Annotated in this window: 47 protein-coding genes and 1 pseudogene; 30 read left to right on the top strand and 18 right to left on the bottom strand. The window is 66.8% G+C overall.

All coding sequences use genetic code 11. From position 1 onward, the window contains the following. A partial coding sequence (locus Q0Q02_RS15010) for an ROK family protein (protein ID WP_293810549.1) occupies nucleotides 1-986 on the top strand: 986 nt, incomplete at its 5' end. 56 nt (nucleotides 987-1042) lie between these two features. Here Q0Q02_RS15010 and Q0Q02_RS15005 read toward each other — a convergent pair. From Q0Q02_RS15005 to Q0Q02_RS14965, 9 genes are all read right to left on the bottom strand, one after another. Further along, the gene (locus Q0Q02_RS15005; protein ID WP_293810548.1) at nucleotides 1043-1384 is read right to left on the bottom strand and encodes a Rid family hydrolase; all 342 of its coding nucleotides are present in this window, start codon (nucleotides 1382-1384) and stop codon (nucleotides 1043-1045) included. Nucleotides 1385-1407: 23 nt separating this feature from the next. Continuing rightward, on the bottom strand, nucleotides 1408-2535 hold the full coding sequence (locus tag Q0Q02_RS15000) for an FAD-binding oxidoreductase (RefSeq protein ID WP_293810547.1): 1128 nt from the start codon (nucleotides 2533-2535) through the stop codon (nucleotides 1408-1410). Next, the gene (locus tag Q0Q02_RS14995; protein ID WP_293810546.1) at nucleotides 2532-3986 is read right to left on the bottom strand and encodes an NAD(P)/FAD-dependent oxidoreductase; all 1455 of its coding nucleotides are present in this window, start codon (nucleotides 3984-3986) and stop codon (nucleotides 2532-2534) included. The genes Q0Q02_RS15000 and Q0Q02_RS14995 overlap by 4 nt, the downstream gene beginning before the upstream one ends. After that, nucleotides 3983-4291 (bottom strand): (2Fe-2S)-binding protein, encoded by a 309-nt coding sequence (locus Q0Q02_RS14990; RefSeq protein ID WP_293810545.1) that lies wholly within the window; start codon nucleotides 4289-4291, stop codon nucleotides 3983-3985. Before Q0Q02_RS14990 ends, Q0Q02_RS14995 begins: the two co-directional genes overlap by 4 nt. Continuing rightward, nucleotides 4272-5399 (bottom strand): FAD-dependent oxidoreductase, encoded by a 1128-nt coding sequence (locus Q0Q02_RS14985; RefSeq protein ID WP_293810544.1) that lies wholly within the window; start codon nucleotides 5397-5399, stop codon nucleotides 4272-4274. Before Q0Q02_RS14985 ends, Q0Q02_RS14990 begins: the two co-directional genes overlap by 20 nt. A 5-nt stretch (nucleotides 5400-5404) precedes the next feature. Further along, nucleotides 5405-6205 (bottom strand): ABC transporter permease, encoded by an 801-nt coding sequence (locus tag Q0Q02_RS14980; RefSeq protein WP_293810543.1) that lies wholly within the window; start codon nucleotides 6203-6205, stop codon nucleotides 5405-5407. A 172-nt stretch (nucleotides 6206-6377) separates the two neighbouring features. Beyond that, nucleotides 6378-7244, bottom strand: coding sequence for an ABC transporter permease (locus Q0Q02_RS14975; RefSeq protein ID WP_293810542.1), 867 nt, complete (start codon nucleotides 7242-7244; stop codon nucleotides 6378-6380). Beyond that, nucleotides 7241-8284, bottom strand: a complete 1044-nt coding sequence (locus Q0Q02_RS14970) for an ABC transporter ATP-binding protein (RefSeq protein ID WP_293810541.1) — start codon at nucleotides 8282-8284, stop codon at nucleotides 7241-7243. The genes Q0Q02_RS14975 and Q0Q02_RS14970 overlap by 4 nt, the downstream gene beginning before the upstream one ends. Before the next feature lie 158 nt (nucleotides 8285-8442). Next, entirely contained in the window at nucleotides 8443-9465 is a 1023-nt protein-coding gene (locus Q0Q02_RS14965) for an ABC transporter substrate-binding protein (protein ID WP_293810551.1), read from the bottom strand. Nucleotides 9466-9597: 132 nt separating this feature from the next. On the opposite strand from Q0Q02_RS14965, the gene Q0Q02_RS14960 reads away from it, so the two are divergent. Beyond that, entirely contained in the window at nucleotides 9598-10503 is a 906-nt protein-coding gene (locus tag Q0Q02_RS14960; protein ID WP_293810540.1) for a LysR substrate-binding domain-containing protein, read from the top strand. A 205-nt stretch (nucleotides 10504-10708) separates the two neighbouring features. On the opposite strand, the gene Q0Q02_RS14955 is transcribed toward Q0Q02_RS14960, so the two are convergent. Both Q0Q02_RS14955 and Q0Q02_RS14950 read right to left on the bottom strand, forming a co-directional pair. Then, nucleotides 10709-11902: a glycosyltransferase gene (locus tag Q0Q02_RS14955; protein WP_293810539.1), complete on the bottom strand. Its 1194-nt coding sequence runs from the start codon at nucleotides 11900-11902 to the stop codon at nucleotides 10709-10711. Then, a complete protein-coding gene (locus Q0Q02_RS14950; RefSeq protein WP_293810538.1) occupies nucleotides 11851-12453 on the bottom strand; it encodes a MarR family transcriptional regulator in 603 nt (200 codons plus the stop codon). The genes Q0Q02_RS14955 and Q0Q02_RS14950 overlap by 52 nt, the downstream gene beginning before the upstream one ends. Before the next feature lie 326 nt (nucleotides 12454-12779). On the opposite strand from Q0Q02_RS14950, the gene Q0Q02_RS14945 reads away from it, so the two are divergent. From Q0Q02_RS14945 to Q0Q02_RS14885, 13 genes are all read left to right on the top strand, one after another. Then, nucleotides 12780-14534 carry a type I secretion system permease/ATPase gene (locus tag Q0Q02_RS14945; protein WP_293810537.1) on the top strand — a complete coding sequence of 585 codons (1755 nt, stop codon included), beginning with the start codon at nucleotides 12780-12782 and terminating at the stop codon, nucleotides 14532-14534. After that, nucleotides 14531-15889, top strand: a complete 1359-nt coding sequence (locus tag Q0Q02_RS14940) for an HlyD family type I secretion periplasmic adaptor subunit (protein WP_293810536.1) — start codon at nucleotides 14531-14533, stop codon at nucleotides 15887-15889. The genes Q0Q02_RS14945 and Q0Q02_RS14940 overlap by 4 nt, the downstream gene beginning before the upstream one ends. 297 nt (nucleotides 15890-16186) lie before the next feature. Then, the gene (locus Q0Q02_RS14935) at nucleotides 16187-16981 is read left to right on the top strand and encodes a calcium-binding protein (protein ID WP_293810535.1); all 795 of its coding nucleotides are present in this window, start codon (nucleotides 16187-16189) and stop codon (nucleotides 16979-16981) included. Nucleotides 16982-17116: 135 nt separating this feature from the next. Further along, nucleotides 17117-19408 carry a glycosyltransferase family 2 protein gene (locus Q0Q02_RS14930; protein WP_293810534.1) on the top strand — a complete coding sequence of 764 codons (2292 nt, stop codon included), beginning with the start codon at nucleotides 17117-17119 and terminating at the stop codon, nucleotides 19406-19408. Next, complete coding sequence (locus Q0Q02_RS14925) at nucleotides 19405-20244, top strand: class I SAM-dependent methyltransferase (protein ID WP_293810533.1); 840 nt, start codon at nucleotides 19405-19407, stop codon at nucleotides 20242-20244. The genes Q0Q02_RS14930 and Q0Q02_RS14925 overlap by 4 nt, the downstream gene beginning before the upstream one ends. Further along, complete coding sequence (locus tag Q0Q02_RS14920) at nucleotides 20241-21488, top strand: glycosyltransferase family 4 protein (RefSeq protein ID WP_293810532.1); 1248 nt, start codon at nucleotides 20241-20243, stop codon at nucleotides 21486-21488. The genes Q0Q02_RS14925 and Q0Q02_RS14920 overlap by 4 nt, the downstream gene beginning before the upstream one ends. Further along, on the top strand, nucleotides 21485-22237 hold the full coding sequence (locus tag Q0Q02_RS14915; protein WP_293810531.1) for a hypothetical protein: 753 nt from the start codon (nucleotides 21485-21487) through the stop codon (nucleotides 22235-22237). Before Q0Q02_RS14920 ends, Q0Q02_RS14915 begins: the two co-directional genes overlap by 4 nt. Before the next feature lie 4 nt (nucleotides 22238-22241). After that, nucleotides 22242-24443 carry a hypothetical protein gene (locus Q0Q02_RS14910; RefSeq protein ID WP_293810530.1) on the top strand — a complete coding sequence of 734 codons (2202 nt, stop codon included), beginning with the start codon at nucleotides 22242-22244 and terminating at the stop codon, nucleotides 24441-24443. Nucleotides 24444-24445: 2 nt separating this feature from the next. Continuing rightward, nucleotides 24446-25750 (top strand): glycosyltransferase family 4 protein, encoded by a 1305-nt coding sequence (locus tag Q0Q02_RS14905; RefSeq protein WP_293810529.1) that lies wholly within the window; start codon nucleotides 24446-24448, stop codon nucleotides 25748-25750. A 32-nt stretch (nucleotides 25751-25782) separates the two neighbouring features. Then, complete coding sequence (locus Q0Q02_RS14900) at nucleotides 25783-26979, top strand: polysaccharide pyruvyl transferase family protein (RefSeq protein WP_293810528.1); 1197 nt, start codon at nucleotides 25783-25785, stop codon at nucleotides 26977-26979. Then, on the top strand, nucleotides 26976-28148 hold the full coding sequence (locus tag Q0Q02_RS14895; protein ID WP_293810527.1) for a hypothetical protein: 1173 nt from the start codon (nucleotides 26976-26978) through the stop codon (nucleotides 28146-28148). Before Q0Q02_RS14900 ends, Q0Q02_RS14895 begins: the two co-directional genes overlap by 4 nt. Next, the gene (locus Q0Q02_RS14890) at nucleotides 28145-29602 is read left to right on the top strand and encodes a polysaccharide pyruvyl transferase family protein (RefSeq protein ID WP_293810526.1); all 1458 of its coding nucleotides are present in this window, start codon (nucleotides 28145-28147) and stop codon (nucleotides 29600-29602) included. The genes Q0Q02_RS14895 and Q0Q02_RS14890 overlap by 4 nt, the downstream gene beginning before the upstream one ends. Before the next feature lie 248 nt (nucleotides 29603-29850). Then, nucleotides 29851-30885: a GSCFA domain-containing protein gene (locus Q0Q02_RS14885; RefSeq protein WP_293810525.1), complete on the top strand. Its 1035-nt coding sequence runs from the start codon at nucleotides 29851-29853 to the stop codon at nucleotides 30883-30885. 8 nt (nucleotides 30886-30893) lie between these two features. Here Q0Q02_RS14885 and Q0Q02_RS14880 read toward each other — a convergent pair whose 3' ends face one another. Next, nucleotides 30894-32219, bottom strand: a complete 1326-nt coding sequence (locus Q0Q02_RS14880; RefSeq protein ID WP_293810524.1) for an MFS transporter — start codon at nucleotides 32217-32219, stop codon at nucleotides 30894-30896. 184 nt (nucleotides 32220-32403) lie between these two features. Here Q0Q02_RS14880 and cyoA point away from each other — a divergent pair, with 184 nt between their 5' ends. From cyoA to Q0Q02_RS14855, 5 genes are read left to right on the top strand one after another with little or no spacing between them, the layout of a single operon-like run. Then, complete coding sequence (gene cyoA, locus Q0Q02_RS14875; protein WP_293810523.1) at nucleotides 32404-33486, top strand: ubiquinol oxidase subunit II; 1083 nt, start codon at nucleotides 32404-32406, stop codon at nucleotides 33484-33486. A gap of 12 nt (nucleotides 33487-33498) precedes the next feature. Next, nucleotides 33499-35499 (top strand): cytochrome o ubiquinol oxidase subunit I, encoded by a 2001-nt coding sequence (cyoB, locus tag Q0Q02_RS14870; RefSeq protein WP_293810522.1) that lies wholly within the window; start codon nucleotides 33499-33501, stop codon nucleotides 35497-35499. A gap of 9 nt (nucleotides 35500-35508) precedes the next feature. Continuing rightward, complete coding sequence (gene cyoC / locus Q0Q02_RS14865; RefSeq protein ID WP_293810521.1) at nucleotides 35509-36141, top strand: cytochrome o ubiquinol oxidase subunit III; 633 nt, start codon at nucleotides 35509-35511, stop codon at nucleotides 36139-36141. Then, on the top strand, nucleotides 36138-36509 hold the full coding sequence (cyoD, locus tag Q0Q02_RS14860; protein WP_293810520.1) for a cytochrome o ubiquinol oxidase subunit IV: 372 nt from the start codon (nucleotides 36138-36140) through the stop codon (nucleotides 36507-36509). The genes cyoC and cyoD overlap by 4 nt, the downstream gene beginning before the upstream one ends. Nucleotides 36510-36535: 26 nt before the next feature. Continuing rightward, entirely contained in the window at nucleotides 36536-37264 is a 729-nt protein-coding gene (locus Q0Q02_RS14855) for an SURF1 family protein (protein ID WP_293810519.1), read from the top strand. Nucleotides 37265-37270: 6 nt separating this feature from the next. Here Q0Q02_RS14855 and Q0Q02_RS14850 read toward each other — a convergent pair whose 3' ends face one another. The 6 genes from Q0Q02_RS14850 to Q0Q02_RS14825 form a co-directional block, all read right to left on the bottom strand. Beyond that, on the bottom strand, nucleotides 37271-38272 hold the full coding sequence (locus Q0Q02_RS14850; protein WP_293810518.1) for a 4-hydroxyproline epimerase: 1002 nt from the start codon (nucleotides 38270-38272) through the stop codon (nucleotides 37271-37273). Between the two features lie 10 nt (nucleotides 38273-38282). Next, a complete protein-coding gene (locus Q0Q02_RS14845; RefSeq protein WP_293810517.1) occupies nucleotides 38283-39524 on the bottom strand; it encodes an FAD-binding oxidoreductase in 1242 nt (413 codons plus the stop codon). Between the two features lie 123 nt (nucleotides 39525-39647). After that, entirely contained in the window at nucleotides 39648-40607 is a 960-nt protein-coding gene (locus Q0Q02_RS14840; protein ID WP_293810516.1) for a dihydrodipicolinate synthase family protein, read from the bottom strand. A gap of 117 nt (nucleotides 40608-40724) precedes the next feature. Next, the gene (locus Q0Q02_RS14835) at nucleotides 40725-41435 is read right to left on the bottom strand and encodes a GntR family transcriptional regulator (protein WP_293810515.1); all 711 of its coding nucleotides are present in this window, start codon (nucleotides 41433-41435) and stop codon (nucleotides 40725-40727) included. 188 nt (nucleotides 41436-41623) lie between these two features. Beyond that, the gene (locus Q0Q02_RS14830) at nucleotides 41624-42805 is read right to left on the bottom strand and encodes an OmpA family protein (protein WP_293810514.1); all 1182 of its coding nucleotides are present in this window, start codon (nucleotides 42803-42805) and stop codon (nucleotides 41624-41626) included. A 48-nt stretch (nucleotides 42806-42853) separates the two neighbouring features. Next, entirely contained in the window at nucleotides 42854-44311 is a 1458-nt protein-coding gene (locus Q0Q02_RS14825; RefSeq protein ID WP_293810513.1) for a caspase family protein, read from the bottom strand. Between the two features lie 167 nt (nucleotides 44312-44478). On the opposite strand from Q0Q02_RS14825, the gene Q0Q02_RS14820 reads away from it, so the two are divergent. The 10 genes and pseudogenes from Q0Q02_RS14820 to Q0Q02_RS14775 form a co-directional block, all read left to right on the top strand. Next, nucleotides 44479-45738, top strand: coding sequence for a DUF4399 domain-containing protein (locus Q0Q02_RS14820; RefSeq protein ID WP_293810512.1), 1260 nt, complete (start codon nucleotides 44479-44481; stop codon nucleotides 45736-45738). Further along, nucleotides 45735-46181 (top strand): DUF4399 domain-containing protein, encoded by a 447-nt coding sequence (locus Q0Q02_RS14815; RefSeq protein WP_293810511.1) that lies wholly within the window; start codon nucleotides 45735-45737, stop codon nucleotides 46179-46181. The genes Q0Q02_RS14820 and Q0Q02_RS14815 overlap by 4 nt, the downstream gene beginning before the upstream one ends. Nucleotides 46182-46203: 22 nt before the next feature. Beyond that, complete coding sequence (locus Q0Q02_RS14810) at nucleotides 46204-47904, top strand: SUMF1/EgtB/PvdO family nonheme iron enzyme (protein ID WP_293810510.1); 1701 nt, start codon at nucleotides 46204-46206, stop codon at nucleotides 47902-47904. A 112-nt stretch (nucleotides 47905-48016) separates the two neighbouring features. After that, the gene (locus Q0Q02_RS14805) at nucleotides 48017-48766 is read left to right on the top strand and encodes an SDR family oxidoreductase (RefSeq protein WP_293810509.1); all 750 of its coding nucleotides are present in this window, start codon (nucleotides 48017-48019) and stop codon (nucleotides 48764-48766) included. A gap of 113 nt (nucleotides 48767-48879) precedes the next feature. Continuing rightward, on the top strand, nucleotides 48880-50349 hold the full coding sequence (locus Q0Q02_RS14800) for a protein adenylyltransferase SelO family protein (RefSeq protein ID WP_293810508.1): 1470 nt from the start codon (nucleotides 48880-48882) through the stop codon (nucleotides 50347-50349). Between the two features lie 97 nt (nucleotides 50350-50446). Continuing rightward, the gene (locus tag Q0Q02_RS14795; protein ID WP_293810550.1) at nucleotides 50447-51082 is read left to right on the top strand and encodes an alpha/beta family hydrolase; all 636 of its coding nucleotides are present in this window, start codon (nucleotides 50447-50449) and stop codon (nucleotides 51080-51082) included. A gap of 322 nt (nucleotides 51083-51404) precedes the next feature. Then, the gene (locus tag Q0Q02_RS14790) at nucleotides 51405-51671 is read left to right on the top strand and encodes a YMGG-like glycine zipper-containing protein (protein WP_293810507.1); all 267 of its coding nucleotides are present in this window, start codon (nucleotides 51405-51407) and stop codon (nucleotides 51669-51671) included. A gap of 64 nt (nucleotides 51672-51735) precedes the next feature. Then, nucleotides 51736-52059 carry a hypothetical protein gene (locus Q0Q02_RS14785; RefSeq protein WP_293810506.1) on the top strand — a complete coding sequence of 108 codons (324 nt, stop codon included), beginning with the start codon at nucleotides 51736-51738 and terminating at the stop codon, nucleotides 52057-52059. Between the two features lie 262 nt (nucleotides 52060-52321). After that, nucleotides 52322-52822 (top strand): hypothetical protein, encoded by a 501-nt coding sequence (locus tag Q0Q02_RS14780; protein WP_293810505.1) that lies wholly within the window; start codon nucleotides 52322-52324, stop codon nucleotides 52820-52822. Between the two features lie 14 nt (nucleotides 52823-52836). Further along, a pseudogene (locus Q0Q02_RS14775) lies at nucleotides 52837-53076 on the top strand (hypothetical protein); the annotation flags it as partial.

Genomic DNA, 53076 nt, shown 5'->3' with positions numbered 1-53076 from the left:
CCGTCAATCCCGAAGGCGGGATGACGGCCGGGATGGAGATCGCGGCCGATCACGTCACCACCGTCCTCGTCGACCTCGCCGGGCGGATCAGAGCGCAACGCATCGCGCCTCTCGCGAACACGACCGTCGCGGGCGTGCAGAGGATGGCGGCGGCGGAACTGGCCGCGGTGCGGCGCGAGGCCGGCTTGCCGGAGAGGTTGCTCGGCTGCGGTGTGGTGATGCCCGGCCCGTTCGAGATCGAGGGCATGAATTCGGTCGGCACCTCGCCTCTGCCGGGCTGGGCCGGGCAGGATGCGGCGCAACTCCTGCAGGACGCCCTGAACACGCCGGTGGTGATCGAGAACGACGCCAATGCGGCGGCCGTCGGCGAGCATCTCCATGGGCTCGGCCGCAACCTGCGCCATTTCTGCCAGATCTATTTTGGTGCCGGCCTCGGTCTCGGCGTCATCGTTGCCGGCCAGCCCTATCGCGGGGCCTTCGGCAACGCCGGCGAGATCGGCCATATCCCGGTCGTGCGGGGCGGGCGTGCCTGCGCCTGCGGCGGGCATGGCTGCCTCGAGCGCTACGCCTCCTTCCACGCGCTGGCGGAGACCTTGCGCGAGGCCGGGATCGCCGGAGTTGGGCCGGAGGAGGTCGCCCACCTGCACGCGCAAGGACATCCCGCCCTATCCGGCTGGATCGCGGAGGCAGCGGCGCTGCTGGCGCCGGTCATTACGATGCTGGAGAACCTGTTCGATCCGGAGACCGTCATCCTGGGCGGCGAGATGCCGGATACGGTGATCGATGCACTGATCGTGGCGATGTCGCCTCTGCCGATCTCGGTGGCGAACCGGCCTGGCCGGACGATCCCGCGCGTCCAGCGCGGCGGGACCGGGCGTTTGACGGCAGCGCTTGGCGCGGCGGCGCTGCCCCTGCTCGATACGATGACGCCGAAGCTCGACCGCGTCAGCCTGGTGCCGGAAGCTCCCGCTTCCGCTTCAGGCTGACGGGATCGCATAGGTGGCGGCTGGGGACTGTTGCAGGCCCAGGCCGATGACTTGGCTCAGCGCGAGGCGGTGACGACGATCTCGATCAGCGGGCCGCCGAGATCGGCGACGCCGACGGTGGCGCGGGTCGGCATGTCCTCACCGAAGAAGCCGGTCCAGACCGCATCCATCTCCTTCTTCAGCGTGAGATCGGTGACGAAGATCTGGGCGGCGACGATCGCCTTGCGGTCGAGCCCGACCTCGCCGAGATAGCCCTCGATCTTGCCGAGGATGTTCTGGGTCTGCGGGCCCATCCCCTGCGCGGTGTCGTCGGCGACGACGCCGCCGACGAAGGCGAGGTTTCCGGTCTCGACGACGCGGTTCTGGATCGGCGTGCGGATGGAGCGCTTGATGGCCATGGGTCTTCTCCTTCGGTTGAAGTTCAGTGAGTCGTGGTGAAACGGGTGATGCCGAGGCCGTCGATCGGCACGTTCGAGCGGCCGGTGGCGATGATCTCGGCCATGACGGCGCCGGCGCCCGGCCCAAGCTGGAAGCCATGGGCCGAGAAGCCGAACTGATGGTAGACGCCTTCATGTTTGGCGCTCTTGCCGAAGACCGGCAGGTCGTCCGGCATGCGGGCCTCGATGCCGGCCCAGGCCCGCACCACGGGCGCGCCGCGCATGATCGGGAAGAGGTCCCAGACCGTGCCGGCGCTGATCGCGAGCTTGCGCCAGTCGAGCAAGGTGACGTTCTCGTCGCGCAAGGGCGTTCCGAGGTGGCCGCCGCCGATCAGCACCGTGCCGTTGTCGAACTGCTTGAAGGAGAGTTTTCGCCCGCGCAGGATCACCACCGGCTTGATGAAGGCCGGCAACGGCGCGGTGATCATCAGCATCGGCGCGATGACCGAGAGCGGCACGGGCTCGCCGAGATCGCTGGCGATGCGGTCGGCCCAGGCGCCGGCGGCATTGACGATGCGAGGCGCCAGGAAATCGCCGGCATTGGTGACGACGCGCCAGTTCGGGCCGTCCTGTTCGACCTTGGTCACGCGGACGCCTTCACGAACGGTGACGCCGAGGCTTTCGGCTTTGCGCTTGAAGGCTTGCGTCGCGCGCAAGGGAATCGCGGCGCCGTCGCGGCGCGAGATCACGCCGCCCGGGCAGCTCTCGGAGACGGCCGGGACGATCTCGCGCAATTCCTTGGCATCGATCAGCTCTTCGTGGTGGAAGCCGCGCAGCGTCAGGTCGGTGACGCGGGCGCGGCAGCCTTCGAGGTCGGCCTCGTCCTCGGCGACCAGCACCTGTCCGTCGCTGGTGAAGCCGCAATCGTCGTCGACGAGCTCGGCGATGTTGTGCCAGAGCGCCATCGAGGTGTTGGAAAGCGGGATTTCCGCGACATGGCGCGCGAGTTGGCGCACGCCGCCGGCATTGACGCCGGAAGCGTGGCGCCCGGCATGGTCCTTCTCGATCAGGATGACCGAGAGCCCGCGCATCGCGCAGTGCATGGCGGTCGAGCAGCCATGGATGCCGCCGCCGATGACGATGACATCGGCGCTACGACCATCTCCGCTCATCGCACGACCGCCTTCACCGAGGCTTCGGTCTGCGGCAGGGCGGCCAGCTCGGCCAGCGTTACCGGCTTGATCGGCGGGCGCAGGCGATAATAGCCGGTCTCGGCCGGGCTGGTGCCGCGCGTCTCAGCGATCAATTCGACCACGGTCGGGCCGCAGAGCCTGCCCTGGCAGGGGCCCATGCCGCAGCGCAAAAAGGCTTTCATCTGGTTCGGGCCGGTGACGCCAAGGCGTTTGGCGGCGTCGCGGATCTGGCCGGCGGTGACCTCCTCGCAGCGGCAGACGATGGTCTCGTCCTTGGGCGGGGCCAGGAATTGCGGCGCCGGCTTGTAGAGCAGGTCGAGGAAGCGGCGGCCGCGCAGCTTCTTGTCCAGCTCGACGCGAACTGGAGCGGCCTGCCGATCGCGCTCGGCCTCGTTCAATTTGCCGAGGCGCGATGCAGCACCGAAAGCCGCGATCTCGCCGCGTAGGGCCGCGCTTTCAGCCCCGCCGATGCCGGCGCCATCACCGGCGATGGCGATACCGGGCACGGTCGAAACAAACCAGGCATCGACGCGCGGTACCCAGGCGTGCTGCTCGGTGTCGAAATCATGAGCGCAGCCGGCGGCATTGGAGAAGTTGACGCTGGGGATCACGCCCTGGTGCAGCAGCAGCGTGTCACAGGCGATGGTGCCGGTGCGGCCGCCCTGCTCGAACTGTACCGAGCCGAGCTTTCCGCTGCCGGTTGCCGTCAGGCTGGTCACGCCGGAGACGAAGCGCAGCTTGCGCCTAGTCGACAGCATCAACTTGAGGCCCTTGGCGAGATAGGGCGAGCGCAGGAAATCCGGGATCGCGGCGAGTGCCCTCGACCAGTTGGCCGATGGCGTCGTGTCGAGCACGGCGGCGATCTGGCAGCCCGCCGCCGCGAGCTGGCCCGCCAGCAGGTAGAGCAAGGGCCCGCAGCCGGCGATGACCGTGCGTCCCGACGGGATGGCGCCGGCGGATTTGAGGGCGATCTGCGCGGCGCCCGCGGTCATCACGCCGGGCAAGGTCCAGCCGGGAATCGGGAAGGGCCGCTCCTGCGCGCCTGTGGCGAGGATCACTTGCCGCGCGCCGATGATGCGGGCCTTGCCGTCGAGCGAGAGGCCGAGTTCGAAGCTGCCGGGCGCAGTCTCGTCAGGGCCGATCGACCAGACGGTGCAGCGCGGCGCATAGGCGGCTTTCGAGCGCTCGAAGCGCGCGACGAGGCCGGCGCCGCGCCAGTAGTCATCGCCGAGGATGGCGCGGTTCTTGACCGGTGTCGTGGTGACGGCGCGGTAGATCTGGCCGCCCGGCGCCGGGTTCTCGTCGGCGAGCAGGACGGAGAGGCCGAGTTCGGCAGCGCGCGCGGCGGCCGAGAGGCCGGCCGGACCGGCGCCGACGACGAGGAGGTCATAGGCCTCAGCGAGCTGTTCGATGCTGGCGATCGAAGTCATTCCGCGGCCTCCGTGAGATGGCGGCGGCCATGCTGGGTTTCGATGCGCATGCCCTCCGCGAGCGGGACGAGGCAGCCTTGCCGGTTGCCGATGCCGTCGATGACGACGAGGCAGTCGAAGCAGACGCCCATCAGGCAATAGGGCGCGCGCGGCGTGTCGGAGACCGGGGTCTCGCGGCAGGCGGTGATGCCGTTGGTGAGCAAGGCGGCGGCGACCGTGTCGCCCGCGCGCGCCGTCATCCGCTGGCCGTCGAAGGTGAAGCTCAGCTCCCCGCTCGCGGCAAGGTCAGCTATGGGCCGGAACATGGAACCTCCGTGCGGTGAAGCTCGCGACGCTCTCCGGCAAGGTGCCGGCGAGGATGGCGGGAGCGAGCGTCAGGACATGGTTGGCGGCGAGCGTCACGCCGGAATGGCAGGTGACGACGAAGGCGCCGGGATGGGTTTCGGACTGGTCGTAGATCGGGAAGCCGTCGGGGCTCATCACGCGCAACGCCGACCAGGTCCGGACGACGTTCAGGCCGGCGAGGCGCGGGAACATCTTCACGGCCCGTTCCGCCATGGTCGAGAGGATCGGCTGGCCGACCACGGTGTCGAAGCCGCGATCCTCCTGGCTGTCGCCGATCATGACGCCGCCCTCATCGGTCTGGCGGACCGTGACCATCGGGTTATGCAGGAAGGGTTCAGTCTTCTCGGTGACGATGATCTGGCCCTTGCTCGGCTTTACCGGCGCATCGAGCCCGACCATCGGCGCGAGCCGGGCATTGCCGAGGCCGGCGCAAAGCACGACCTTGCCGGCGCGCATCTCGCCCCAGGGGCCGGTGATGGCGAAGCCGCCATCCTTCGGCGCGATGTTCTCGACCGGGCTGTTCGGGCGGTAGTCGACGCCGCGCCGGACCGTCGCCTCGCGTAGCGCCCGGAACAGCTTCAGCGAATTCACATGGCCGTCGAGCGGGGAATAGAGCGAGCCGACCACATCCTTGCCGATGGCGGGCAGGCGCCGCTTCGTCTCGGCATGGTCGAGCACCTCATAGGGAAAGTCGCTCAGCGGCCGGCTGTTGTGGAGGCGGCGCATCGCATCGACGCGCTTGTCGAGCTCGTCCTGCGAGAGGCAGAGCATAAAGCCGCCGGGCTGGCTATGGGCGACGTCGATGCCGGTTTCGCCGGCGAGCGAAGCGGCCAACTCATGCCAGCTATCGGCCGAGCGGCGCGACCAGAGCGCATAATCGGGCATGCCAAAGCCCTTGGATTGCACCCAGACCAGCGCGAAATTGCCGCGCGAGGCCCGCAACGCGGTGTCGCCTTCGTCGAGGATCGCGACCTTGGCGCCGTTGCGGGCAAGGCCGAGCGCGATGGCGCCGCCGACCACGCCGCCGCCGATCACGGCGACATCGGGTTCTCTGATGGTGGTGGACACTGGCGTCAGCCTTTTCCGGTTCCGACGAACAGCCGGTCGAGCCCGAACAGCCTGTCCAGCGCCATCAGCAGGATGGCGGTCAGGGCGATCAGGCAGGCGGAGACGGCTGCGATGAGCGGGTCGATATTGTCCTGGATGTAGAGGAACATCCGGACGGGGAGCGTGGTGGTGGCGGGCGAGGCGATGAAGACGGTCATCGTCACCTCGTCGAAGGAGTTGATCGCGGCGAGCAGCCAGCCGGAAACGACGCCCGGCAGGATCAGCGGCAGCGTCACCCGACGGAAGACGACGGCCGGACTCGCGCCGAGCGAGATCGCGGCATGCTCGATGCGCCGGTCGATGCCGTAGGAGGCGGCGAGGACGAGCCGCAGCGCGAAGGGCAGGATCACGATGATATGGCTCAGCACCAGCCCGAGAAAGGTCCCGGAGAGGCCGATCTGCGTGAAGAAGCGCAGGAAGGCGATGCCCAGGACGACATGGGGGACCATCAGCGGCGACATGAACAAAGCTGTCATGGCTTCGCGGCCGGGGAAACGGTAGCGGGCGATGGCGAGCGCGGCGGGCACCGCAAGCCCGATCGCGACGGTCGAGGACAGCGCCGCCAACCAGAGCGAATCCCGGAAGGCGCGCAGGAACTCGGGATAGTCGAGGATCGCCCTGAACCAGCGCAGGCTCCAGACTCGGCCGGGCAGCGAGAGATAGCCTTCCGGCGTGAAGGCGACGAGGCAGACCACGACCAGCGGCGCCAGCATGAAGACGATGAAGAGCGCATGGAACAGGATGGCGAAGGGACCGTTGCGGCTCATGCGCGCTGTCCTTTGGCTTCGTCCGCCACAGCCCTCATCCTGAGGAGCCGCGGAGCGGCGTCTCGAAGGATGGTCCAGTTCCCGCCAACCTTCTGGAGCATCCTTCGAGACGCGCCTGCGGCGCTCCTCAGGATGAGGGCTGCGGGAGGGGTGAGCGGGGTGAAGAGGCCGCTCATTCGAACACCTGCGAATAGCGGCGCTCGACCAGCCGGTTGGCGCCGACGGTCAGGATCACCAGCGCGGCGAGCAGGAGCACGGCGACGGCGGCGCCGAGCGGCCAGTTCAGCGTGTTCAGGAACTCGTCATAGGCGAGCGTCGCCGCGACCTTGAGCCGCCTGCCGCCGATGATCGCGGGCGAAGCGAAGGCGCTGGCGGCGAGCGCGAAGACGATGATCGAGCCCGAGAGGATGCCCGGCACGATCTGCGGCAGGATCACGCGGCGCCAGATCGTCAGACGCGAGGCGCCCAGCGAAAGCGCGGCATTCTCGATCTGCGGATCGAGCCGCTGCAGCGAGGCCCAGACCGCGAGGATCATGAAGGGGATCAGCACATGGACGAGCGCGATCACCACGCCGGTCTCGGTGAACATGAATTCGAGCGGCTGGCCGATCAGGCCGAGCGCCATCAGCCCGCGGTTGACGAGGCCGTTCGAGCCGAGCAGCAGCGCCCAGCCGAGCGTGCGCGCCACGACCGAGACCAGCAGCGGCCCGAGGATCGCGAGCAGGCAGAGGCCGCGCCAGGCCGGCGACATGCGGTTGAGGATATAGGCCTCGGGCACGCCGATCAGGATGGCGAAGAGCGTCACCAGTACGGAGATGCGCAGCGTGCGCAGGAAGACTTCGAGGAAATAGCTGTCGCTGAAGATCTCGCGGAAATTCTTCAGCGTGAACTCCGCAACGATGCCCTTGTACTGGCCCCAGTCGTAGAAGGCGAGCAGCACGGTCATGCCGAGCGGGATGATGACGAGGCCGAGGAAGACGGCGAGCGCAGGTCCCGTCAGCCAATAGGGCGTCGCGCGGGCGGAGGTGTCCTGGCTCATGTGCCCGCGCCCTCCGCCAGCAGCGCGGCGTCGCCGGGGCCGAAGCTCAGCTGCACGCTCTCGCCTTCGCCGGGGACGGGGGTGCCGTCATTGTGTCGGATCAGCGTGACCGGGCCGGCGGCGCTCTCCGCCGTCAGCAGCCAATGCGCGCCCTGGAAGACGCGCGAGGTGATGCGGGCGGCAAAGCCGGGTGCGCCCTCCGCCGAGAAGCCGAGGCGCTCGGGGCGGACCGCGATGCACAGCGCGCCTGAAACCGCACCGTCGAGCGGCACGGAGAGGCCTTCGATTGTCACATGGCCACGGCCATCGCCGGTCGCCTTGAGGACATTGGTCTTGCCAAGGAAATTCGCGACGAAAGCGGTATCGGGCGCGCCATAGACAGTATCGGGGGCACCGATTTGCTCGACGCGGCCCTTGTTCATCACGACGATCCGATCCGAGAGCGCCATCGCTTCGTGCTGGTCATGGGTGACGAGGATGGTGGTCGTGCCGATCGAGCGCTGGATCTGGCGCAATTCCCCTTGCATCTCCTCGCGCAATTTGGCGTCGAGATTGGAGAGTGGCTCGTCGAGCAGGAGCAGGGAGGGCCTGATGACCAGCGCGCGAGCGAGAGCGACACGCTGCTGCTGGCCGCCCGACATGCGGCGGGGGTAGCGGTCCTCGAAGCCCTTGAGCCCGACCAGCGCCATCGCCTCCAGCGTGCGCTTCTCGCGTTCGGCCTTCTCGACGCCGCGCATTTCGAGGCCGAAGGCGATGTTCTGCGCGACCGTCATATGCGGAAAGAGCGCATAGCTCTGGAAGACGATGCCGAGACCGCGCTTGTTGGGCGCGACGCCGCCGAGATCGCTGCCGTCGAGCAGGATGCGACCGCGATCGACCGGCACGAAGCCCGCGATCATCTGCAACGTCGTGGTCTTGCCGCAGCCGGAGGGGCCGAGCAGCGAGATGAACTCGCCGCGCGCGACCGAAAGGTCGAGCCCCTCGACGGCGACCGTGCTGCCGTAGGACTTGCCGAGACCTTCGAGAACGAGATGGGACATGGGTTGTTTGCTGGCCTCGTTTGAGGGCGCGGACACTCGACCGTCATCCCGGGCTTGACCCGGGATCCATCGAAGGGCGTTGCACTCTACGATGGATCCCGGCGCTCCGCTTCGCTGCGGCCGGGATGACGAGGAGGTTCTTGCGGGAGACGCCGGCCTTAGCGCTCGACCTCGCGGTTCCAGCGGCGGGTCCATTCCTCGCGCTTGGCATTGGCGATGTCCCAGTCGACCGCCTTGAGCGCCTTGACCTCGTCGCCATAGGGCAGGCCCTTCCGCTCCTCCGGCGTCAGCGTCACCGTCATGTTGGCGGGGCCGAAGCCGGCGCCGGTCGCCATGATCTTCTGGATCGCCGGCGAGAGCATGAACTGGATGAAGGCATTGGCCTCGGCGGCGTTCTTCGAGCTCTCGATCGGGCAGGCGGCGGAGCCGAGCGCGAAGCCGCCTTCCTTCGGATAGACGAACGCGACCGGGAAGCCGGTATCGGCGAAAGCCTTGACGCGGCCCGAGCCCCAGACGCCGAGCACGGCCTGGCCGTTCTGGAAGAGCTCGGTCATCTTCGCCGGCGAGGGCTCATAGGCGACGATGTTCGGGTTGATGTCCTTCTTGAAGGCCTCGAAGCCCGGCTCGATGTTGTTTTCGCCGCCGCCGCCGATCTGCGCGAAGGCGATCAGCGCGTGCAGGCCATAGGTGTTGTTGATCGGCGGGCTGACGATCTTCTTGCCGTAGGTCTTCGACTTCAGGTCGTTCCACGAGGTCGGGGCCGGCCATTTGTTCTCGTCGAAGACCTTCTTGTTGTAGAACAGCCCGGTGCCGACGAGGCCGAGCCCCACGCCCTTGTTCGACTTGAACTTCATCACCGGCGCGACGTCCTTGTAGACGGGGCCGTCGGTCAGCGTGCCGCAGAAGCCGAGCGCCACCGCCTGATAGGCCGGGCCGTCATCGACGATCGCGACATCGATCTGCTGGTTGCCCTTCTGCGCCTGCAGCTTGGCGAGCGTGTCGGTCGAGTTGCCGGCGACGTATTCAATCTTGACGTTGGCCTGCTTCTCGAAGGCCGGGATGACCTCCTTGCGCATGGTCTGTTCGTAGGAGCCGCCATAGCCGGCGACATAAAGCGTCTTCTGCTGGGCGAAAGCGGCGGAGCCGGCGAGGGCCGTCCCGGCGACCAGAGCGAATGTGATGGCGAGCTTCACGGTATCCCCTCCTCGTTTTCGAGTGATGCCGATAGGTTCGTGGCAGTTTTGGAACTGGTCAAATCGAATGTTTCGCGCAAGCCATGCCGAAATGTTATGTTCGATTTTTGGGGGCCGAACATGCTGAATCCGCGCCAGATCGAGGCTTTCCGGACGGTGATCGTGACCGGCGGCATCACTGCGGCGGCGCAGGCGCTCAACGTTACGCAACCGGCGGTGACGCGGCTGATCCAGGACCTGCAATATGCGCTCGGCCTGCCGCTTTTCGTGAAGCGCGGCGCGCGGCTCGTGCCCACGAGCGAGGCACTCTCGCTCTATCGCGAGGTCGAGCGCCAGTTCGTCGGGTTGGAGCGTATCGAGAACGCCGCCCGCAACCTGCGCGACGGGCGGGCCGGGTCGCTGCGGGTCGCGGCGCTGCCGGCCTTCAATGCCGGCTTCTTGCCGCGGGTCGTCGGCAGCTATCTCAAGCAGAAGCCGGATCTGGAGATCGCGATCTATGGAAGCATCTCCTCGCAGGTCGTGGACTGGGTCACTTCGGGCTTCTGCGAGCTCGGCTTCGCGCAGCTCCCGTTGGATTTTCCGGGGATCGATATCGAGATCCTGCCGGCGATGGCACCCGTCGCGGTGCTGCCGACCGGGCACAGGCTCGCGGCCAAGGCCGTGCTGGCGCCGGAGGATTTCGTCGACGAGCCGTTCATCTCGCTCGAGCAGTCGACGCAACTGCGCTACCGCATCGACGCCCTGTTCTCGGCCCATCGCGTCCCGCGCCAGACCCGGGTCGAGACGCCGCTGTCGATGATCGCCTGCGGGCTCGTCGCGGCCGGCGCGGGCTTATCGGTGGTCGATCCGTTCACGGCGGAGGAATATCGCGGCAAGGGCGTCGAGGTGCGGCCGCTCAGGCCGTCGGTGACCTATGACATCGCGATCATCTGGGGCGCTGGTCGATTCCGCTCCGCCGTCGCGCAGGATTTCGCCGAGACGGTCAGGAAGGCGGCTCTCGATTTCGCAGGGACCGTTGCGGCGTGACAGGCACGGCAGGATCGGGACCGGCATCTGAATGCGCGGTTTTCAGCCTCGTCCTTTGTCATTCCGGGGCGCGCCGGAGGCGCGAACCCGGAACCCACGATTGGGTGAAACACTTGGTGTGCAGTCGGAGTCCGCGCGCCCAGTCGTGGGTTCCGGGTTCTTCGCTGCGCGAAGCCCCGGAATGACAAAGGTGGTTCCATGCCTCCTAGTCGCCGAACTGATGGATCCAGCCGGTCTGGCGGGCGATGCAGCGTTCGCGCTCGTAGCAGGCGATGACGGTTTCCCGTGCGGCGCGGCGCAAGGGCTGCATTGATGCGGGGTTCGACAGGGCTTCCTCGATCCGTTCGGCCAGCGCCGTCGCATCATGGAACGGGGCGATGAGGCCGTTGCCGCCGTCGCGGATCACTTCCTTCACCGGCTCTGTATCGGAGCCGACGACGAGGCAGCCGCAGGCCATCGCCTCCAGAAGCGACCAGGACAGCACGAAGGGAACCGTGAGATAGACATGGGCGGCGGAGATCTGGAACAGCCGGATCAGGTTCTCGTAGGGCAGCCAGGGAATATGGATGATCCGGTCGCCGAGGCCGGTCTCGGCCAGCATCGCCTCGCGCCAGCTGTTGCCGTCGGAGCGGGGACGGCCATAGCCCGAGCCATCGCCGCCGACCACGACGAAGAGCGCGTCGGGGTGCCGGGGCGCGAGAATGGCCGCGGCGCGCATGAATTCGGGATAGCCGCGATAGGGATCGAGATCGCGCGCGACGAAGGTCACGACCGGCATGCCTGGTGACAGCACACGGCCATCGGGCAGGGCGAAGCTCGCCTCGGCATCCGGCCGGCAGGCTTGCGTATCGATGCCGTCATGGCAGACGGTGATGCCCTGCCGATAGGCGGCCGGATATTGCCGGCGCTGCCATTGCGTCGGCGCATAGGCGACATCGAGCGTATCGAGCGCGAGAAGCTGGGCGGCATTGCGCATGCGCACGCGCTGGCGGTCGGCAACGGGAACCGGCTCGTCGATGCCGAAATCGAGGTCCGAGTTCGTGCCGCGATAGTAATATTCGCAATAGCCGATCAGCGCGGCATCGGGCAGCGCGTCACGGGCGAAGAGCATGCCGCCCCAGCCGATATGGCCGAGGACGACATCGGGCGGGTCGCTGCGCCTCAGGCGCTCCATGAGATGCGCTACGGCCTCGCCGGTGCGCAGGTGGTATTCCGTGGCGGCGAGCGCGGGGTGCTGGGTCGCGGTCTCGTCGACGGAATAGACGAACTGGCGCACGCCCGGCGCCTCCTGCGCCGGACGTTCGGTGATCAGCGTGACCTCGACGCCCTCCGCGACGAGGCTGCCGATCAGAGCAGCGAATTGACCAGATCCTGCGCGATGAACGAATAGGACATGCATGATGCGAGCAGCACTCCGCCGTAGCGCAGCGCGTCATTCCACCACTGTTCAAGCTGGCGCAGGGTTTCGTGGGTCGTGTTCAGGTCGGTGTCGCGGTTGTTTTCGAGCCGCTGGCTGAACTGGCTGGCCTCGTCGAGCAAACGCAGCCTCTCGCACAGCATCTGTCCCTTGAGGGATAGCGAGATGCGGGCCTGCCGGCGGTCGCGTGGCGAGGCGCCGCGGTCGAGATAGCCGTTCTCGACCAGTTGCTTGAGATTATACGAGGCGTTCGAGCCGCCATAATGGCCGCGGTCCAGCAGATCACGGACGGCGATCTCGCCTTGTCCGATCGTCATCAGCACCATCACCTGCGCCGGCGAGATGTCGTCGATGCCGAGCTTGGTCAGTTCAAGCCTGAGATAGTCGAGGAAGCGCCGGCTGACCCGTTCGATCACCCGCGCCAGGTCAAAAGGAGAGATTCGGCGATCGGGGACCTCTTCGAGGACGCCCGAACCATTCGCCGGATGGTGGCCGTTCAGGGGATTGCCTGTGAATTGCCCGCCGCCGTGCAATTTGAAGTGCATCCCTCACCTCGCCTGATCGAAAATTAAACAATCCATCCGTTTTGCCTCCGTTCGTTGCAGAAAGCCTATAGGCAAAGCACATGCCATCTAGGTGAGCCAATAAGTAAGATTGTATTTATATTGAGATATGCAGAAACTGTTTCGAAATTCAAAATTTCTCATGTTCCAGCCTTATTTGCTTCGAACTGAGTCGGTTGGCTACGCTTCTAATCTGTCATAATCTTGACACTCCCGCCATGTCTCGTTGGTGGGCCGATGACGGGCCTTTTCCATCGTTGTCTCGGACCCAAGCCCCCTCAATCGCGGAGCCCTGCATGAAGGCTGTGAAGCCGGCGCCCGACGCCTTGATTCGGAATCTCCAGCGCTCCTTCGTCGGCGGCTTGAGCTATGCGGCCTTTCTCAGCCTGTGCGTGAACCTGCTGCTGCTGACCGTCCCGCTCTTCATGATGCAGGTGCAGGACCGGGTCACCGTCAGCCGCAGCTATGACACGCTGACGATGCTGTTGGTGATCGCGGTGGGGGCGCTGGCGCTTTACGGCGTGATCGAGTTCATCCGCTCGCTGACCTTCCAGGCGATGGCGAGCATTTTTGCACGCAAGCTCAATTTGCCGGCTTTGCAGGCGGCGGTGAGCGCGTCGCTCGAACAAGGCTCCGGGCAGGCGACGCAGGCGATTCGCGACCTCAACGATATCCGCTTCTTCATCGCGAGCTCGGCGATCGCCACGCCGCTGGAGGCGATCTGGTCGCCGGTCTTCCTCGCCGTGCTCTTCGCGCTGCACCCGGTCTACGGGCTCGTCGGCCTTGCCTCGCTGATCATTCTGCTGCTGCTCGGCGTGCTTTCGGACATGCTGACTCGCCGGATTCTCAAGGATGCCAACGAGGCCGGCGTCGCCAGCATCAACGAGGTCGGCGCCAGCCTGCGCCATGCCGAGACGATCGAGGCGATGGGCATGCTGCCGGCGCTGGCCAAGCGCTGGCGCGGCCAGCAACTCGCCATGATCGAGCAGCTCGACATGGGCACGCGGCGCGGCAAGTTCATCGCCGCCCTGACCCGCTCCTCCCGGATGACGATGCAGCTTGCGGTCTATGCGACCGGCGCCGTGCTGATCATCCGCAACGAGGTGACGGCCGGTACGCTGATGGCCGCGAGCATCCTGCTCGGCCGGCTGTTGGCGCCGTTCGATTCGATGATCACCGACTGGCGGCAATGGGTTCTGGCCGCTGCTGCCTGGAAGCGGGTGCGCGAGCTCGTACTGAGCCGCAGCTCGCAGCGCCAGACGGTGCCGACGCCGCCCTGCCAGGGCGACCTCGTGATAGACCGGGTGATCTATGCGCCTGCCGGCCAGGCGCAGACGGTGATCAAGAGCGTCTCCTTCGCGCTCTCGCCCGGCGAGGTGCTCGGCGTGGTCGGGCCTTCCGGCGCCGGCAAGTCGACCTTGGCGCGCCTGCTCGTCGGTGTGATCAAGCCCAATGTCGGCGGCGTCTATCTCGACGGGCACAGCACCTATCTGTGGGAGCGCGGCTCCTTCGGCGCGATGGTCGGCTATCTCCCGCAATCGGTCTCGCTGCTCAACGGCACGATCGCCGAGAATATCGCCCGCATGCGCGAGCCCGATCCGCACGCCATCCTGGAGGCGGCGCGCATCGCTGGCGTGCACGAGCTGATCGGCCGTCTGCCGCTCGGCTACGACACCAATGTCGCCGACAGCGATTTCAACCTCTCCGGCGGCCAGCGCCAGCGCATCGGCCTGGCACGGGCGCTCTACGGCATGCCGCGCCTGATCGTGCTCGACGAGCCCAATGCCAATCTCGACGCCGAGGGCGAGCAGAGCCTGATCCGCGCCATTGCGGCGGCGCGCGAGAGCGGCGCCATCGTCGTGCTGATCGCGCATCGCCCCTCGGTGATGCAGGTCGTCGACAAGCTGCTCGTGCTGCGCGAGGGCCGCGTCCAGCAATTCGGCCCGCGCGGCGAGATCGCCGGCATGATCACGCCCGGCGGCCGGGTCGAGCTCGAGCCCGCCGCCAAGGCCCCGGCCGCAACAACCCCGGTTCGCGAGGTGAAGGCATGACCGGAAGCTCCCTGATCAAGCGCCCCGAACATTCGCTCACGATCCAGGGCGAGGTGGTCGACGTCGATGACGAGCGCGCGCCGACCCTGCGCAATCTCGTGCTGGCCGGCGTCGCGGCGATCGGCGTCGGCTTCGGTGGCTTCGGGGCCTGGGCGGTGACCGCCCGGCTCGACAATGCCGCCGTGGCTAGCGGCATCGTCGCGGTCGACAGCAAACGCAAGACGGTCAGCCATCTCGAAGGCGGCATCCTCAAGACCTTGCTCAAGGCCGAGGGCGAGCGCGTCTCCCGGAACGAGCCGCTCTTGCGGCTGGAAGATGCGCGCCAGCGTGCGGAATTGCAGCAGTTGCAGGCCAAGCGCATCGGGCTGGAAGCCAAGCTGGCGCGCCTGCGGGCGGAGCAGACCAGCGCAGCCGAGATCGCGTTCCCCGCCGATATCGCGCAGATGGATTCGCCGATCGCGCGCGAGGTGCTGCGGGCCGAACAGGGCCTGTTCAAGTCCCGCGCCCAGGTCCAGGACGGCAAGATCCATATCCAGCAGCGCGTGATCGAGCAGCATCAGGCCGAGTCCGATGCGCTGAAGGCCCAGATCGACGCCACCACGCAGCAGCGCTCGCTGATCGACGAGGAGGTCAGGATCATGGCCGACCTCTACGAGAAGCGCTATGCCAAGCGCAGCCAGCTCGTCGATCTCCAGACCAAGCAGAGCGAATTGTCCGGCAAGGCCGGCGAGCTTACCGCGCGCAAGGCCAAGGCCGAGCAGGCGGTCGCCGGCGCCAATCTCGAAATCCTCTCGATCAGCCTCGAACGGCAGAACGATATTGGCGGCGAGATCCAGGAAGCTCAGCTCATGCTCTCCGAGGTGACCGAGCGCATCGTCCAGGCGGAAGACGTGTTGCGTCGGCTGGTGGTGACGTCGCCGCAGGAGGGTGTCGTCGCCAATATCCGGATGCGCACGGCGGGCAGCGTGATCGCGGCGGGCGAGGCGATCCTCGATATCGTGCCGGAGCATGAGCCCTTGATCGTCGAGGCGAAGGTCGATCCGCGCGATATCGATGCGGTGAAGGTCGGTTCGGCGACCCGCGTGCGGCTGACCGCGTTCAATTCGCGCCTGCTGCCGCCCTTGCAGGCCAAGGTGAACTATGTCGCGCCGGACCAGCTCGTCGACGAGAAGACCGGTGCGCCCTATTTCGTGGTGCGGGCGGAGATCGATCCCAAGAGTCTGCGGGACTACAAGGTCACGCTCCATGCCGGCATGACCGCAGAGGTCATGATCGTCAACGGTGCCCGCCGCGCGGTCGACTACCTGCTCTCGCCGATCACGGACAGCTTCAACCGGGCCTTTCGCGAGGATTGAGCGGCCGCCATCGACGGCAAGGCCGTTGGGCTCCTGTGCGGGGCGTAATATTTCGAGATTGTAAGTATATATCTTCGAATATAGAAAGATTATTGATCGTAAAATAAAGACTAAAATATGTTGCGTCGCAAAATAATCACAATAAAATCCTTGCCGCAACGCACTCATTCGGCAATCCTCGTCTGGTCGAGCGATGGCCTGATCTATTCATGGCTATCGGAAACATTCCTGGTCTTTTTGTTTCGCGGTGCGGCCGCCGAACGGTCCAGGTTCACCAGATCGCCCAGGAGGTGCCGTATGGCGACGATCGAAGGAAGTGCATTCGACGACTTTTTGATTGGGAGTCGTTTCAGTGACGTGATTCTCGCCGGAGCAGGCGACGACATTGTCAAGGGCGGGGATCAGGTCGATTCTCTGTTCGGCGAGGAAGGCGACGACACGCTGTTTGGTGATGCCGGCAACGACGCCCTGTTCGGCGGCGAGGGTAACGATACCCTGTTCGGCGGACTCGGCGACGATGTCCTGTCCGGCGACGAGGGCAATGACGCCCTGTTCGGCGGCGAAGGCAACGACATCCTCTCCGGCGGCGCCGGCGACGACATCCTCCGCGGCAATAACGGCGACGATGTCCTGCTTGGCGGTGATGGCAACGACATCCTGCAAGGCGGGCCGGGCAACGACATCCTCCAGGGTGGCGCCGGCAATGACGTCCTGCAGGGCGGCGACGGTACCGACATCCTCCAGGGCGGCGACGGCAACGACATCCTGCACGGTGGCGCTGGCGACGACATGCTGTTCGGCGGTGCCGGCAACGACATCCTGCATGGCGGCGCGGGCAGCGATACCTTCGTGTTCGCCGGCGGCGGCGGCAACGACGTCGTCCTCGACTTCCATGCCGGCTCGGACATGCTGCAGATCGCGTCCGACATCAACGGCACGGGCGTCCACACCGCGGAAGACGTGGCCGCGCGCGCGACCACGGTCGGCGCCAACACCGTCATCGATCTCGGCAATGGCGACACCCTGACCCTGGTGGGTGTCTCGGCCGACGACGTTCAGGCCGACCCGAACTCCTATTTCACGGTCGCCTGATCCAGATGCTGCCTCTCGTTCGGCCGAAGCCGCCGAACGAGAGGCTCGCAGCTCCCGGAGCGCGCACGCCCCCGGAAAGTGTCTCCCCGCTTTCCGCAAGCGCTCCGGGATTCTCCGTGCCGCAGGAGCGCCCCAATGCTTTCTCTCGCGCCCGTCGCGATGGCGGCGACCCCGCCTGCCCAGCTTGAACTCCACCGCCTCGGCGGATCGGTCTTTCTGCTCTGCTGGACGCTCGAGGCTTCGCCCTTTGGCAAGCCCGCGATTGCGCTCACGGCTGGCGGCCGGCGCCTGCCTGCGGCCTCGATCTCGCTTGGTCTGCGCGACGGGCGCGAGCGGCTCGCCGTCGCCTTCCGCTCGTCGGGCCATGACAATGTCGTCGCGACCCTCAGCGATCACGGCCCGCAGGGCGAGGTGACGGCCGGCTTCGACCCGACGTTGGTCCACGGCCTTGCCGATCCAACCGAGATTCTCAAGGACCTCGCGCCGCAGGCGCGGCTGACGCTCGCCAACGCGCTGGTCCGCGCCTGGCCGCCGCTGTTCGGCCTCGCCGCGATCCCGAATTACCTGTCCTTCCTGCGTCAGTTCCTGCTGACGCTGTTCCCCAAGCCGATCGCAATGCAGCCGACTGCGGCCCTCGTCGAAGGACAATGGCTGTTCGAGACGGCGGTGCCCGTCGATTTCGGCGCTTTGCAGGGTGTCGCCCGCCTCGACGGCGCGGGGTTGACGCGCCTCGATCTCAAGGCCCGCCTTGGCGCGGCCGACCGCACGGGCAAGCGCGAGGCCCATCTGGTGTTGGATGCGCCGCCGAGCCGTGGCGGTGGGTTGCTGATCTTGCAGGGTGAACGCGCGCTGGTCCTGCGCGCGCTGCCCGGTAGGCAGTCCGCGCCCTCGCTCGGCCGCTGGTGGGCTGGCAAGGCCGCGAGCCGCGACGGGCTGCGCAACTGGGTCGTCGAGCAGCTTGCCGGCCTGTCCGAACAGGGGCGCCTGCTCGCCATCGAGATGCAGCGGCGCGTGCCGCTCGCGGTCCAGCATGTCCGCCGCAGCGACGATTTGCCTGCCGCTGAACTCGACCTTGCGGTTTGTAACCGAGCCGGGCTCCTGATCGGCGGCTGGCTGCGCGATCCCGACGAGCTCCTCGAAGAAGTGCTGCTCCATCGCGGCAATGGCGAGCCGATCGCGATGCTCTCGCGGTTGCAGCGCTTCCCCGTGCGCTTGCCGACCGGCGCGGATGGCGAGACGCGCGCTGCCACGGGCTTCGCCGGTTTCGCTGCCGATTATGCCGGCGGCGCGCCGGTGTTGCAGCCGCGCTGCGAGATCAAGCTGAAATCCGGGACGACGCTGACATTGCGCCCGCCGGTGCAGCCGGCCGATCCGGTGACGATCAGGGCGCGGGCGCTGGCGGCGATCCCGCCGCAATATCTCACCGCCGCGATGATCGAGACGACGCTCGCGCCGATCCTCGCCGCCTGCCAGGAGGATTTGCGCGACAGCCGGCCGGAACCGGCCGTCAAGGCGTACGGGCAATTGCCGGCCCGGCCGAAGGCTTCGGTCGTGATCCCGCTCTACCGTGTCTACGATTTCCTCCGTGTGCAGGTCGCGGCCTTTGCCGGCGATCCGTGGTTCCCGGAGAATGCCGAGCTGATCTATGTGCTCGATTCGCCTGAGCACGAGGCCGAGGTCGCGCATCTCCTCGGCGGCCTGCATCTCGCCTATGGCCTGCCGATGCAGTTCGTGGCGATGCGGCGCAATGGCGGCTTCTCGGCCGCCTGCAATGCCGGCGCTGCCGTGGCGCGCGGCGAGGCACTCGCCCTCGTCAATTCCGATGTCATTCCGACCGGCAATGGCTGGCTGGAAGGGCTGATCGCCAGGCTCGACCGTCGCGCCAAGGTCGGCGCCGTCGGTCCCAAACTGCTCTACGACGACAACTCGCTGCAGCACGCCGGACTGTTCTTCAAGCGCGACAGCAAAGGCACCTGGCTCAACCATCATTACTTCAAGGGCATGCCGGGCAGCTATGCGCCGGCCACTATCGAGCGGCCCGTGCCGGGCGTCACCGGCGCCTGCATCGTGATGGCGCGCGATCTCTACGAGGAGCTCGGCGGCTTCGACGAGAGCTATGTGATCGGCGATTACGAGGACAGCGATCTCTGCCTCAAGATCAGGCGGGCCGGCTTCGGCATTCTCTATGTCCCGGATGTCGCGCTCTACCATCTCGAGCGGCAATCGATCGCGCGCAGTGTTGATTACACGCGCGGCGCCGCCTCCCAGCACAATGCCTGGCTGCAGAGCCAACGCTGGGGCGCCCAGATCGAGGCGCTGATGCAGGCCTTCGAGACCTCCGCACCGGAGCTTGCGCTGCCGGCACCGGCGCCCGCCGAACCCGACCTTGTCCCCCGCTTCAGCTTCAGGAGAGCGACCGCCGCATGACCGCCCTGAGACAGATCGCACCAGAGCCTGCTCCCGCGGAGGTTTCCGCCGGGCCCGAGCTCGACTGGCTCCTGGCCTCGCTGCAGAGCAACCGCTTCATGCCGCACCCGCCGCCGGACTCGATCTTCGTCGGCGACGGCGATTATCGCGCGATCGGCGCCGAATTCCTCGGCCATTTCATCCGGATCGGCCGGCTCAAGCCGCATGAGCGCGTCTTCGACATCGGCTGCGGCATCGGCCGCATGGCGGTGCCATTGACGCAATATCTCGACCCCGAGCGCGGCAGCTATGACGGCGTCGATCCGGTGATGGAAGGCATCCTGTGGTGTGCCCAGACGATCACGCCGGCCTATCCGCGCTTCCGCTTCCAGCGGCTCGATATCGCCCATCCGCTCTATAATCCGGCGGGCTCCCTGCCGGGCATCGAGGTCCGCTTCGGCTTCGCCAATGGCAGCTTCGATTTCGTGACGATGACCTCGGTCGCGACGCATCTGCCGCCCGAGGAGCTGGTGGTCTACCTGCAGGAGGCCGCGCGCCTGCTGTCGCCGGGCGGGCGGCTGTTCCTCACCGCCTTCGCGCTCGACGGCACCTCGACGGGCCAGGAACGCCTGCCGTTCAAGCGCTGGCAGGACGGGCCGGGCTGGTACGCGATTGACGAGGCGCCGCTTGCCGCTGCCGGCATCGACAGCCGCTTCCTGCTGGAACAGACGGCGCTGGCCGGGCTCACCGTTGAGGCGCTCAGGCCGGGGCATTGGCGCGGCATCAGCGCGGCGCATTACCAGGACCTGCTGATCGCGACAAAGCCAGGGAGCAAGGGACCGGGAGAGATGGCATGAGCCGGCGTATCCTCGTCGTCGCGCATAACCATCCATCTTTGCATCCCGGCGGCACCGAGATCTTCGCGCATGACCTGACGCAGGCCTATCGCGAGCAGGGCTGCGAGGTTTTGTTCCTCGGTGCGACCAACGCGATGCATCGCGGGCCGCATCCGGGCACGGCTCTGCAGGCGATCGGCGAGGACGTGGTGCTGTGGAGCGCGCATTACGACCGCTTCCACATGAGCCAGATCGACCATTACGGCACGTTGCAGGACCTCGCGACGCTGCTGGAGGAGTTCCGGCCGGACGTGATCCACGTCCATCATCTCGTGCTGATCGGCGCGGAGTTCCTGACGCTGGCGCGAAGGCTCCTGCCGCAGGCAGCGATCGTGATGACGCTGCACGACTACTATCCGATCTGCCACCATGACGGCCTGATGGTGCGGCCGGGCGATCGCCAGCGCTGTAACGTCTCCTCGCCTTCGGCCTGCCATGGCTGCTTTCCCGAGATCGGCTCGGACCGTTTCCTGCTGCGCGAGCGCTTCATCAAGACGCATCTCGCGGTGGTGGACCGCTTTGTCGCGCCGAGCCGCTTCCTGCGGCAGCGCTATGTCGATTGGGGCTTAGCCAGTGAGCGGATCGAGGTCATCGCCAATGCCCGCCCGGCGCAGGAGGCCGCGCCGCACCGGCAGGCGACAGGCCGGCGTGCCAGCTTCGGCTATTTCGGCAATCTCAATCCCTGGAAGGGCGTCCTGCCGCTCTTGCAGGCGGCGCAGTTGCTGCGCGCGTCCGGCGAAACCGAATTCTCGCTGCGCATCCATGGCGGCGCGCCGTTCCAGAGCGAGGCCTTCACGACCGCGCTCGACGCCGCGCTTGCCGGAGCGGAGGGCGTCGTTACCCATTGCGGGGCCTATTCCCGTGATGAGGTGCCCGGCCTGATGGCCGAGGTCGACTGGGTGGTGATGCCCTCGATCTGGTGGGAGAACGCGCCGCTCGTCATCCAGGAAGCCTTCCAGCACCGTCGCCCGCCGATCGTCAGCGCCATCGGCGGCATGGCCGAGATGGTGCGCGACGAGATCGACGGGCTGCATGTCCGGCCGGGCGATCCGGTCGCGCTGGCCCGCACCCTTCGCCGGGCGATGGAGGAGGCGGGTCTCTGGCAGCGCCTCGTCCACGGCATCGCCGAGCAGCCGACGCTAGCCGATTGCGCCGGCCGCCATCTCGCCCTCTTCGATGACCTCAAGCTCGCGGAGGCCGCATGACAACGGCTCAACATCAGGACAACGAAGTCCGCCTGCCTAACGTCAATCCCGCCCGCCTGAACGGGCGGGTCGATGCCCTCGACGGTAGCCGCCTGCATGGCTGGATATGGGACGAGGCCCGTCCCGACGAGGCGATCACGGTCCGGATTTCCTGCGATGGCAAGATCGTCGCGGAAACCAGGGCCGACCAGAGCCGCATCGATCTGCGCCGCAACGGCATCGGCGACGGCAAGCACGCCTTCTCGATCGATCTCGACGAGGCGCTGATCGCAGCACGCACCCGGTTGACGGTTGTCGGCGTCTCCGCGGCAACCGGCGCGGAACTGGAACTGCGCCTGCCGGCGGCGGACGAACTGGCAGCGGAGGCGGCGATTGCCGTGCCGCTGGCGCGCTTCTTCGACAAGGTCGAGATGCTGATCGTGCTCAACCGGCGGGCCCAGCTCGCCCAGAAGGAACTCAACGAGAAGCTCGACCGCATCGCGGCGCGGCTCGAAGAGAACCACGCGCTGGCGGAGGCGACCAAGGCCGAGACCGAGAGCCAGAGCGAGATCGTGCGCCGGCTCGGCGAGCTCGACGTCTTTCAGCTCCGCTTCGACGGCACCTTGCGTGGCTTCGACGCGCGCCTCGACGCGATCCGCAAGGAGGCGCGGGCGCCGCTCAGGCAGGTCACGGTCATCCTCGGCTTCCTCTCGGCGCTCGCGGCGGCGATGTCCTTTGTCACACTTGCCGTGACGCTCTGGGGAGGCTGAGGCGATGAGCGAGGTCATCGTCCCCGAGAGGACCGCGATCGCGCAGGCGCCGACCGTCTCCTGGACGCCGCTCGGCGAGAACGCGATCCTCGTCCGCAGCCATTGCGATGCGATTCCGGCAAAGGTGCCGGTCGCGGTCGACGGCAATCCGCGCAACCGCGCGCAGACCATGGTGCTGAGCTGGCGCCGGCCTGGTGCCGAGCCTGCGGCTACCTCTGGCTTCCTCTGCCTCGCACCGGCGCCCAGCGTCGACGACAGTGGCACCGGCGCCCTGCTGATCGGCCGGCCTGGCCGGCCGTTGCGCCTGATCCTGGCGCCGAAGCCTCAACCCCTGCAGACCTTCCTCTCCGAGCTCGCGGACGATGCCGGGCAGGCCTTTCCGAGCGTAGTCGACGGGCTGCTCGAAGTGCTGCTGACCGGGGCGCCCAACCCGCGCCGCCTGCGGGCCGTGGCGATGCTCTTGCAAACCGTCGCGCGGCCGGGCGGCTTCGTCGAGGTGATGGGCAAGCTCGACGAGGTCGCGGGCTCGGGCGGTGGCATCTTCCTGCAGGGCTGGACTTCGCATTTCGCCGCCGGGCGGGTGAAGCTGCTGATCTCGCATGGCGGTCTGTCGCCGGCCCATCTCGAAACCGGGACCTTCGAGCGCGACGATCTCGGCGAGGGCGCGCGTGGCTTCTTCGGCCTGCTGGAGGATTGCCACGCCCAGCATCCCGGCGAGATCGAGCGGCTTTATTTCCGCGGCAATGACGGCTGGCGCGCGCTCGAGGTCTATGAACGCCATGTCCTGCTCGAACCGATCACGGTGCCCGGCCATCTGCGCGACGGCTTGCAGCGCGGCACCGCCCCGCAGGCCACGGCCGACAAGCTGAAGCGCGCCTCGCAGCGCTTCGACGGGCGTGACACGGTCTGCCTGCTGGAGGAGCCGGTCCGGGCCGGCATCGACTCGGTCACGGTGGTCGGGGGCACGGGCGTGCTGATCATCGGCTGGCTGTTCGATCCCGAGCGCCGGGTCGGCGGCGTCTCGCTGCGCAGCGGCGGCCAGTCCTGCGCCGTCGACCGCGTGTGGACGTGGGTGCAGCGCGCCGACGTCACGGCGGCCTTCATGGAAGACCCGCGTTTCGGTCCGGCCCTGGCCTCGCGCCGCAACAATCACGGTTTCATCGTCTTCGCGCCAAAACTTCTGCCGGAAGCCGGCCAGCCGCTGCATCTCGCTTTCGAGGTGCAGGGCACAGGTCCTGCCTTCCTGCCGCTCGAACCCAACCGGGCTCCGGCACGCCGCGCCCTGGAACGCGTGCTCGGCCTGCTCGACCCGCGCTCATCGACCGCGAGTGCCGTGGTCGAGCGCCAGATCGCGCCGGCCCTGCAGGCGGCCGAGATCGCGCCGCCGCGCGCCGCTGAGACGCTCGATGTCGGCACCTTCGACCCCGAGGCGCCGCTCGGCCTCGTCATCGGGCTCGATCACCGGCATCGCGAGTTGTCGGCGTTGTTCGCGCTGCTCGCGATGGACCCGGAGGCGCGCCCATTGCCGATGGTGCTCGCGGCGCCGTCCGAGAGCTTCGACCGCGTCGGTGCCGAAGCGCGCCGGCTCGCGCGCTTCTATGGCTTGTCGGTGCGTCTCGTCGCGGTGGAAGGCGTGGAGGATGCCTGCGATGCGCTGGAGGCAGGTGTGCGCGCCTGCCGCTTCAACACCGTCGCGCTGTTGTCGGGCGCCGCGCAGATTCGCATGCCCGGCTGGCTCGGCCGGCTGGAACGGGCCTACCGCGCGCGTGGCGGCCAATGCGTCGCGAGCCCGACCTTGCTCTTCGAAGACGATTCCATCCGCTGGGCCGGGGCCTGGCTGGAAGGCGAGGGAGCGAGCCGGCGCATCGCCAACCGCTTCGTCGGCTATCCCCTGGAGGCGGTCGGCAATCTCGGACCGATGGAGGTCGCTGCCGGGGCCAGCGAATGCTGCGTACTCTCCCGCGCCGCCTTCATCGAGGTCGGCGGCTTCGCGCGCAATTATTTCACCACGGCGGAGAAGGGGCTCGATCTTTGCCTCAAGCTCCGGATGGCTGGCTCACCCTCGCTCTGGGTGCCGGATGTCGAGGTCTATGCCGTCGACGACGCGGAGACTGCGACGCCCCATGCCGGCGCGCTTGCCCAGCTTGCCGACCGCACCAGCTTCGACCGGCGCTGGGCGCTCGCCATCTCCAACATGAAAGGCTGAGGATGCGGGTTCTCGTGATATCGCACGGCCATCCTTCGCTCTCGCTCGGCGGGGCGGAGGTGGCCTCCTACAACCTGCACAAGGGTTTGCAGGCCGGCGAGGGCATCGATTCCCATTTCCTCGCCCGCGTCGGCGCGCCGACGCCGCGCCATGCCGGTACGGCGTTGATGAGCCTGCGCCAGCGCGGCGGCGAACTGCTCTACTACGCCGAGGATTACGACCACTTCCTGATCTCGAACCGCGCGACGGAAGAGATTGACCGCGATTTCGTGCGCGTGCTGCACGATCTGAAGCCGGACGTAGTGCATTTCCACCATTTCATCGGGCTCGGGCTCGAATGTCTGTTCGCGGTGCGCGATGCGCTGCCGGATGCGCTGATCGTGGTGACCTTCCACGAATATCTCTCGATCTGCCACCACCACGGCCAGATGGTGAAGACCGGCGCCTTCAAGCTCTGCTACCGGGCCTCGCCGACCGACTGCAACGCATGCTTCCCGGACATCTCGCCGGCCCGCTTCCTCGCCCGCGAGACCTTTATCAAGGGCATGTTGGGGCTGGCCGACCATTTCGTCTCGCCGAGCCGCTTCCTCGTCGACCGCTATGTCGACTGGGGCCTCGCCGAGGAGCGCTTCTCGGTGATCGAGAACGGTATCGACGTCGCCAGCGTCGCGCCGCCGCGTCCTTTGCCCGAGGGGAAGGCGCGCCGCTCGCGCTTCGCCTATTTCGGCCAGCTCACGCCCTACAAGGGCGCCGACGTGCTGATCGACGCGGTGACGCGCATCCCGGACAAGGTCTGGGGCGAGGATTCGATCCTGCTGGTCTATGGCGGCAATCTGGAGCGGCAGCCGCAGGCCTATCAGGACAAGTTCGCTAGGCTCGTCGAAGCGGCCGGCCGGCGCGTGCGCTTCTGCGGCGCCTTCCAGAACCGCGAAATGCCGAACCTGATGCGCTCGGTCGACTGGATGGTGATGCCCTCGGTCTGGTGGGAGAACTCGCCGATCGTGATCCAGGAAGCGTTCTTCCATGGCCGCCCGATCCTGGCGAGCAATCTCGGGGGCATGGCCGAGAAGATCACCGACGAGGTCGATGGCCTGCATTTCCGGCCCGGCAGCCCGGAAGACCTCGTCGACTGCATGACGCGCGCGCTGACCGAGCCCGGCCTCTGGGAGCGCCTGCGCGGCGGCATCAGGCGGCCGATGAGCCACCGCGAATGCGCCGGCACGCATCTCGACCTCTACCGCCGCCTCCTCGCCGAGCGCAGCAAGCCTGCGCCTGCGCGGCAGGACCAAGCCGCGATGATCGCCTGAAACCATAACGAAACAACAGGGGAGACCCGACCATGGCCCGCATCCTCGTCATCAGCCCCTCCGGGGAGGTCTATGACCACGACAATGTCCGCTGGTATCGCCATGCCGATCTGCAGAGTCATATCGAGCACTACCACAATATCGGCGACGCCTTCGTCTTCGATTCCTCGCTGAAGCTGCTCAACTTCGAGAAGCTCGATGAACTGCCGATCAATCGCGTCGATCCCGCGATGATCGACCGGCTCAATGCCGAATACGACTACGTCTTCCTGCGCGGCTCGAACTATGTCCACGCGCAGATGAACTGGTCCAAGGCGGCCGAAGTGCTGCGCCGGCTTAAAATTCCGGTGATCGCCTTCGGCATCGGTGCGCAGGCCCCGGTCAGCGGCAAGCTGGAATTGAGCGAGGACACGAAGACAGTCCTCAAGCTCATCTCGGATTCGACGGCCTCGCTCGGCGTGCGCGGCACCTATTCCGCGGAGGTGCTGAACGATCTCGGCATCAGGAATGTCCGCATCATCGGCTGCCCGACGGCGTTCCGGAACAACGATCCCAACCTCGCCATCCGCCTGCTGCCGCTCGATCAGGTCAAGACCGCCGGCGTGACGCTGCGGCGCGAGGTTTCCAAGACCTATGCGCAGGACATCAAGCGCTACCTCACCTTCCACCGCTCGTTGGTGAAGGCGATGGCGGATCGCTTCGAGGTCACGCTGATGTCGCAAGGCGAGGTCGAGGAGAAGAAGCTCGCCCTTGGCACGCCCGAGCAGAAGGCGCAGGCGCTCGCGGCGCTGAAGGAGAACGAGTGGGCCAATAACTGGTATCTCGATGAGCAGGTCACCGGGCTCTACCAGAGCCGGATGTTCTATTCCGACGTGGTCGCGGAATACGAGCGGCTGGTGCGCGGGCTCGACCTTGTGCTGGGCTATCGGCTGCACGGCAACCTGATGGCGCTCGCGAACGGCACGCCCTCGATCTACTTCACATATGACAGCCGCACGGTCGAGTTCGCGGATACGTTCAAGATCCCGAGCGTCGACGTCTTCTCCGGCGAGGATTTCAGGCTGGAGGAGTACTGGGAACAGGCGCGCTTCGACTGCTTCAACACGGCTTACGGGCAGGTCTACCGCGCGATGAGCGCCTTCCTCAGCGAGAACAAGGTCGACCACAAGATGGTCAAGCAGGCCGCGGCTGCCCAAGAGGCGCCCGCGCCGGAAAGGAAGGTGGCATGAGGGCCGCCCGCACCCTGCGCAGGGCTCTGCTGGCGGCCTGTCTGCTGCTGGCGCTGCCCGCGATGGCGCAGGGCTACCGGCTTGAGCTCGCGCCCGGCGCGCAGGAGGAGACGGTGGTGTCCTGGGCGCGCGAGCGCTGCGAGGAATGGGACCTGCCGGATGCGCCCTTGCGTGCCTTCCGCGACGACAAGGGCGAGGTTGTCGCCTTCGCCAGCCACTACCGCAGCCGCCCGCTGATCGGCCGCGATCTCTCCTCGATCCTCAAGAGCTGCGCGGTTTCGTTCGAGGCGAAGGGCAGCGCCGATCCGAGCCAGTTCAGCGACAAAAGCTGGATCGCCGCGACCTGGACCGATGACGGGCGCCATGTCGAGGCGCTGATCCATGCCGAATACCATGCCGACAAGCATCCCGGCGCCTGCCGCTTCAAGGAGGCGATGAGTTGCTGGTACAATGTCGTGACCGCCGCCCGCTCGAATGATGGCGGCCGCAGCTTCAGGACCGACGAGCCGCGCCCGCTGGTGGCGGCACCGCCCTACAGGCAGGATGTTGGGCAGGGCCGGCATCGCGGCTTCTTCAATCCCTCCAATATCGTCGAGAAGGACGGCGCCTGGTATGCGCTGATCGCGACCACCGGCGGCGAGGGCCAGAAGAACGGCGTCTGCCTGTTCCGCTCCACGGATATCAAGGACGCGACGACCTGGCGCGCCTTCGACGGGCAGGACTTCACGATTCCGGCCGTCGATCCCTATCGCGACGACCTGAGCCAGGCGCGGCCGTGCCAGCCGTTGAGACATCTGCCGACCACGGTCGGCTCGGTCACGCGACACGAGGCGAGCGGGCAATGGCTCGCGATCTTCCATCTCGGCCCCGACCCCCGGCAGGGCATCGTCGGCGGGCGCGTCGCCTATAGCTGGTCGAAGGACCTCTTGACCTGGGCGCCGCTGCAGACGCTCGTCACGCATCCGACGATGTGGAGCAAGGATTGCGGCGACCGCGATCGCTATGGCTACGGCGCCGTCGCCGATCCGACCTCGCCCTCTCGCAATTTCGAGACCACGGGCGACACGCCCTTTCTGTTCATGACCAAGATGCATGTCGCCGATTGCAAGATCGGCCCGCAGCGCGATCTCGTCCGCATCAAAATCCGCATCGTGAAGGACACTCCATGAATGCGCCCGCGCATCCGCTTCCGGCCAGCCAGGCCGTGCAGACCATGAAGATCCTGCGCGCGACCACGCAGGAGGTCGTCGTCCTCGTCGCCCGCGAGCTCGACGGGAGCTGGCCGTCGCTGCGCCTGCTGCTCGACGGGCAGGACTACGCCACGATCAACCCGGGCGCGCTCGTCACCGGCGATGCGACCGTGGCGGAGATCGCGATTCCGCTGCCGGCCCTGCCCGAGACGCGCCTGCGCTCCATTGCGGTGGCGGATGCGCGCACCGGCGCGCTGGCGCCCGGTTCGGCATTGCGCCCGGTCTCGAAGGCCAAGGCCCTGCGGGCGCTGGTGATCTATCCGGCGGGCGAGGTCTACGACCATGACAAGGTGCGCTGGTATCGCGCCCCGATGGAGAAGCTGCTCAGCGATTACTTCAACATCGGCGACATGATCGTCTACGACTCGACGCTGAAGCTCCTCGATTACGCGCATCTGGAGCCGATGAAGATCATGTCGCCGACCGAGGCCGACATCGCGCGCTATGCCAGCGAGTTCGATTTCGTCTTCGTGCGCGGCTCGAACTTCATCCATGAGAGCATGGAGTGGTTCCGCGCCGTCGAGGTGCTGGAGAAGGTGAAACTCCCGGTCTACGCCATCGGCGTCGGCGCGCAGGCGAGCCAGAACCGCAGGATCGAACTCCCGGACGCCTCGCAGCGCTTCTGGTCGATCGTGGCCGAGCGCTCGGCCGCCATCGGCGTGCGCGGCGCCTTCAGCGCCGAGACGCTCCGGCAGAACGGCATCCGCAATGTCGAGGTGGTCGGTTGCCCCTCGATCTTCCGCACCCGCAATCGCGACCTCAAGATCCGCGTTCCCGATCAGCGCGAGATCCGCAAGGTCGCGTTCAGCCTGCGCCGCGAGGCCGACAAGAGCTACACCGCCGATCCTGAAGCTTATCTGCGCAACCAGAAGGCTGCCCTGCTCAAGGTCGATGCCCAAAGCGAGATGGTGATGTCCTCGCATGGCGAGCAGGAGGAGAAGGCGTTCTTCCTGCGCGATCCCGCCGCCAAGGAGAAGGCCGTCGCCGAATTCACCCGCACCGGCTGGTGGAACGGGGCGGACGATGCGGCGATGCGCCGGATCTACGAGAAGCAATTGTTTTCGTTCTTCGATGTCGAGCATTACGACGCCTTCGCCCGCTCGCAGGACCTCGCCGTGGGCTACCGCGTCCATGGCGTGCTGCCGGCGGTCGCGCATGGGGTGCCCGGCGTGCTTGTCGCCTATGACACGCGCAGCCAGGAACTGGCCGAGACGCTGAAGATCCCGGTCGTGCCTGAGGCGGCCTTGGCCGAGGGCGGCTGGCGGGCTGTCTATCAGGAGGCGGCGCTGAACAGCCTCGCGAAGAGCTATGCCGGCTCCTACGACCGGATGCGCGGCTTCCTCGATCGGAACGGCATTCCCCACCGGATGTAAGAGCCTGTTTGGAAACTCAGCCCTCATCCTGAGGAGCAGCCGAAGGCTGCGTCTCGAAGGATGTTCCAGATGGTTCCGGAGCCTCCTGAAGCATCCTTCGAGACGCCATTTCCAAGAAAATGGCTCCTCAGGATGAGGGCTCAAGGAATTTCCAAACGGGCTCTAAGGGGTGGCCCGGACCCAAGAACGGCCCTCGCAGTGGCGCGAAGGCTTTCCGGCTATCGGCTTCCACGAACCAGGAGACGATCATGAAGATCGAATATGATGCGGGCATCGCCCTCTCGATCATGCGCGGCAATCCCGTGCGCGGCTGGACCTCGGGCAAGCCCGAGAAGATGGCCAAGGAGCGCCTGACCACGGGCGACTATGTCGCGGTGGAGCACAAGCCGAAGTTCAAGCTCGACCCGTCCGAGCCGATCTTCACCATGGGTTCGTGCTTCGCGCGCGAGGTCGAGAACATCCTGATGGCGCGCGGCCTGCCGCTGCTGCTCGAAGGCCATGGTGTGCCGGCCGAGCATTTCGAAAGCTGGAGCGAGGAGAGCGGGCGCGGCGGCGGGGCCGATCGCGGCCAGCTCAGCCGGGGGGCGCTGAACAAGTACTCGGTGCGCTCGATGACCCACGAGATCAAGCGCGTCCTGCTCGGCGAGAGCTACCCCGACGAGGGCTTGATCGAGCTTGCGCCCGGGCAATGGTTCGACCCGCAGGCCAGCGGTCTGAAGTTGCTCGATCGCGAGACGGCGCTCGCCAACCGCCAACGCCTCTCTGCCGCGACCGCGCAGATCAGGCAGGCGCACGTCTGCTTCTTCACGCTCGGCCTGACCGAGACCTGGCTGGATGCGCAGACCGGCATCGCCATGAACGCCCATCCCGGCCCGGTCTGGCTGCAACGGTTGCCGGAGCGCTTCCGCTTCGTCGATTATGGCTATGACGCGACGCTGGCCGACATGCTCGACATCATCGGGCTGATCCGCGAGCACTGCCATCCCGAGATGCGCTTCGTCGTCACGGTCTCCCCGGTGCCGTTCGGCGCGACCTTCAAGGATGCCGATGTCATCGTCGCCAACAGTGCCTCGAAATCGGTGCTGCGGGCCGTGGCGGAGGAATTGTTCCGCCGCTTCGATTTCGTCGACTACTTCCCGAGCTACGAGATCGTGCTCAACTCGCCCCGCGCACTCGCCTTCCAGGACGATCAGCTCCATGTCGCGCGCGACATGGTCCAGCATGTGATGGCAACCTTCCAGGGCGCCTATCTCGCGCCGCAGGAGCAGCCGCAGGCGGCCTGAGCACTGCTCTAGCCGTAGCGCGCTTCCAGTCGCCGATCGATCCACAGCGCTGCCAATGTGCAGAGCGCGCCGGAAAGCAGGTAAAGCCCGACCCAGGCGAGACCGAACGTGCTCGACAGGGTCAGCGCGACCAGCGGGGCGAAGCCGGCGCCGATGAGCCAGGCGAAGTCCGAGGTCAGGGCCGCTCCGGTGTAGCGGTATTGCAGCCCGAAGCTGGAAGCGACCGCGCCGGCCGTCTGGCCATAGGCGAGGCCGAGCAGGCCGAAGCCGATGATGACGTAGATCGTCTGGCCGGCGAGGCTATCGCCGAAGAGCAGCGGCGCGACGATGCTGGAGAGGCTGAACAGCGCGATCATCGCGCCCGAGAGCAGCAGCGTGTTGCGGCGGCCGATCTGGTCGGCGATCAGGCCGGAGGTGACGATCGCGCCCGCGCCGACCACGGCGCCGGCACCTTGCACCAGCAGGAACTCGGAGACCGAACGGTCGGTGAAGAGATTGATCCAGCTGACCGGGAAGATGGTCACAAGGTGGAAGAGCGCGAAGCTCGCCAGCGGCACGAAGGCGCCGAGGACGAGCGTGCGGCCGTGGGTGCGAACGAGCTCGAAGACCGAAACCGGCATCAATTCGCGGGTTTCCATCAACTGGGCGAATTCCTGGGTCGCGACCATGCGCAGGCGGGCGAAGAGCGCCACGACATTGATGGTGAGCGCCACGAAGAACGGATAGCGCCAGCCCCAGTCGAGAAAGTCGCGCTTCGAGAGCGCGCCCTCGAAATAGGCGAAGAGCCCGGCCGCGAGGATGAAGCCGAAGGGCGCGCCGAGCTGCGGCAGCATCGCATACCAGCCGCGCCGGTTCGGTGGGGCATTGAGGGCGAGCAGGGAGGACAGGCCGTCCCAGGCGCCGCCGAGCGCGATGCCCTGCAGCAGGCGGAAGCCCGCGAGGATGACGATCGACCAGATGCCGAGCGTCGCATATCCCGGCAGGAAGGCGATCGCCGCCGTCGAGCCGCCGAGCAGGAAGAGCGCGGCGGTGAGCTTGGTCGCGCGGCCGTAGTTGCGGTCCAGGCGGAAGAACAGCACCGAGCCGATCGGGCGGGTGACGAAGGCCAGCGCGAAGATGCCGAAAGCATAGAGCGTGCCCGTGAGGCGATCGGCGAAGGGGAAGACCAGCTCCGGGAAGACCAGCACGCAGCCGAGGCCGAACACGAAGAAGTCGAAATATTCCGAGGTTCGGCCGATGATGACGCCGAGCGCGATATCGGCCGGCGATACGTGGTCGCGGCCATGCTCGTCCGTCGGATGTCTCGATGAATGGCTCGCCGCGTCAGTGCTCATGACCGCGAATTCCTTGTTGGGAGGCGGGCCGGCAGAACCGGGCTTGCCCGCACCTCATACAAATGGATACGGTGGATAGAAGCTACCCGTCAAACCATCGCAAAGGGACAGATTGTCCGATGTGCGCTGCGGGGGGATGGGAATAGAGAACGGCTGTTCCCGGATCAGGGAGGTCTCGAGTCTCTTGAGAATCTTTCGCATTCTACCGCTTCTGCCGTTGTTCGCGCTCCTTGGCGGCTGCCAGATGGTGCTGCTCGGCCCGTCCGGCGACGTCGCCCTCCAGCAGCGCAACCTGCTGTTCGCCTCCACGGCGCTGATGCTGCTGATCATCGTGCCGGTGATGGCGCTGACGATCTTCTTCGCCTGGCGCTACCGGGCCTCGGCCAAGGCCAGCTACGATCCGGACTGGCACCATTCGCTGCCGCTGGAGGTGGTGATCTGGTCGGTGCCGCTGCTGATCATCGTCGTGATCGGCGCCATGACCTGGATGGGCACGCATCTGCTCGACCCCTACCGCCCGCTCGACCGGATCAGCGCCGGCAAACCGGCGGTCGAGGCGAAGGCGGGCGGCAACGGAATCCGCAAGGAACCGCTGGTGATCCAGGTCGTCGCGCTCGACTGGAAATGGCTGTTCCTCTACCCGGCGCAGGGCATCGCCTCGCTCAACGAGGTCGTGGCGCCGGTCGACCAGCCGATCGAGTTCCGCATTACCTCGTCCTCGGTGATGAATTCGCTCTTCATTCCCGCGCTGGCCGGCCAGATCTACGCGATGCCGGGCATGCAGACCAAGCTCAACGCCGTGATCAACCATGCCGGCGAGTTCGAGGGCTTCTCGGCCAATTACAGCGGCGCCGGCTTCTCCGACATGCGCTTCCGCTTCCGCGGCGTCGATGACAAGGGCTTCGGCGACTGGGTGCAGCGCGCGATCCGCAACAGCAGCCCGCTCGGGCGCGAGGAGTATCTCGTGCTGGAGAAGCCGAGCGAGCGCGAAGCTGTCCGCTATTTCCGCGACATCCCGTCCGATCTGTTCAGCGCCATCCTCAACATGTGCGTCGACCGCGCCAAGATGTGCACGCGCGACATGATGGCGCTGGACGCCAAGGGCGGCGGCGGCAAGGAGGGCATCCATATCGTCGCGCAGCTCGAATACGACAAGAGCGTGCGCCGGGGCGGGCAGCCGATGCCGCCCCGCCCCTTCGTGACGGCGATCTGCACGCCCACGGATGTCTACGGCACCGCGGGCGTCAGCGCCCGTGTCGCCAACTGAGGCGAGTGAACGATGACCTCCTATCCCGACTGGTGGAAGCTGATCTTCGGCCGCTTCACCCTCGAGGCGATCCCCTATCACGAGCCGATCCTGATCGGCACCTTCGCGGCTGTCGCGCTCGGTGGCCTTGCGCTCGTCGCGCTGGTCACCCGCTACAAGCTCTGGGGCTATCTCTGGCACGAGTGGTTCACCAGCGTGGACCACAAGAAGATCGGGATCATGTACATGATCCTCGGCGTCATCATGCTGCTGCGCGGCTTCGCCGATGCGCTGATGATGCGTGGCCAGCAGGCGATCGCCTTCGCCGGCAACGAGGGCTACCTGCCGCCGCACCATTACGACCAGATCTTCACCGCGCATGGCGTGATCATGATCTTCTTCGTGGCGATGCCTTTCGTCACGGGCCTGATGAACTATGTCGTGCCGCTGCAGATCGGCGCGCGCGACGTCGCCTTCCCCTTCCTCAACAATTTCTCGTTCTGGATGACGGTGAGCGGCGCCGTTCTGGTGATGATGTCGCTCTTCATCGGCGAATTCGCCAAGGTCGGCTGGCTCGCCTACCCGCCGCTCTCGGGGGCCGCCTACTCGCCCGGGGTGGGCATGGACTATTACCTATGGGCGCTGCAGATCGCCGGCGTGGGCACGACATTGTCCGGTGTCAACCTGATCGCGACCATCGTGAAGATGCGGGCGCCCGGCATGGACATGATGCGGATGCCGGTCTTCACCTGGACCGCGCTCTGCACCAACGTGCTGATCGTCGCGACCTTCCCGATCCTGGCGGCAACGCTGGCGCTGCTGACGCTCGACCGCTATGTCGGCACCAATTTCTTCACGAACGATCTCGGCGGCAATCCGATGATGTACGTGAACCTGATCTGGATCTGGGGCCACCCGGAGGTTTACATCCTGATCCTGCCGATCTTCGGGGTCTATTCCGAGGTGGCCTCGACCTTCTGCGGCAAGCGCCTCTTCGGCTACGCCTCGATGGTCTATGCGACGGTGGTCATCACCATCCTGTCCTATCTCGTCTGGCTGCATCATTTCTTCACGATGGGCTCGGGCGCCAGCGTGAACTCGTTCTTCGGCATCACGACGATGATCATCTCGATCCCGACGGGCGCGAAGATCTTCAACTGGCTGTTTACGATGTATCGCGGGCGCATTCGCTTCGAATTGCCGATGATGTGGCTCGTGGCGTTCATGCTGACCTTCGTCATCGGCGGCATGACCGGCGTCATGCTCGCTGTGCCGCCTGCCGATTTCGTGCTGCATAACAGCCTGTTCCTGATCGCCCATTTCCACAACGTCATCATCGGCGGCGTGGTCTTCGGCGTCTTCGCCGGCATCGCCTACTGGTTCCCGAAGGCCTTCGGCTTCAAGCTCGACCGGTTCTGGGGCCTGCTCTCGTTCTGGTTCTGGGTGATCGGCTTCTACGTCGCCTTCATGCCGCTCTATGTGCTCGGCCTGATGGGCGTGACCCGGCGCTTGAGCCGCTTCGAGGACCCGTCGCTGCAGATCTGGTTCGTGGTTGCGGCTTTGGGTGCGGCGCTGATCGCGCTCGGCATCCTCTGCTTCATCATCCAGATCGGCGTCAGCATCATCAGGCGCGAGCAGTTGCGCGACACGACCGGCGACCCGTGGGACGGGCGCACGCTGGAATGGTCGACCTCCTCGCCGCCACCGGCCTACAATTTCGCGTTCACGCCGATCGTGCATGACCTCGATGCCTGGGCCGACATGAAGAAGCGCGGCTACCGGCGCCCGCTCGGCGGCTTCAAGCCGATCCACATGCCCCGCAACACCGGCGCCGGCGTCATCATCGCCGGGCTTGCGACGGTCGGCGGCTTCGCCCTGATCTGGTACATCTGGTGGCTGGCGGCGTTGAGCTTCGTCGCCGTCATCGCGACCGTGATCATCCATAGCTTCAACTATGACCGTGACTTCCACATTCCGGCGGAGGCAGTCTTGCGCGAAGAGGATTCGCGCAGCCAGCTGCTCGGCAGGGCCTGAGGGGCGGTGATGGCCAAGGCGAAAGCACAGGCGCAGGCCGCGGGCGTCCCGGCCTTCTACGTGACCGAGGACGAGCACGCCCATTCCGGCGGCTCGACCATGCTCGGCTTCTGGCTTTACCTGATGAGCGACTGCCTGGTCTTCGCAGTCCTCTTCGCGACCTATGGCGTGCTCGGGCGCAACTACGCGGCCGGCCCGTCCGGCGCTGACCTGTTCGACCTCAGGCTGGTCGCGGTCAATACCGCGATGCTGCTGTTCTCCTCGATCACCTATGGCTTCGCCATGCTGGCGATGGACAAAGGCCGGCAGGCGGCGATGCAGGGCTGGCTTGTCGTCACCGGGCTCTTCGGCCTCGCCTTCCTCTCGATCGAGCTCTACGAGTTCGCGCACTTCATCCGCGAGGGCGCGACGCCGATGCGCAGCGCCTTCCTGTCCTCCTTCTTCACGCTGGTGGGCACGCACGGCCTGCACGTTACCTTCGGCCTGATCTGGCTGAGCGTGCTGATGGTGCAAGTTTCGAAGCGCGGGCTGATCGAGGCCAATCGACGGCGCCTCCTGTGCCTCTCCATGTTCTGGCACTTCCTCGACGTCGTCTGGATCGGCGTCTTCACCTTCGTCTACCTGATGGGTGTGCTGAAATGAGCAGTCCCCAACATCACGCCGAACCGCATGGCGCCCATGGCGACGATCATGTTCCGCATGGCAGCCTCAGCGGCTATGTCACCGGCTTCCTGCTCTCGGTCGTCCTGACGGCGATCCCGTTCTGGCTTGTCATGAACGACGTGCTGGGGAATGCGACGCTGACGGCGATCGTGATCATGGCCTTCGCCGCCGTGCAGATCGTCGTCCACATGGTCTATTTCCTGCACATGAACGGTCGCTCGGAGGGCGGCTGGAACATGATGGGCCTGATCTTCACCATCGTGATCGTGGTGATCGTGCTCTCCGGCTCGCTCTGGGTGATGTACCACCTGAACAGCAACATGATGCCGGACATGCACAGGATGTAAGGCCGGTGATGCCGGTCGAAGCGGGCGTGCGCGAACGCGGCGGCTTTGCCCGGTTCGCGTTTGTTGCTGCGTTTGGTCTCTGCACTCTGGTCTTCGCCGGGCTCGGCATCTGGCAGATCGAGCGCCGAAGCTGGAAACTCGACCTGATCGCCCGCGTCGAGGTGCGGATTCATGGTGCCCCGGTCGCGGCGCCGGGGCCGGTGGAGTGGACCAGGATCGGCGCAACCACCGACGATTACCGTCGTGTCGAGCTGCATGGCCGCTATCTGGATGCGCCGGACACGCTGACCATGGCGGTGACCGAGCGCGGGCCGGGCTTCTGGGTACACGCGCCGTTCCGGAGCGATGCGGGCTTCACCGTACTGGTCAATCGCGGCTTCGTGCCGGAGAATCGGCGTGGGCCGGGAGAACGTCGCGCAACGGAGGATAAGGACACGAAGGTGGTCGGCCTGCTGCGGCTGAGCGAGCCTGGCGGCGGCTTCCTGCGCAGCAACGATCCTGCCGCCGGTCGCTGGTATTCACGCGATATGGCCGCGATCGCAGCGGCAGGGAGGCTGGGCGAGGTCGCGCCCTATTTCGTCGATGCCGATGCGGCATCCGAGCCTGGTCCCTTGCCGCAAGGCGGCATGACCCAGGTCAGCTTCCGCAACACGCATCTGATCTATGCGTTGACCTGGTTCTGCCTGGCGCTGATGAGTGCGGGCGCCGCGGTCTTCCTGGTCCGCCGGGGATCGGGCGAGCCGTCCGCAAGCTGAGCGACCTCAGGTCACGACGAAGCCGTGGGCAAAGGGGTCGCGGTCGTCGATGAAGATGGTGTTGTAGCCGGTCATCCGGGCCCAGCCGGCGATGGAAGGGATGATCGCCGGGCGGTTCGCCACGGTCGTCGCGGCCTCGACGCGGCCCTTGAACAGCGAGCCGATGATCGATTCATGCACGAACTCGTCGCCGACCGCGAGCTTCCCCTTGGCGGCGAGCTGGGCCATACGGGCGGAGGTGCCGGTGCCGCAGGGCGAGCGGTCGATCGCCTTGTCGCCGTAGAATACGGCGTTGCGGGCATGGGCTTCCGGCTTTGTCGCCTTGCCGGTCCACAGGATGTGGCTGAGCCCCTGGATCTGCGGGTGCTCCGGGTGGACGAATTCGTATTTCTTGTTGAGCGCGGCGCGCAGCTTCGGCGACCAGCCAATGAGTTCGCCGGCGGTATGGTCGGCCATATCGCGAAAATTCTTCTGCGGCTCGACGATGGCGTAGAAATTGCCGCCATAGGCGACGTCGACGACGATCTCGCCGAGGCCCTCGACCTCGGCCGTCAGGCCTTCGGCATAGAGGAAGCCCGGCACATTGGTCAGGCGGACTTCCTCGACGAAGCGGCCCTCCTGGCGATAGCTGATATCGACCTTGCCGGCGGGCGCCTCGATCGAAAGCTTGCCCGGCTCGCGCGGGGTGATCAGCCCGTTCTCGATGCCCATGGTGATGGTGCCAATCGTGCCGTGGCCGCACATCGGCAGGCAGCCGGAGGTCTCGATGAACAGCACCGCGACATCGCAATCGGGGCGGGTCGGCGGATAGAGGATCGAGCCCGACATCATGTCGTGGCCGCGCGGCTCGAACATCAGGCCGGTGCGAATCCAGTCGAACTCGCGCAGGAAGTGGGCGCGCTTCTCCAGCATGTTGTTGCCTTCGAGGCGCGGGCCGCCGCCGGAGACGAGGCGCACCGGGTTGCCGCAGGTGTGGCCGTCGATGCAGGAGAAGGTGTGGCTGGCCATGGTCCGACTCTCAGAAGCGCTGCGGTGAGAAGGAAGCGATGTCGATGACTGGGGGCCGATCCGTCAGGAGATCGGCGACCAGCCGGGCGGTGCCGGCCGATTGCGTCAGGCCGAGATGGCCATGGCCAAAGGCGTAAACCACGCGCCGCGTGGCGCGGGCACGGCCGATCGCCGGCAGACTGTCCGGCAGCGAAGGGCGAAAACCCATCCACTGTACGCCGTTCTCGGGCTTGAGCCCGGGCAGGAAGGCGCGGGCCTTGGCCAGCATCGCCTCCGAGCGGCGGAAATTCGGGGGCAGGTCGAGCCCGCCGAGCTCGACCGCGCCGCCGACGCGGATGCCGGTCGACAGGCGGCTGACGACGAAGCCATGACCGCCGAAGGTGACCTGTGTGCGCAGGTCGAAGGCACCGGGCGGCAAGGTGGTGTTGTAGCCGCGCTCGGTTTCGAGCGGGATGCGCTCGCCGAGGCTCCTGGCAATGCGATGTGAGAAGGCGCCGGCCGCGAGCACGACCTGCGTCGCCTGCCGCGTCTGGCTGCCACGGGCATGGAGCGTGACGCCGCCGTCAACAAGCTCAAGCGCTTCGACCTCCAGCCGCTCGATCGTGCCGCCGCGGGCGCGGAAGTGATCCGCGAGCGCGATCGTATAGCTCTGCGGATCTGCGATCGAATACCAGCCGGGCGTGAAGGTGCCATGGGTGAAGCGTGGCGCCAGGCCGGGCTGGATCGCGGCCATGCCGGCGGCGTCGAGGTGGCGGAATTCGATGCCGTGTTCCGCGCGGGCCTGCCAGCCGGGGAGGGAGGCGTCAAGTTCGGCCTTGCTCTCATAGACCTGGAGATTGCCGTCCTTGCGCAGCATGGCGAAGGTGCCGGTTTCGTGCAGGAAGGGCTCGAGCTCCGCCTTGGACAGGTCCATCAGGGCAGTCTGCGCCGTCGTGGAATGGGCGACCCGCGCGGGCGAGCAGGCCCGCCAGAAACGGAACATCCAGGGCGCGATCTTGAGCGCATAGGCCGGCGGCACCGAAAGCGGCCCGAGCGGATCGAGCAGCCATTTCGGCGCCTTGCGCAGGATGCCTGGCGAAGCGAGCGGCAGGATGTCGGTGAAGGCGAACGCGCCGGCATTGCCGGCAGAGGCGCCCGCCGCCGGGCCGGTCTTGTCCAGCACGGTGACCGAGAGGCCGCGCCCCTGTGCCGCGATCGCGGCGGAGAGGCCGACCACGCCGGCGCCTATGACGATGACATCGGGACTGGCCATCTGCGGATGCGCTTCTCGAATGCGGGCCTGCTTCATGCCCCGGAGCGCAAAGCGGCCCGGGCCGGCCCGACATGGAGCTTTTCGACGCGCGGCGGAAGGTGTTCCGCCGCGCAGGGCGCATGATCAGGCCGCGTGCTTGCGGGCGACGTTCGCCTTCGACCAGTCGGCGTACCAGACGTCGAACAGCTTGAGCTGGGCCTCGCAATAGCCGCGCTGGCTGTCGTTCAGCGCATCGGTCTCGTTGAAGTGCAGCGTGTATTCCTTGTCGCCCTTCAGCACCATCATGTGTTTGAAGAACAGGACGAGATCCGGGCCTTCGTCGAAGGAGGAGAGGACGCCGAGCGCCTGCTCCAGTTCCTGCGCCTGGCGGCGCGCCGTGGCATCGCCGGCAGCAGCGGCGACCGAAAGCTGGCAGAGATGCAGCACTTCCTTGGGCAGGACATTGCCGATGCCGGTGATCGCGCCGGTCGCGCCGCAATTGACGTAGCCGTGGACGACGGCGGTATCGACGCCGATCATCAGCGAGACGCCGTCATCGCGGCTGGTGATGTTCTCGGCCGCATAGCGCATGTCGGCGGCGCCGCCGAATTCCTTGAAGCCGACGAGGTTCGGATGTTCGGCGCGCAGCGCGAAGAACAGGTCGGCGCGGGTGGCGAAGCCGTAATAGGGGCTGTTGTAGATCACCGCCGGAAGGTCCGGGGCGGCGGTCAGGATCGCCTTGAAGTGAGCCTTCTGGGCAGCGATGACCGAGCCGCGCGACAGAACGCGCGGGATCACCATCAGGCCCTTGGCGCCGACCTTCTGGGCATGGGCCGCATGGGCGACGGCGGAAGCGGTGTTGACCGCGCCGGTGCCGACGATGACCGGAATGCCGGCCTTCACCAGGCGTTCGACGCCTTCCATGCGCTGGGCGTCGGTCAGGAGCGGCCAGTCACCCATCGAGCCGCAATAGACCACCGCGGACATGCCGGCGGCGATCAGTTCCTTGCCCTTGCGCACCAGCCCGTCGAAATCGGGGGTACGGTCGGCCTTGCACGGGGTCATCAGCGCGGGGATCACGCCGGAGAAAATCTTGGCCTTCATCTCGCTCTCCTTCTGGCTGTCGTTCCTGCGGAGACCTTGCCGCCGCAGCGGCACGCTCCTCCCGAGCGCGTTGTAGCGTTTTGCATATTCTTTGTCGACAAGAATTGCGCAGGCTGTTCAGAGCGCGATGTCGAGCCGTTCCTCACCGATCATGAGCTTCTGAATCTGCTGGACGATCTGCTCGGCATGAGCCTTGCCCAGGCGCTCGGCCGACGCCGTGTCGCGCGCCACGATGGCGGCGATCATCGTCTCGTGCTCGTCGACGAATTGCTGCGGCAGCCTGTCGTCATAGGATTGATAGTAGAGCCGCAGGAAGCGACGGCCCTCGTCGAGCAGGCGGCTGAACAGGTTGTTGAAATAGGGGTTGCGCCCGGCATCTGCGATCGCGGCATGAAAGGCGGCGTTGGTCGCGATCATCGCCAGCGCATCCTGTGCCTTCACAGCGGCGGCGAACTCCGCCTGCCGGGCGCGGATCGCCTCGAGATCCTCCGGCCGTCGGTTCTGGGCGGCGAGCTGGGTCGTCACCCGATACATCAGCGTCAACGCGTCGAAGAAGGGCGCCATGTTGAGGAAGTCGAGATTGGCCACCATGGTCGAGCGGTTCGGCAGCGTATCGATCAACCCTTCGCCGGCCAGCCGCACCAGCGCCTCGCGGATCGGTGTGCGCGACATCTGGAAGCGCTCGGCAAGCTGGACCTCGTCGATCGGGCTGCCCGGCGCCAGGACGAGATCGAGGATCTCGTTGCGCAGCAGATCGTAGACGAATTTCACGCCTGAGCCGCGCTTGCGCTCCGGAACGGCGGCGACCTTGGTCTTGGTGGCTTTCATGGGGAATCCTCTTGTCGACAAGAGGAATACGGTCGCTGCGGCGGCGGATCAATCCGGAGGTTCGTCGGGCCGCAGTCGCTAGTCCCGAGCAGGCGGTGGCTTCGTCTTGAGGACTGGTCAAGTCGGATGATGTCGCGGACCGCCAGCCGGCCTAACGCGATGACCGGTACGTCTTCGACCCCTCGACCTCAGCAGCCGATCACCTTGAACTCGACGCGGCGATCGAGCGCGTCGCTGGCGTCGTCCTTGCCGGTTCCGACGAGGTTCTCCCTGAAACCGCGGCCGGTCGCGATCATGCGGCCGCGATTGTCGGGCGCGCCGGTCAGCAGAAGGTCCATCACGAACTGCGCCCGCAGGGTCGAAAGCCGCTCGTTCACCTGCGGCAGGCCGGTATGCGAGGTGTGCCCGACGATCTCCAGGCAGGCGCCCTTCTGGCGGGAGCGCGTCGCGATCTGGCTCAGCCACATCGGATAGGGATCGGTGATCTGGCGGTCGTCGATGAATTGCGTCGTGCCGGGCTTGAACAGCAGCTTGACCATCAAGCGGTCGGTGGCGAGGCTGTAATCGATCAGGTCGCCGAAGGCGTCGACCATGTCCTCGCGCCGGGCGAGCTTGCTGGCGGCGAGATAGGTGCCGATCCGGACGCGATGCTGCTCGCCGCCGGGCAGCTTGCGTGCCGTCCGGTAGAAGGCGAGCGCCTCGCGGAAATGCTGGGTCTCATAGGCGAGGATGCCGTCATTGATCAGCGCATTCGCCGTCAATCGCTCGACATAGCCGGGATCGATGGCGTCGCCGAGCTTCGTGCCCTGGCAGGTCTTGATATAGGCGTCGGTCGCCTGGTCCTTCGCCCAGAGCGGTGAGTCCCGGTAATAGGGCGTCGGCGTGGTGTCGACGCCTTCCGTGCGGGCGCGCGAAACACCCTTGGAGACGACGCTGTTGGACTTGAGGTCGGCCAGCGTCAGGCAGATCCGGTAGGCGTCGCGCGGCCCGTCCGCCACGCCCTGATTGTTCACGGCGGTGAAGGTGCCGACCAGCACGACCGGCTTGCTCGCCAAGGCCTCGCTGGCGAAGGGCAGGATGGTGAAGCGCGGGTAGCTCGTCCGGACGAGCTCCATCAGGGTTGCCTGCATCGAGCGCGTCGCGGTCGATTGCGCGCCCGAGGCGGCATCGATCAGCGGGTCGATGACGAGGTTGATCTTGTCCCCGGAAACAGCCGCCTTGCCGAACAGGTCGTCGGCCGCCTTGCGCAGCGCCTCGGCGAAGGGGGTTGGGACAGGGGGCGGCGGCGCGGTCTGGGCGCCGGCCGATGTGGCGCCAGCCAGCAAGGCCAGGCCGATGATGGCTATCTTAAAGCGGGACAGGTCCGTCATGCCTCACCTTTCCAGCTTCGGCCGGGCTTGCCGCCACGACCACCTGCATCAGCGGCACTGCCGCAATTGTTCGCGTCCGGCGGGTGTCAGCTCGCCGAGCTGCGCCCGCATCAGGAGTTCGGCACATTCGCCGGAGGTCCGGCCTCTCGACGCTGCTCCGGGAGCCACTTCCACCGGGCGGGGCGCTGCGCCCGGCAGCGCGATGGGCTGCGTCGATCGATTGGGCGATAGCGCTCCCGGCGCGCCGAGCCGCGCGGCCAGTGCCTGCTCGACCGCCTGGCGCTCGTCGGCGAGGCGCTGCTTTTCCGTTTCGATCGCTGCGAGCTCGGATTCCCGGCGGGCGAGTTCGTCGGCGAGGCGCGCTCGTTCCGCCTTGTCCTGGGTGCGTGGTGCGGGCTGGGCGGGAGCAGCCGCGACAGGGGCCGAGCCCGGAGCCGGCACAGGTAGAGGGACGCCGACCGCGCCGCCGGTATCCGTGCGAGCGAGCTCGTCGGCCGCCTGCCGCCGGCCTTGCTCCGCCCGCTCGAGGCGCTGGAGCAGGGCGCGCTCGCGTTCGGCGAATTCGCGTACGAGCTTGTCGCGCTCGCTTGAGACGGAGGAGCGGCGCTCGAGCAGGTCGAGCCGCGTGCGGGCGTCGATGACGAAGAAGCTCTGCGGATAGCGCTGGATGAAGGCCTGCAGCGCGGCGGAGTCGTCGCTGGCGCGGATGCGGCGCCAGACATCGGCATCCGTCTCCTCGCGGTTGAGGTAGAAATCACCGAGCAGGGAGAGGGAGAGCTCCGGCGTCTGCCGGCCGGCCGTGGTATCGTAGACGCTCTTCTGCACCCGGCGGAACAGCGTCGCGACTTCCAGCCCGGGCTGGTCGATCTCGCGCACCAATGCGGCGGTGAAGGGGCTGTTGCGGCCGGCGCCGTCGGCGGCGACATCGTTCGCCTGCGTGGCATAGGCGATGACCATGCCCTGCGCGCGCTGGACGGGGGCCAAGCCGGAACCGACCGAGAAGCCGCGCGTCGCCTGCCGCTTGGCGAGCAACCCGACGAACGGGTTGTTGCGGCAGGCGTCGAGCACCATGATCTTGACGCCCTTGGCATAGTTCAGGGCGGTGACGACATCGTTGAGCCGCGTCGTCTCGTACTGGACGCCGACCTCGTCCTCGATCTTGGCTTCGACCGGAACGAGGTAGTTCTCGCCGTTGAACTGGAAGCCGTGGCCGGCGAAATAGAACATCGCGGCATCGGCATCCTGCGCCAACCGGGCGAAACGCGTCAGCGCCGCATCCATCCCGCGCTTGTCGAGGTCGATGCCGTCGACGACCTCGAAGCCGACCTTGCGCAGGGCGACGACCATGTCGCGCGCATCGTTCACGGTGTTCGGCAGCGCGGGAGCGTTGTGGTAGCTGGAATTGCCGATGACCAACGCGACGCGGCGCTCGGGCGGCGTCTCGGCCAGGGCAAGGCCGGACAGCAGCAGGAGGATCAGGCCGCAGAGTCTGGCGACGAGGATCATGGGACGTTCCTAGAAGCTGCCGGCAGCCTCTGCGTCATGCTAATGCATGACCCCGGACAGCTCCAGAACAATGCATAGTTCTCACCGAAACGGGATGGCGTTTTGCTTGAAGGCGCCAGTCGGCACTGGTAGCCTTCCGTCCATCTTCTCGCGGAAGGAAGATGCTGATGCTACGCCTCGCGCCGGCGCTTCTGCTGTTGGGTCTGGCCGTGGCGGTTCCGATCGCCGGGGCATCGGCGCAGGAGCGTGCCCGGCAGCGCAGCCCGGCCGCGGCGACCGCTCGCCTTTCCTTCATCGGCCTCGCCGACAAGGCACAGGTCCCCGCCAAGCTCACGGTGCGTTTCGCGATCTCAGGCATGGAGGTCGTTCCCGCCGGACAAGCGGCTCGGAATGCCGGGCATCACCACCTGCTGATCGACACCGAACTGCCGCCGCTCGACCAGCCGATCCCCAGCGATTTCAACCATATCCATTTCGGCGGTGGCCAGACCGAGGCCGAGATCGCGCTGACGCCGGGCAAGCACACGCTGCAATTGCTCTTCGCCGACCACAACCATGTGCCGCATGATCCGCCGGTGATGTCGGAGCGCATCACGGTCGAGGTTCCCGCAACTTCGGCCGAAAAGCCGCGCTCGGCCGCCGGGCCCGGCGCGCGCGTCTTCTTCGTCGATCTGCGGGACGGCGCGACGATCCCGAGCCACGCCAAGATCCGCTTTGGAGTGGAAGGCATCACGGTGACACCGGCCGGAACCACGAGCCCGAACGGCGGCCACCATCATCTTCTCGTCGATACCGAACTGCCGGCGCTCGACCGCGAGATTCCCAGCGACTTCAACCATCTGCATTTCGGGCGCGGCCAGACCGAGGTCGAACTCTCGCTGCCGCCCGGCGAGCACACGCTGCAATTGCTGATGGGCGATCACGAGCATGTGCCGCACGATCCGCCCGTGGTCTCGCAGCGTATCCGGGTCCGCGTCGTCGGTGATGGACAGCCGGCCGCTGCTGCCGCTGCGGCTCCGCATGCCCCTGGCACCGGCCCCGCCCGGACGCCATCGCCCAACGATGCGGCCGTCTATTTCGTCTACCCGAGAGACGGCGACCGGATCTATCCGACCTCGACGATCCGTTTCGGCCTGCGCAACATGGGTGTGGCGCCGGCCGGCGTCGCCAAGCCGAATACCGGCCATCATCACCTGCTGGTCGATGCCGGGCCGCCATCCTTCGACGCGCCGATCCCGGCCGATCTCAACCATATCCATCTCGGCGGTGGCCAGACCGAATACCGGCTGACGCTGCCGAACGGGCGACACACGCTGCAGCTCCTGCTCGCCGACGAGAACCATATGCCGCATGATCCGCCGGTGATCTCGGAGCGCATCACGGTGACCGTGGTGCCGGGCGGGCCGAGGGCGAGGAGGCGCCGGTGACGTCGCAAGTCCGCATCGCAGCAGTAGGCCTTTTCGCGCTGGCGGCCTGGCAGGGCGCTGTCCCCGAGGCTGTGGCGCAGACGCCGACGCGCCAGCCGGCCCCACCCGGCGCGCAGGTCTATTTCCATTATCCGATCGATGGCTTGAGCGTGCCCGAGCGCTTCACCGTGCGTATCGGCCTGCGCGGCATGGGGGTCGCGCCGGCCGGCATCAACCATGCGCGGACCGGGCATCACCACCTGCTGATCGACACCGAGCCCGGCCCGCCGGACCAGCCGATCCCGTCCGACTACAACAATATCCATCTCGGCAACGGGCAGACCGAAGTGGTGGTGACGCTGCCCAAGGGCCGGCACACGCTGCAATTGCTGGTCGGCGACTACACCCATACGCCGCATAATCCGCCCGTGATGTCACCGAAGATCACGGTCAATGTCCGCTAGCTGGAGAGGCTCCCGTCTGCCGATGGCCTGGTTACGTGTCCTGGTTGCCGTTGTCCTGCTGCCGATGCTGGCCGCCTCCGGCCTGGCCCAGCAGCCGAACGAAGCTGTGCGCGTCGCTCTCGTCATCGCCAACGAGGCCTATCAGCAGGCGCCGATCAGTGGCGCCTTGCAACGGGGCCGCACTGTGGCCCAGGCGTTGAGCGTTGGCGGCTTCGATGTCGTCACCGTCGAGAATGCCGATCGCAACGCGCTGCGGCAGGCGATCGCCGGCTTCGCAAGCAAGCTCAGGCGCGGCGCGCAGGTCGTGGTGTTCTATAGCGGTCACGCGGTCCAGCAGCGGAACCGCAATTTCCTGGTCTCGACGCAGAATAGTGCCGAGGGCGCGGTCGATCTCGACGAGATCGTCGATCCGCTGATCGTCGCCCGGCCGGCGAGCGCCCTGATCTTCCTCGATGCCGGACGGGACAATCCATGGCAGGGCAAGGCGAAGGGGCTCCTGCCGCTCGAGCCGATGGACGGCATCGCCGTGCTGTTCCCGACGGCGCCGGGCAAGGCGCTGCCCGGCGGCGCCGACCGCGCCGTCGAGGCCTGGCTGAAGGCGATCCGGACGCCCGGGCTGGAGATGGCGCAGGCGCTGAAACAGGTACGGGAGACGGTTTCGCGCGAAACCCGGCGCAATCAGCAGGTCTGGCTCTCGGCCGAGCCGCCGAAGGGACTCGTGATCACGCCGGTCTTCCAGCCGGTTGCCGTGGCGCTGGGCAGCCGCGCCGTCATCCCGCCGCCCCAGACGCCGGGCGTGACACAGGATGCCGCCTACGACCTCGCTTTCTGGGAATCGATCCGCAACAGCCGGAACGCAGCGGAGTACCGCGCCTATCTCGATGCCTATCCGAACGGGCGCTTCGCCTTGCTGGCCCGTACGCGGGAACAGGAATACCGCGCTGGCCCGGCCGCGCCGGCTTCAACCGCCGTTGCGGTCGCCGCTCCGCCGGCAGTGCCTCAGCCAGCGACGAGTGTGCCGCAACGCGATTGCGCGGGCTGTCCGGAGCTCATCGCGATCCCTGCCGGCAGCTTCCAGATGGGCTCGAACGATCTCTACGAATTCGAGAAGCCGGTGCATCCGGTGAGCATCCACGGCTTCTATCTGGGCGCGCGCGAGGTGACCTTCGAGGAATGGGATCTCTGCATCGACCAGGGCGGCTGCAATTTCCGGCCTGACGATCGCGGGCTCGGTCGCGGCAAGCGGCCGGTCACCGACATCCATTGGAACGATGCGAATGCCTATCTCACCTGGCTCTCGGCCCGAACGGGCAAGCGCTATCGCCTGCCGACCGAGAGCGAATGGGAATATGCCGCGCGTGCCGGCACGACGACGGTCTATCCCTGGGGCCAGGCCCTGGAGAAGGAGCGCGCGAATTGCGTCGGCTGCAACGACCAGAAGCGCGGCAATACCGTGCCAGCCGGCCAGTTCCCGGCCAATGCGTTCGGTCTCTACGACATGGCCGGCAATGCGGCCGAATGGGTCGCCGACTGCTGGAGCGAGAGCTACCGCAGCGCGCCGCGCGACGGTAGCGCCTATACCGTTGGAGGCTGCCGCGAGCGCGTGCTGCGCGGCGGTTCGTTCAATAACGATCCGCGCTATCTGCGCTCGGCCGCGCGTTTCAAATACGAGGCCGATGTGCGCTTCTACACCAACGGATTTCGCGTCGCACGCGACCGGTAGCGTTGCCGGTCTGCCTGAAATCGCAGGGGCGGCATGCGTGCCGTCCGCCTTGAAGCTTGCCTCCTCCCACCGGCAATAAGGACCGGGAATCAATCAGGAAGGGGAGGCCGATATGGCCAAGGAATTCACCGGCAAGCGCGTGATCGTGATGGGCGGCAGCCGCGGCATCGGCCGCTCGATCGCGCTCGGCTTCGCCGCGGGCGGGGCGGCGGTCTCGATCTGCGCAAGAGGTGCCGGGCCGCTCGAGGCGACGCGCAAGGAGATCGAGGCAATCGGCGTCACGGCGCATGCGGCCAGTGTCGATCTTGCCGATGCCGACCAGATCGCAACCTATGTGCCGGAGGCCGTGAAGGCGCTGGGCGGGCTCGACATCCTCGTCAACAACGCTTCCGGCTTTGGCCAGACCGATGACGAGGATGGCTGGGCCGCCTCGCTCAGCGTCGACATGATGGCCGTGGTGCGCGGCAGCCATGCGGCCATTCCGCATCTCCAGCCGGGGTCGTCGATCGTCAACATCTCGTCGATCTCGGCGTTGCGGGCGTCCTCGCGCTCGGCGCCCTACGGCGCGATCAAGGCGGCGGTGATGCACTATACCGGCAGCCAGGCGAAGATGCTGGCGCGCAAGGGCATCCGCGTGAACTGCGTCGCGCCGGGCTCGATCGAGTTTCCCGGCGGCTCCTGGGAGGACCGGAAGACCTCCAATCCCGAGCTCTACAATGCGACGCTGGCGACTATCCCCTTCGGCCGGATGGGCAAGCCCGAGGAGGTCGCCGAGGTCGTGCTCTTCCTCGCCTCCAGCAAGGCGAGCTGGGTTACCGGCCAGAGCATCGTGGTCGATGGCGGGCAACTCGTCGGGCCGTGAGCCCGGCTGAGCCGCTTTTCGCTGAGGGCAACGTGGCCGCGACGGCTTGGTCTCACAGGCCTGTGCAGGAGGCTCCGTGTTGCACTGACGTCTGCCGCGCCTATCTTCGGTCGATGAGCCCGATCGTTTTCGACAATTCCTATGCGCGGCTGCCGCCGCGCTTCTATGCCGAGGTCGCCCCGACGCCCGTCGAGGCGCCCCGGCTGATCCGGTTGAATACGCCGCTCGCCTTGCAGCTCGGGCTCGATCCCGACTGGCTGAAGGGCCCGGACGGCGTGGCGATGCTGTCGGGCAACGATGTGCCGGCTGGCGCGGCCTCGATCGCGACCGCCTATGCCGGCCATCAGTTCGGCGGCTTCAGTCCTCAGCTCGGCGACGGGCGCGCCATCCTGCTTGGCGAGGTCGTCGGCCAGGACGGCAAACGCTACGACCTGCAGCTAAAGGGCGCCGGCCCGACCCCCTTTTCGCGCCGCGGCGACGGCCGGGCCGCGCTTGGGCCGGTGCTGCGCGAATATATCGTCAGCGAGGCGATGGCGGCGCTGGGTATCCCGACGACGCGAGCCCTCGCAGCCGTTCTTACGGGAGAGGTTGTCCGGCGCGAGACGCTTCTGCCCGGCGCCGTGCTCACCCGCGTCGCCTCCAGCCATCTCCGGATCGGCACCTTCCAGTTCTTCGCCGCGCGCGGCGATGTCGAGGCGCTGCGCCTGCTCGCCGACCACGTCATCATCAGGCACTATCCGGCCTGCACTGGCGAGGGACGCTTTCTCGCGCTGCTCGAGGCGGTGGTCGCAGCGCAGGCTGCGCTCGTGGCGCAATGGATGACGATCGGCTTCATCCACGGCGTGATGAACACCGACAATATGTCGATCGCCGGCGAGACCATCGACTACGGTCCCTGCGCCTTCATGGACGCCTACCATCCGACGACGGTGTTCAGCTCGATCGACGAGCACGGCCGCTATGCCTATGCCAACCAGCCGCCGATCGCCCGCTGGAACCTCACCCGCTTCGCCGAGACGCTGCTGGCGCTGCTGGACGCGGATATCGACAAGGCCGTGCCGATCGCGCAGGCGGCGCTCGACCGGTTCGATCCGCAGTTCCAGGCGCATCTGATCGCAGGCTTCCGCCGCAAGCTCGGCCTCGCCACGGAAGAGGCTGAGGATGTCGAGCTGATCCGGACGCTGCTCGAGACGATGCAGCATGGCGAGGCCGATTTCACGCTGGTCTTCCGGCGCCTGAGCGAGGAAGCCGCGCAGGATAGCGCGGATGCCTGCCGCAGCCTCTTCAAGGATCCGGCCGCATTCGATGCCTGGGAGGGCCGCTGGCGCCAGCGCCTGCTGAAGGAGGCGGCGTCGGCCGAGGCGCGCCGGGATGCGATGCTGCGCGTGAACCCGCTGTTCATCCCGCGCAATCACCTGATCGAAGCGGTGATCGAGGCGGCTGTCGAGCGCGGCGATTTCGCTCCGTTCGAAACTCTGCTTGAGGTTCTCGCCCGCCCGTTCGATGCGCAGCCGGGCCGCGAGGACCATGCGCGGCCGCCGGAGATGCATGAGCGCGTGCTGGCGACGTTCTGCGGAACCTAGTTTGCGGTGGCGCCGCCTATCGGACGTGGCCGAGGCGCTCTAGGCTCCTGCCATGCCGGCGCTTCAAGTGGCCGGCTCGGTGAGGCAAGGCAGCACGATGTTCCTTTTCGACGGTCCCGAACGGGCCGCCATGACCGTCCTCCTGGCGCATGGGGCCGGTGCCCCCATGGATTCGGTTTCGATGACGGCGGCTGCGAAGGCGCTGGCCGAAGCCGGCTTTCGCGTGGCCCGGTTCGAGTTCGACTATATGGCGGCGCGGCGCAGCGGCGGGCGGCTGCCGCCGCCGCGCGCCGAAAAGCTCAACCCGCAATATCTCGCTGCGGTCGATGCTTTGGGCGCCAGGGGGCCGCTGATCATTGGCGGCAAGTCGATGGGCGGACGCGTCGCGAGCATGGTTGCCGATGCGCTGTTCGCGCAAGGTCGGATTTGCGGCCTGCTGTGCCTCGGCTATCCCTTCCACCCGCCCGGTAAGTCGGAGCAATTGCGGACCGCGCATCTCGCGGACCTGAAGACGCCGGCCCTGATCGTGCAGGGAACGCGCGATGAATTCGGCTCCCTGGAGGAGGTTGCGACCTACAGGCTGTCGCCGCTGATCGAGATGCTCTGGCTGGAGGACGGCGATCACGACCTCAAGCCCCGCAAGCGGATCTCCGGTTTTTCGACGGCCGATCATTTGGGAACCATGGCCGCGACGGCCTTCGCCTGGGCGGGGCGCCGTGCCGCAGCGCTTTGAAATGCGGGCGAAACCTGTTTCGCGTCCTCTGGTAGCGCCACGGCCGATGGCGGGGCCGTGGCGCCGTTTCCATCGCGCTTCAAGGGGGGCAGCGCTCGATCGCGCCGGGGCGTTATCGCGCTGACACGGCGGCGATGCAGACGATATGCACTTCGATTGGGATCATGGGGACAGATTTTGGGATTTCCTGAGGATGCATTTTCGGCCTTGCGACCTAGGCTTGAAACGGCCTTGAGCCGGCACAAGGCGAGGCGGCTCGATGCCGCCGGGTGAGGTCCCTGCGCAGCTCGAAGGCGTTCGATTTCAAAGGGGAACGACTAGGATGCGCTGGAAGCTTTCGATCCTCGCCATCGGGTTGGTGCTTGCCGGGTGCAACGCCAATTCCGCCGATCAACGGACGTTCGGCGGGGCCGCGATCGGCGCCGGGACCGGCGCCGTCATCGGCGGCATTGCCGGAGGTGGCCGCGGCGCGGCGATCGGCGCCGCCGTGGGCGGCGTCACCGGAGCGGTAATCGGCCGGGCCACCACTCCCAATAACTGCCTCTATCGCGATCGTTACGGGCGCACGTTCGAGGCGCGCTGCCCCTGACACTCCCGATTGATTTCTGTGGCCGGGCAATGGTGCGGGGCACCGTTGCCCGGCTGCATGATTCATGACGCGCGGGATCGAGGAAGGTCGTGGCATGACGAGCAGGCGATCACTCCTGGCCGGATTTCTCGGGTTGGCCGGTTCGTCGCTTCTGGCGACCATCACCCCTGGTGCCGCAGCGGCAGCCGATGACGGGGCCGTGGCGGACGAGACGGCTCGCGCGCTCGATCGGGTCGACGCCGCGTTCAGCCAGCGGCCGCAACTCTATTACAATCGCCAAAGACAGCTTCGCCGGCAGTCGCACAGCCGGCCGGAGCGCCCTCCGCGTGTCAATCTGCGGCGCTCGCGCGGCAGCGTGCAGCCGACGCCGCGAGCCACGCAACAGTGACGGCCTCCGGCGCGGCCTGCCGGAACCAACCAGCGCTTCCGACCGTGTCGAGGAGCTTCTTAGCCTCTATGCCCGGCGTCTCTTCCCCCGTGCTCGCCAAGGGAGCTGTCGGAACGTGCTGCCGCCCGCGCCCGGGGTTGATCGATCCGGCCTTTGCGGCTCTCATACGGCGTCCCGTCGCGCTGACGGGAAAGCTGGACGCCCGGTACGGGCCGGGAAGGCGTGCGGCGTGGACTATCGTGTTGCAAGGAGGGGGACGACGGTGATCGAGCTTGCACGCTTCCAAGACATCAGATGGCTATCGACCGGCGCCGTCGCTTTGCCGTTGCTCCTCGCGGGCTGCGGTGGGGGCGAGAGCCTGCCGCCCATCGCGAGCGGGGGGGCCGCGGGTGCGTCCGCCCCGGCTCCGGCGAATGTCTCGCGTGATGCCCTGGTCGGGCGCTGGGGCGTCGCCTCCTTCCATACGGAGAAGGATCGCAAGCGCACGGAAGCCGAGGCGCGGGGCCAGTGCAAGCAGCCCTATGTGATCGCGAAAGGGCCGGGCGACGGGGTGATGATGCATGTCGCCGACGACCCCAAGCTCTACGAGCTCAGGCTGAAGGCAGGCTCCGGCGGAAAGACCTATCTCGGCTTCGAGGCCCCGGCTGGCGATCCGCAGGACCGCGAATTGCTGTCGGTCAAACCGAAGGAGATCGTCGCGCGCTTCGTCGATGCCGATGCGAATGCCCGCTACGGAACCTTCATCTACAGCCGCTGCGGCTGAACGGAGGCGATGAGATGAACCACGCAATCCGCACCGGCCTGCTGGCCTCCGGCCTCGGGCTCGCGTCGCTGTTCGCCCTGTCCGGGGGGGCGCCAGCACAGCCGCGCCCGCCGGCCGCGATCCAGGAGACGATGGAGATCGGCGACGAGCCGGGCCGCGTTTCGAGCGAGGAAGCGACGATCACCGACGGGCCCTATGCCTGTCCGTCGTCAGATGATTTGAGACTGATTTCGGGCCTCAGGAAGGGAGGCTCT

Origin of the sequence: uncultured Allobosea sp. (genome assembly GCF_945956895.1) — a bacterium.
Classification (GTDB): Bacteria; Pseudomonadota; Alphaproteobacteria; order Rhizobiales; family Beijerinckiaceae; genus Allobosea.
The sequence above is the reverse complement of the archived record's forward strand: the minus strand, read 5'-3'. Positions and strand labels throughout refer to the sequence as shown.

What these genes read in the sequence shown, in the direction of transcription:
- Q0Q02_RS15005 (WP_293810548.1), bottom strand. Translation starts at nt 1,384, where the DNA reads ATGGCCATCAAGCGCTCCATCCGCACGCCGATCCAGAACCGCGTCGTC.
- Q0Q02_RS15000 (WP_293810547.1), bottom strand. Translation starts at nt 2,535, where the DNA reads ATGAGCGGAGATGGTCGTAGCGCCGATGTCATCGTCATCGGCGGCGGC.
- Q0Q02_RS14995 (WP_293810546.1), bottom strand. Translation starts at nt 3,986, where the DNA reads ATGACTTCGATCGCCAGCATCGAACAGCTCGCTGAGGCCTATGACCTC.
- Q0Q02_RS14990 (WP_293810545.1), bottom strand. Translation starts at nt 4,291, where the DNA reads ATGTTCCGGCCCATAGCTGACCTTGCCGCGAGCGGGGAGCTGAGCTTC.
- Q0Q02_RS14980 (WP_293810543.1), bottom strand. Translation starts at nt 6,205, where the DNA reads ATGAGCCGCAACGGTCCCTTCGCCATCCTGTTCCATGCGCTCTTCATC.
- Q0Q02_RS14975 (WP_293810542.1), bottom strand. Translation starts at nt 7,244, where the DNA reads ATGAGCCAGGACACCTCCGCCCGCGCGACGCCCTATTGGCTGACGGGA.
- Q0Q02_RS14970 (WP_293810541.1), bottom strand. Translation starts at nt 8,284, where the DNA reads ATGTCCCATCTCGTTCTCGAAGGTCTCGGCAAGTCCTACGGCAGCACG.
- Q0Q02_RS14960 (WP_293810540.1), top strand. Translation starts at nt 9,598, where the DNA reads ATGCTGAATCCGCGCCAGATCGAGGCTTTCCGGACGGTGATCGTGACC.
- Q0Q02_RS14955 (WP_293810539.1), bottom strand. Translation starts at nt 11,902, where the DNA reads ATGCATGTCCTATTCGTTCATCGCGCAGGATCTGGTCAATTCGCTGCT.
- Q0Q02_RS14945 (WP_293810537.1), top strand. Translation starts at nt 12,780, where the DNA reads ATGAAGGCTGTGAAGCCGGCGCCCGACGCCTTGATTCGGAATCTCCAG.
- Q0Q02_RS14940 (WP_293810536.1), top strand. Translation starts at nt 14,531, where the DNA reads ATGACCGGAAGCTCCCTGATCAAGCGCCCCGAACATTCGCTCACGATC.
- Q0Q02_RS14935 (WP_293810535.1), top strand. Translation starts at nt 16,187, where the DNA reads ATGGCGACGATCGAAGGAAGTGCATTCGACGACTTTTTGATTGGGAGT.
- Q0Q02_RS14930 (WP_293810534.1), top strand. Translation starts at nt 17,117, where the DNA reads ATGCTTTCTCTCGCGCCCGTCGCGATGGCGGCGACCCCGCCTGCCCAG.
- Q0Q02_RS14925 (WP_293810533.1), top strand. Translation starts at nt 19,405, where the DNA reads ATGACCGCCCTGAGACAGATCGCACCAGAGCCTGCTCCCGCGGAGGTT.
- Q0Q02_RS14920 (WP_293810532.1), top strand. Translation starts at nt 20,241, where the DNA reads ATGAGCCGGCGTATCCTCGTCGTCGCGCATAACCATCCATCTTTGCAT.
- Q0Q02_RS14915 (WP_293810531.1), top strand. Translation starts at nt 21,485, where the DNA reads ATGACAACGGCTCAACATCAGGACAACGAAGTCCGCCTGCCTAACGTC.
- Q0Q02_RS14910 (WP_293810530.1), top strand. Translation starts at nt 22,242, where the DNA reads ATGAGCGAGGTCATCGTCCCCGAGAGGACCGCGATCGCGCAGGCGCCG.
- Q0Q02_RS14905 (WP_293810529.1), top strand. Translation starts at nt 24,446, where the DNA reads ATGCGGGTTCTCGTGATATCGCACGGCCATCCTTCGCTCTCGCTCGGC.
- Q0Q02_RS14900 (WP_293810528.1), top strand. Translation starts at nt 25,783, where the DNA reads ATGGCCCGCATCCTCGTCATCAGCCCCTCCGGGGAGGTCTATGACCAC.
- Q0Q02_RS14895 (WP_293810527.1), top strand. Translation starts at nt 26,976, where the DNA reads ATGAGGGCCGCCCGCACCCTGCGCAGGGCTCTGCTGGCGGCCTGTCTG.
- Q0Q02_RS14890 (WP_293810526.1), top strand. Translation starts at nt 28,145, where the DNA reads ATGAATGCGCCCGCGCATCCGCTTCCGGCCAGCCAGGCCGTGCAGACC.
- Q0Q02_RS14885 (WP_293810525.1), top strand. Translation starts at nt 29,851, where the DNA reads ATGAAGATCGAATATGATGCGGGCATCGCCCTCTCGATCATGCGCGGC.
- Q0Q02_RS14880 (WP_293810524.1), bottom strand. Translation starts at nt 32,219, where the DNA reads ATGAGCACTGACGCGGCGAGCCATTCATCGAGACATCCGACGGACGAG.
- cyoB (WP_293810522.1), top strand. Translation starts at nt 33,499, where the DNA reads ATGACCTCCTATCCCGACTGGTGGAAGCTGATCTTCGGCCGCTTCACC.
- cyoC (WP_293810521.1), top strand. Translation starts at nt 35,509, where the DNA reads ATGGCCAAGGCGAAAGCACAGGCGCAGGCCGCGGGCGTCCCGGCCTTC.
- cyoD (WP_293810520.1), top strand. Translation starts at nt 36,138, where the DNA reads ATGAGCAGTCCCCAACATCACGCCGAACCGCATGGCGCCCATGGCGAC.
- Q0Q02_RS14850 (WP_293810518.1), bottom strand. Translation starts at nt 38,272, where the DNA reads ATGGCCAGCCACACCTTCTCCTGCATCGACGGCCACACCTGCGGCAAC.
- Q0Q02_RS14845 (WP_293810517.1), bottom strand. Translation starts at nt 39,524, where the DNA reads ATGGCCAGTCCCGATGTCATCGTCATAGGCGCCGGCGTGGTCGGCCTC.
- Q0Q02_RS14840 (WP_293810516.1), bottom strand. Translation starts at nt 40,607, where the DNA reads ATGAAGGCCAAGATTTTCTCCGGCGTGATCCCCGCGCTGATGACCCCG.
- Q0Q02_RS14835 (WP_293810515.1), bottom strand. Translation starts at nt 41,435, where the DNA reads ATGAAAGCCACCAAGACCAAGGTCGCCGCCGTTCCGGAGCGCAAGCGC.
- Q0Q02_RS14830 (WP_293810514.1), bottom strand. Translation starts at nt 42,805, where the DNA reads ATGACGGACCTGTCCCGCTTTAAGATAGCCATCATCGGCCTGGCCTTG.
- Q0Q02_RS14825 (WP_293810513.1), bottom strand. Translation starts at nt 44,311, where the DNA reads ATGATCCTCGTCGCCAGACTCTGCGGCCTGATCCTCCTGCTGCTGTCC.
- Q0Q02_RS14820 (WP_293810512.1), top strand. Translation starts at nt 44,479, where the DNA reads ATGCTACGCCTCGCGCCGGCGCTTCTGCTGTTGGGTCTGGCCGTGGCG.
- Q0Q02_RS14810 (WP_293810510.1), top strand. Translation starts at nt 46,204, where the DNA reads ATGGCCTGGTTACGTGTCCTGGTTGCCGTTGTCCTGCTGCCGATGCTG.
- Q0Q02_RS14805 (WP_293810509.1), top strand. Translation starts at nt 48,017, where the DNA reads ATGGCCAAGGAATTCACCGGCAAGCGCGTGATCGTGATGGGCGGCAGC.
- Q0Q02_RS14800 (WP_293810508.1), top strand. Translation starts at nt 48,880, where the DNA reads ATGAGCCCGATCGTTTTCGACAATTCCTATGCGCGGCTGCCGCCGCGC.
- Q0Q02_RS14795 (WP_293810550.1), top strand. Translation starts at nt 50,447, where the DNA reads ATGTTCCTTTTCGACGGTCCCGAACGGGCCGCCATGACCGTCCTCCTG.
- Q0Q02_RS14790 (WP_293810507.1), top strand. Translation starts at nt 51,405, where the DNA reads ATGCGCTGGAAGCTTTCGATCCTCGCCATCGGGTTGGTGCTTGCCGGG.
- Q0Q02_RS14785 (WP_293810506.1), top strand. Translation starts at nt 51,736, where the DNA reads ATGACGCGCGGGATCGAGGAAGGTCGTGGCATGACGAGCAGGCGATCA.